At 67.8% G+C, this 42597-nt stretch carries 46 protein-coding genes (1 of these 46 running past the window's edge); 20 read left to right on the top strand and 26 right to left on the bottom strand.

Annotation, left to right across the window (positions count from 1 at the left end; genetic code table 11):
• Nucleotides 1-197 precede the first annotated feature (197 nt).
• The 4 genes from VMT65_RS26810 to VMT65_RS26795 form a co-directional block, all read right to left on the bottom strand.
• Nucleotides 198-1184 carry an alpha/beta hydrolase gene (locus VMT65_RS26810; RefSeq protein WP_326311166.1) on the bottom strand — a complete coding sequence of 329 codons (987 nt, stop codon included), beginning with the start codon at nucleotides 1182-1184 and terminating at the stop codon, nucleotides 198-200.
• A 38-nt stretch (nucleotides 1185-1222) separates the two neighbouring features.
• Entirely contained in the window at nucleotides 1223-1921 is a 699-nt protein-coding gene (locus tag VMT65_RS26805) for a DUF6875 domain-containing protein (RefSeq protein WP_326311165.1), read from the bottom strand.
• Nucleotides 1918-5829, bottom strand: coding sequence for an amino acid adenylation domain-containing protein (locus VMT65_RS26800; RefSeq protein ID WP_326311164.1), 3912 nt, complete (start codon nucleotides 5827-5829; stop codon nucleotides 1918-1920). The genes VMT65_RS26805 and VMT65_RS26800 overlap by 4 nt, the downstream gene beginning before the upstream one ends.
• Before the next feature lie 112 nt (nucleotides 5830-5941).
• Nucleotides 5942-7126 carry an acyl-CoA dehydrogenase family protein gene (locus VMT65_RS26795; protein WP_326311163.1) on the bottom strand — a complete coding sequence of 395 codons (1185 nt, stop codon included), beginning with the start codon at nucleotides 7124-7126 and terminating at the stop codon, nucleotides 5942-5944.
• Nucleotides 7127-7304: 178 nt separating this feature from the next.
• Between VMT65_RS26795 and VMT65_RS26790 the strand changes: the two genes are divergently transcribed.
• From VMT65_RS26790 to VMT65_RS26780, 3 genes are read left to right on the top strand one after another with little or no spacing between them, the layout of a single operon-like run.
• A complete protein-coding gene (locus VMT65_RS26790; protein ID WP_326311162.1) occupies nucleotides 7305-7760 on the top strand; it encodes a MarR family winged helix-turn-helix transcriptional regulator in 456 nt (151 codons plus the stop codon).
• Nucleotides 7757-8179, top strand: coding sequence for an organic hydroperoxide resistance protein (locus VMT65_RS26785; protein ID WP_326311161.1), 423 nt, complete (start codon nucleotides 7757-7759; stop codon nucleotides 8177-8179). The genes VMT65_RS26790 and VMT65_RS26785 overlap by 4 nt, the downstream gene beginning before the upstream one ends.
• Before the next feature lie 11 nt (nucleotides 8180-8190).
• Complete coding sequence (locus VMT65_RS26780; RefSeq protein WP_326311160.1) at nucleotides 8191-9174, top strand: zinc-binding dehydrogenase; 984 nt, start codon at nucleotides 8191-8193, stop codon at nucleotides 9172-9174.
• Here the strand turns inward: VMT65_RS26780 and VMT65_RS26775 are convergent.
• On the bottom strand, nucleotides 9171-9533 hold the full coding sequence (locus tag VMT65_RS26775) for a DUF1304 domain-containing protein (RefSeq protein ID WP_326311159.1): 363 nt from the start codon (nucleotides 9531-9533) through the stop codon (nucleotides 9171-9173). The two genes, VMT65_RS26780 and VMT65_RS26775, sit on opposite strands and share 4 nt — an antisense overlap.
• Before the next feature lie 260 nt (nucleotides 9534-9793).
• Here VMT65_RS26775 and VMT65_RS26770 point away from each other — a divergent pair, with 260 nt between their 5' ends.
• Nucleotides 9794-10222: an Hsp20/alpha crystallin family protein gene (locus VMT65_RS26770; protein ID WP_326311158.1), complete on the top strand. Its 429-nt coding sequence runs from the start codon at nucleotides 9794-9796 to the stop codon at nucleotides 10220-10222.
• Nucleotides 10223-10227: 5 nt separating this feature from the next.
• Nucleotides 10228-10701, top strand: coding sequence for a nitroreductase family deazaflavin-dependent oxidoreductase (locus VMT65_RS26765; RefSeq protein ID WP_326311157.1), 474 nt, complete (start codon nucleotides 10228-10230; stop codon nucleotides 10699-10701).
• On the opposite strand, the gene VMT65_RS26760 is transcribed toward VMT65_RS26765, so the two are convergent.
• From VMT65_RS26760 to VMT65_RS26750, 3 genes are all read right to left on the bottom strand, one after another.
• Entirely contained in the window at nucleotides 10698-11582 is an 885-nt protein-coding gene (locus VMT65_RS26760; RefSeq protein WP_326311156.1) for an amidohydrolase family protein, read from the bottom strand. The two genes, VMT65_RS26765 and VMT65_RS26760, sit on opposite strands and share 4 nt — an antisense overlap.
• A complete protein-coding gene (locus VMT65_RS26755) occupies nucleotides 11579-12610 on the bottom strand; it encodes a nucleoside hydrolase (protein ID WP_326311206.1) in 1032 nt (343 codons plus the stop codon). Before VMT65_RS26755 ends, VMT65_RS26760 begins: the two co-directional genes overlap by 4 nt.
• 91 nt (nucleotides 12611-12701) lie before the next feature.
• On the bottom strand, nucleotides 12702-13913 hold the full coding sequence (locus VMT65_RS26750) for an FAD-dependent monooxygenase (RefSeq protein ID WP_326311155.1): 1212 nt from the start codon (nucleotides 13911-13913) through the stop codon (nucleotides 12702-12704).
• 105 nt (nucleotides 13914-14018) lie between these two features.
• Between VMT65_RS26750 and VMT65_RS26745 the strand changes: the two genes are divergently transcribed.
• Nucleotides 14019-14591 (top strand): TetR/AcrR family transcriptional regulator, encoded by a 573-nt coding sequence (locus VMT65_RS26745; protein ID WP_326311154.1) that lies wholly within the window; start codon nucleotides 14019-14021, stop codon nucleotides 14589-14591.
• Between the two features lie 7 nt (nucleotides 14592-14598).
• Here VMT65_RS26745 and VMT65_RS26740 read toward each other — a convergent pair whose 3' ends face one another.
• Together VMT65_RS26740 and VMT65_RS26735 are read right to left on the bottom strand one after the other, a co-directional pair.
• Nucleotides 14599-16125, bottom strand: coding sequence for an MFS transporter (locus tag VMT65_RS26740; RefSeq protein ID WP_442790311.1), 1527 nt, complete (start codon nucleotides 16123-16125; stop codon nucleotides 14599-14601).
• A gap of 207 nt (nucleotides 16126-16332) precedes the next feature.
• The gene (locus VMT65_RS26735; protein ID WP_326311152.1) at nucleotides 16333-17703 is read right to left on the bottom strand and encodes a CoA transferase; all 1371 of its coding nucleotides are present in this window, start codon (nucleotides 17701-17703) and stop codon (nucleotides 16333-16335) included.
• A 65-nt stretch (nucleotides 17704-17768) separates the two neighbouring features.
• Here VMT65_RS26735 and VMT65_RS26730 point away from each other — a divergent pair, with 65 nt between their 5' ends.
• Nucleotides 17769-18554, top strand: a complete 786-nt coding sequence (locus VMT65_RS26730; protein ID WP_326311151.1) for a thioesterase II family protein — start codon at nucleotides 17769-17771, stop codon at nucleotides 18552-18554.
• Nucleotides 18555-18605: 51 nt separating this feature from the next.
• Here VMT65_RS26730 and VMT65_RS26725 read toward each other — a convergent pair whose 3' ends face one another.
• Nucleotides 18606-19193, bottom strand: a complete 588-nt coding sequence (locus tag VMT65_RS26725; protein ID WP_326311150.1) for a helix-turn-helix domain-containing protein — start codon at nucleotides 19191-19193, stop codon at nucleotides 18606-18608.
• Between the two features lie 65 nt (nucleotides 19194-19258).
• Here VMT65_RS26725 and VMT65_RS26720 point away from each other — a divergent pair, with 65 nt between their 5' ends.
• From VMT65_RS26720 to VMT65_RS26710, 3 genes are read left to right on the top strand one after another with little or no spacing between them, the layout of a single operon-like run.
• Nucleotides 19259-19462: a hypothetical protein gene (locus tag VMT65_RS26720; RefSeq protein WP_326311149.1), complete on the top strand. Its 204-nt coding sequence runs from the start codon at nucleotides 19259-19261 to the stop codon at nucleotides 19460-19462.
• Complete coding sequence (locus tag VMT65_RS26715; RefSeq protein ID WP_326311148.1) at nucleotides 19455-20282, top strand: ABC transporter ATP-binding protein; 828 nt, start codon at nucleotides 19455-19457, stop codon at nucleotides 20280-20282. Before VMT65_RS26720 ends, VMT65_RS26715 begins: the two co-directional genes overlap by 8 nt.
• Nucleotides 20279-21031 carry a hypothetical protein gene (locus VMT65_RS26710; RefSeq protein ID WP_326311147.1) on the top strand — a complete coding sequence of 251 codons (753 nt, stop codon included), beginning with the start codon at nucleotides 20279-20281 and terminating at the stop codon, nucleotides 21029-21031. Before VMT65_RS26715 ends, VMT65_RS26710 begins: the two co-directional genes overlap by 4 nt.
• On the opposite strand, the gene VMT65_RS26705 is transcribed toward VMT65_RS26710, so the two are convergent.
• The 5 genes from VMT65_RS26705 to VMT65_RS26685 form a co-directional block, all read right to left on the bottom strand.
• Complete coding sequence (locus tag VMT65_RS26705; RefSeq protein ID WP_326311146.1) at nucleotides 21015-21389, bottom strand: DUF2784 domain-containing protein; 375 nt, start codon at nucleotides 21387-21389, stop codon at nucleotides 21015-21017. The genes VMT65_RS26710 and VMT65_RS26705 overlap by 17 nt on opposite strands.
• A 19-nt stretch (nucleotides 21390-21408) precedes the next feature.
• Complete coding sequence (locus tag VMT65_RS26700) at nucleotides 21409-22185, bottom strand: O-methyltransferase (RefSeq protein WP_326311145.1); 777 nt, start codon at nucleotides 22183-22185, stop codon at nucleotides 21409-21411.
• Between the two features lie 202 nt (nucleotides 22186-22387).
• Entirely contained in the window at nucleotides 22388-23848 is a 1461-nt protein-coding gene (locus VMT65_RS26695; RefSeq protein WP_326311144.1) for an SDR family NAD(P)-dependent oxidoreductase, read from the bottom strand.
• 49 nt (nucleotides 23849-23897) lie between these two features.
• Nucleotides 23898-25034: a hypothetical protein gene (locus tag VMT65_RS26690; RefSeq protein WP_326311143.1), complete on the bottom strand. Its 1137-nt coding sequence runs from the start codon at nucleotides 25032-25034 to the stop codon at nucleotides 23898-23900.
• Complete coding sequence (locus tag VMT65_RS26685) at nucleotides 25031-25246, bottom strand: hypothetical protein (protein WP_326311142.1); 216 nt, start codon at nucleotides 25244-25246, stop codon at nucleotides 25031-25033. Before VMT65_RS26685 ends, VMT65_RS26690 begins: the two co-directional genes overlap by 4 nt.
• 125 nt (nucleotides 25247-25371) lie before the next feature.
• Between VMT65_RS26685 and VMT65_RS26680 the strand changes: the two genes are divergently transcribed.
• The 3 genes from VMT65_RS26680 to VMT65_RS26670 all read left to right on the top strand — a co-directional run bounded on the left by VMT65_RS26680 (nucleotide 25372) and on the right by VMT65_RS26670 (nucleotide 27951).
• Nucleotides 25372-26064, top strand: a complete 693-nt coding sequence (locus VMT65_RS26680) for a TetR/AcrR family transcriptional regulator (protein ID WP_326311141.1) — start codon at nucleotides 25372-25374, stop codon at nucleotides 26062-26064.
• An 86-nt stretch (nucleotides 26065-26150) separates the two neighbouring features.
• A complete protein-coding gene (locus tag VMT65_RS26675; RefSeq protein ID WP_326311140.1) occupies nucleotides 26151-27296 on the top strand; it encodes an acyl-CoA dehydrogenase family protein in 1146 nt (381 codons plus the stop codon).
• Nucleotides 27280-27951, top strand: a complete 672-nt coding sequence (locus tag VMT65_RS26670) for a TetR/AcrR family transcriptional regulator (protein ID WP_326311139.1) — start codon at nucleotides 27280-27282, stop codon at nucleotides 27949-27951. The genes VMT65_RS26675 and VMT65_RS26670 overlap by 17 nt, the downstream gene beginning before the upstream one ends.
• Here VMT65_RS26670 and VMT65_RS26665 read toward each other — a convergent pair.
• Nucleotides 27948-28988 (bottom strand): saccharopine dehydrogenase NADP-binding domain-containing protein, encoded by a 1041-nt coding sequence (locus VMT65_RS26665; RefSeq protein ID WP_326311138.1) that lies wholly within the window; start codon nucleotides 28986-28988, stop codon nucleotides 27948-27950. The two genes, VMT65_RS26670 and VMT65_RS26665, sit on opposite strands and share 4 nt — an antisense overlap.
• Before the next feature lie 146 nt (nucleotides 28989-29134).
• Between VMT65_RS26665 and VMT65_RS26660 the strand changes: the two genes are divergently transcribed.
• Nucleotides 29135-30001 carry an AraC family transcriptional regulator gene (locus VMT65_RS26660; RefSeq protein WP_326311137.1) on the top strand — a complete coding sequence of 289 codons (867 nt, stop codon included), beginning with the start codon at nucleotides 29135-29137 and terminating at the stop codon, nucleotides 29999-30001.
• A 6-nt stretch (nucleotides 30002-30007) separates the two neighbouring features.
• Here VMT65_RS26660 and VMT65_RS26655 read toward each other — a convergent pair whose 3' ends face one another.
• Entirely contained in the window at nucleotides 30008-31027 is a 1020-nt protein-coding gene (locus tag VMT65_RS26655) for a sigma-70 family RNA polymerase sigma factor (protein ID WP_326311136.1), read from the bottom strand.
• 129 nt (nucleotides 31028-31156) lie between these two features.
• Between VMT65_RS26655 and VMT65_RS26650 the strand changes: the two genes are divergently transcribed.
• Nucleotides 31157-31741, top strand: a complete 585-nt coding sequence (locus VMT65_RS26650) for a dihydrofolate reductase family protein (RefSeq protein ID WP_326311135.1) — start codon at nucleotides 31157-31159, stop codon at nucleotides 31739-31741.
• Here VMT65_RS26650 and VMT65_RS26645 read toward each other — a convergent pair.
• On the bottom strand, nucleotides 31738-32658 hold the full coding sequence (locus tag VMT65_RS26645) for an NADP-dependent oxidoreductase (protein ID WP_326311134.1): 921 nt from the start codon (nucleotides 32656-32658) through the stop codon (nucleotides 31738-31740). The genes VMT65_RS26650 and VMT65_RS26645 overlap by 4 nt on opposite strands.
• A gap of 187 nt (nucleotides 32659-32845) precedes the next feature.
• Between VMT65_RS26645 and VMT65_RS26640 the strand changes: the two genes are divergently transcribed.
• A complete protein-coding gene (locus VMT65_RS26640) occupies nucleotides 32846-33250 on the top strand; it encodes a winged helix-turn-helix transcriptional regulator (protein WP_326311133.1) in 405 nt (134 codons plus the stop codon).
• On the top strand, nucleotides 33247-34116 hold the full coding sequence (locus VMT65_RS26635) for an LLM class F420-dependent oxidoreductase (RefSeq protein ID WP_326311132.1): 870 nt from the start codon (nucleotides 33247-33249) through the stop codon (nucleotides 34114-34116). Before VMT65_RS26640 ends, VMT65_RS26635 begins: the two co-directional genes overlap by 4 nt.
• On the opposite strand, the gene VMT65_RS26630 is transcribed toward VMT65_RS26635, so the two are convergent.
• Nucleotides 34109-34651 carry a YdeI/OmpD-associated family protein gene (locus VMT65_RS26630; protein ID WP_326311131.1) on the bottom strand — a complete coding sequence of 181 codons (543 nt, stop codon included), beginning with the start codon at nucleotides 34649-34651 and terminating at the stop codon, nucleotides 34109-34111. The genes VMT65_RS26635 and VMT65_RS26630 overlap by 8 nt on opposite strands.
• Nucleotides 34652-34758: 107 nt before the next feature.
• On the opposite strand from VMT65_RS26630, the gene VMT65_RS26625 reads away from it, so the two are divergent.
• Entirely contained in the window at nucleotides 34759-35997 is a 1239-nt protein-coding gene (locus VMT65_RS26625) for a serine hydrolase domain-containing protein (protein ID WP_326311130.1), read from the top strand.
• A gap of 71 nt (nucleotides 35998-36068) precedes the next feature.
• Here the strand turns inward: VMT65_RS26625 and ligA are convergent, their stop codons facing one another.
• The 6 genes from ligA to VMT65_RS26595 all read right to left on the bottom strand — a co-directional run bounded on the left by ligA (nucleotide 36069) and on the right by VMT65_RS26595 (nucleotide 42161).
• The gene (gene ligA, locus VMT65_RS26620; RefSeq protein ID WP_326311129.1) at nucleotides 36069-38060 is read right to left on the bottom strand and encodes an NAD-dependent DNA ligase LigA; all 1992 of its coding nucleotides are present in this window, start codon (nucleotides 38058-38060) and stop codon (nucleotides 36069-36071) included.
• Nucleotides 38061-38137: 77 nt separating this feature from the next.
• Entirely contained in the window at nucleotides 38138-39202 is a 1065-nt protein-coding gene (locus tag VMT65_RS26615; protein WP_326311128.1) for a DNA polymerase domain-containing protein, read from the bottom strand.
• On the bottom strand, nucleotides 39199-40299 hold the full coding sequence (locus VMT65_RS26610) for an ATP-dependent DNA ligase (RefSeq protein WP_326311127.1): 1101 nt from the start codon (nucleotides 40297-40299) through the stop codon (nucleotides 39199-39201). Before VMT65_RS26610 ends, VMT65_RS26615 begins: the two co-directional genes overlap by 4 nt.
• A 48-nt stretch (nucleotides 40300-40347) precedes the next feature.
• Nucleotides 40348-40749, bottom strand: coding sequence for a cold-shock protein (locus VMT65_RS26605; protein WP_326311126.1), 402 nt, complete (start codon nucleotides 40747-40749; stop codon nucleotides 40348-40350).
• A 43-nt stretch (nucleotides 40750-40792) separates the two neighbouring features.
• Nucleotides 40793-41899 carry an SPFH domain-containing protein gene (locus tag VMT65_RS26600; protein WP_326311125.1) on the bottom strand — a complete coding sequence of 369 codons (1107 nt, stop codon included), beginning with the start codon at nucleotides 41897-41899 and terminating at the stop codon, nucleotides 40793-40795.
• A 40-nt stretch (nucleotides 41900-41939) separates the two neighbouring features.
• Nucleotides 41940-42161: a hypothetical protein gene (locus VMT65_RS26595; RefSeq protein WP_326311124.1), complete on the bottom strand. Its 222-nt coding sequence runs from the start codon at nucleotides 42159-42161 to the stop codon at nucleotides 41940-41942.
• Nucleotides 42162-42322: 161 nt separating this feature from the next.
• On the opposite strand from VMT65_RS26595, the gene VMT65_RS26590 reads away from it, so the two are divergent.
• Together VMT65_RS26590 and VMT65_RS26585 are read left to right on the top strand one after the other, a co-directional pair.
• Nucleotides 42323-42496, top strand: coding sequence for a hypothetical protein (locus tag VMT65_RS26590; RefSeq protein ID WP_326311123.1), 174 nt, complete (start codon nucleotides 42323-42325; stop codon nucleotides 42494-42496).
• 87 nt (nucleotides 42497-42583) lie between these two features.
• A protein-coding gene (locus VMT65_RS26585) for a DHA2 family efflux MFS transporter permease subunit (RefSeq protein ID WP_326311122.1) crosses the window boundary here: on the top strand, nucleotides 42584-42597 show its beginning. It continues 1567 nt past the right edge of the window; 14 of the gene's 1581 nt are visible here — the first part of the coding sequence; it begins with the start codon at nucleotides 42584-42586; its stop codon lies off the right edge, out of view.

Below are 42597 nucleotides of genomic sequence, written 5' to 3'. Positions count from 1 at the left end.
ATCACCGCAATGAATTCGTCATCGCTGACACCGTCGAGCGAATTCGCGAGCAGGGCGTCGGTCGCGGCCGAGAGCATCGCGACCGCTTGCGCGATCGTGATGCTCTCGGAAACCGCTCCACCCCAGGCCATACCCCTATTCTACCCCAATTCGAACGCCATTTCGATCGAATTATAAAGTGATACAAGCATTTTCAATTAAACCCCCAGCGCCGCCGCGAATAATGGCCAAGAATCATGCAAATCATCTTGCCAATAAGGCCATGCATGAGTCCCATTGCGATAAGCCACCTGCGCCGGAATCCCCAACGAATTCAACCGCCCAACAAGCGAATCCGTGCATTCCCTAACTACCGACTCCATAACCCCACCAACCGCCATCCGATCCGCCAACCTCCCCACGTCCCCCGCAATGGACGGATCGAAGAGCCCTTCATGCACTCCCGGACTCCCGTTCCCCGCGGAAATGTAGAGCGCCACACCCCGCAGCCGCTCCGCGTTGAGCACCGGATCGTGCGCGGCCCAGGCCGGATTGTCGTCCGCGCCCCACATATTGGTGGCATTCGCACCGAACGTGCCCAACTCGGAGCGGACATAGGTGCGGGCCAGTGCGTCGCTCGTCCGCGGGCAGCCACTGTAGGAGCCGACCGCTTGGTACATGCCGGGTGCGTCGAGTGCGAGATCCAGCGCGGACGTGGCCGACATCGATGCGCCCGCCACCGCATTGCGCCCCGTCATCTGGAAGCGCGATTCCAACAGCGCCGGGAGTTCGTGAATCAGGAAGGTGGACCACATATTCCGGCCGAGGGTGGGATCGTCGGAGATCCAATCGGTGTAGAAGCTGGCCCGGCCGCCGATCGGCGTGATCACATTGACCGGCTTGTCCGCGAAGAACTGCGCGACATCCGTGCGGTTGGACCACGGGCCGCCGCTTTCGCCCCCGTCCACCGCATTGAGCAGGTAGAGGGCCGGGGCGGGGAAGTCGGGGTGGGAGACCCACACCGGGATGGTTCGGTTCATTGCCGGGGAGTAGACGGTCACCTCGTACAGGCGGCCGCCCAGCGGACGCACATCGAGGATGGCGGCACCGTCGCCCGGGGCCGCCGAAGCGGTGGCGGCGGTGACGGGCATGAGTGCAGCAAATGTGGCGATCAGGGCAATGAGGGAGCGCGACAGCCGATGCATGAATGGAGTATCTCGCCGCTAGCGCGCATTTTCCGTCATCACCGCGCGTGTTCGTCGGCGGAATGTGCGCGCAGTGCGGTGATCTCGCCCGCCTCTGCTTCGGATACTCGCATCCGCTCAGCTATCGAACGACGGAGGTTGCGGGGGAGGTCGGGGGCGAGCTGGGTGAAGTAAGCGTAGAGCCAGTCCGAGCGGGCCGCCAGGAACGGGAAATCCGTGCTCATCATCGCTCGCAGCACCAACATGGGAAGCGGGGCGTCCAAAGGATGGAAGTCGCGGTCCCACAGTCCGGGCACCGCACAGCCGGGATAGAACTGGCCGAGCATCATGCCCTGGGACACCACCTCGGTCTTGCGGCTCTGATGGACCGCATCGATCAGGTCGTAGCGGGTGAGTCCCGGGAAGGCGGTGACGAGCGTCAAACCGCGAGCATCGGCCGGATTAGCCTGCCGCAGAGCGCGATACAGCTCGAAAGCATCCTCGATGACGAGGCTCATGCGTTCGATGGGCAGCTCGTCGCCACCCTCGACGAGCCCGGCCCAGAACAGCTGCCGTCCCACACTGCTCCGCACGAACGGGCAGACCGGCCCGGGGCGGCCCAGGTCGGGATGGGGTCGCATGAGGTGGTCGGTCACCCATCGGGTGAGGATTCCGGCCGCCTCGCCCTGGCGATCCCACTGCTCCGGATCCTCGTAGACGTTGAACCATCGCACGTCCGTGCGCGATCCGGTCCTCACGCGCGGCCTTCGAGGTGGGCGGCCAGGATCGGGCCGATGACCGCGACCACGTCGGCATTGGTGAGCTGGGCGTGGGTGGCGGCGACCGGATGCTCGGTGAGGGTTCCGGTGACGTAGGGACGCCAGATGCCGGAGTCGATCGACTCGGTCATGCCGCGGGTCGCGGAGAAGTAGAGGAGGTCGCCGTCGAAGACGGCCGGGCGGTATCGAGCCGACAGTTGGACGCCGTCGACGTAGCCGCGATGCAGGCGGGTCAGTTGTTCGGCGGTGAGGCCGGAACCGAAAGACGCTCCGGACGTGGCCAATTCGGCGGCCGCCTGCTCGGCCGTCACCTCGGGGAGGTCGTCGCCGTCCTCGGGCTCATCGCCGAGCAGGTGCGTGAGCAGATCACGCATGCGCGGGATGGGCGGGGGCGGCATGTCATCGGGGAAGACGATGCTGTCGAGCATGGCCAAGGTGGCGACGTCCGCACCCCGGGCGCGCAATCGGACGGCGATGGCATGGGCGATCTGCCCGCCCAGCGACCAGCCGAGCAGGTGATACGGCCCCTCCGGCTGGACACGCAAGATCTCCTCGACATAGCCACCGGCCAGGTCGTCGATCGAGCTGGCGGGCTGCGGGTCACCGCTCGAATCGAGAGCCTGGAGGCCGAATACCGGCCTGTCGTGGATGTATTGGGCCAGACCCGCGTAGCACCAGGCCAGCGGGACGGCCGAATGCACACAGAACAGGGGAGCGCCGGAACCATTGCGGCGCAAGGTGAGTACCGCGCCCAGGGCATCGTCGGAGGCCGTGGTGCCATCGTGGGCAGCCATCCGCTCGGCGAGCTCGGCAACGGTGGGGGCGGTGTAGAGCCAGCGCACCGTGACCGGCAGGTCGGTGGCCGCCGACAATTCGGCCGAAACTGCCACGCCCAGTAGCGAATTGCCGCCGAGTTCGAAGAAGTCGTCGTCGAGCCCGACGCGCTCGGTCTCAGTGGCCGAGGCGAAATGCTCGGCGACCAATCGCTGCAACTCGGTTTCGGGAGCACGGTACTCGCGGTGGGCGCTTGGTGGCGGTGGCAGTGCGGCGCGGTCGACCTTGCCGTGCGCGGTGACCGGGAGACGATCCAGTTCCACGAGTTGCGCGGGCACGAGGGCTGCGGGCAGCAGCGTGCGCAGGCGGCGAACCAATGCGGTGGTGTCCAGGCGAACGTCTTGTGCCGCAACGACGTAGCCGATCAACCGGACGCCGGTCGTTGCGTCGTCCACCGTCACGACCGCCTGCGATATCTCGGGCAGGGTCATGAGCGCCGCCGCGACCTCACCGGCTTCCACCCGCCGTCCGCGCACCGCCAGCTGATCGTCGGCACGGCCGAGGAACACCAGGCTGCCGTCCACCTCGCCGCTGACGAGATCGCCCGTGCGATACAGCCGTTCGCCGATTCCGAACGGACTGGCAAGGAATCGCTCGGCAGTCGCGCCAGGCCGACGCAAATATCCCTGGGCCACGCCCGGACCGCCCAGGTAGAGCTCGCCGTGGCCGCCGGGTGGGACCGGGCGGAGCTGGGAATCGAGAACGAACGCTTGCACACCGGGCAGGGCCGGGCCGATGGTGACCGGCCGGTCAGGACTCAATGCCGCCGACTGCGTTGCCATGATGGTGGTTTCGGTCGGCCCGTAGCCATTGAAGAGACTCACCGTAGGTGCCCAACGCCGAACCAACTCGGCGGGGCATGCCTCACCGCCGACCACGGCGGTCCGTAGTGTCGGCACGTTCGACGGGTCCAGCGTCGCCAGCACCGCCGGTGTGGTCAGGAAATGGGTGATGCGCGCGGCATTCAGCAATCGCGTCAGCTCGACCCCGGCGACCACGCCCGTCGGCTCGACAATCAGCCGCGCTCCCGCCGCGAAGGCAGCAAGCAACTCCAGCAGGTGCGCGTCGAAGGATGGCGCGTGGGCATGCAGCACATGCGAATTCGCATCCACCGCATAGTGGTCGACGATGTAATCGGTGAGTGATCCGAGCCCGCGATGATTGACCACCACACCCTTGGGCGTACCGGTGGTCCCGGACGTGTAGATCAGATACGCCGGATGCTCCGCGTGCAGCGGTCGCGTTCGGTCATCGTCGCGCACGGGCGCACCCGACCGCTGTGCCACCCGCGCACCGAGTTCGGGATCGTCGAGTTCGAGCCAGATCGGCTCCTCTGGCAGGTCGGCGTGCACCGAGGACACCGTGATACCCACCCGCGCACCCGAATCCGCCGCGACCGTCCGCAAACGCCGTGCCGGATCGGTGGGATCGATCGGCACGAAGGCCGCCCCGCTCTTCGCGACCGCCCACACCGCCAGCACCGATTCGGCAGACCGCGGCACGGCCACGAGCACGAATTCGCCAGGGCCGACACCGTTTTCGATCAGCTCGCGGGCCCAGCGTGAGGACAGCTCGTCGAATTCGCGGTACGTCCAGGTCCGTGTGCCGTCCTGGAGCGCGACCGCATCCGAATCGGGGGAGCGGACGAGGTTCGATCGCAGCAGGTCCGGCAGTAGTCGATAGGTCCGATCCTGCGCGGCGACCGGCGTGGGCCCCGGCAGTTCGATGCCAGGCACCAGCTGCCTCAGGTCCGACAGGAACCGTTCGAGATACTCCAGAAACCGCTCGTGATGCCAGACCAGCGTCTCCCGGCTGTACAGCTCCGGATTCGCCTGCATATCAAGCGTGATCGTCCGCTCATCGGGCCCCAGCTGATACCCGTTGACCAGCAGATCCTCCACCGGCCCCAGCGACAACAACCGCACCTCGGCGCTCAGCGGCCCGACCCGCGGCTGCTCGACGAACCGCAGCATATTCACCACCGGCCCGAAACTGCCCCGCACCGTATGGTTTTCCCCGCTGTCGCGCAGCATGTCCTCGTACCGATACCGCTGATGCCGCAGTGCCCCGACCACCTTGGCCCGCACCTGCTCGATCACCTCGCCGCCGGTCGCGGTGCGAATCCCGGTCAGCCGCAAGGGCACCACATTCGACACCGTCCCGGCCGAACGCCGCAGCGCCGCCGTCGGGCGCGCGGGCACGGGCAGCGACAGGACGATCTCGTCGGAGCCGGTCATTCCGGCCAGATAGCAGGCGAAGGCCGCGATGGTGAGCTCGGGGAAGGCGATTCCCGCGTCCTGGCGCAGCTCGCGCAGCCGGGTCGCGATCGTCTCCGGCACCTCGGCGGCCACCCGATGCGGTCGCGGAGCCGGGGCGGCGGGGGAGGAGACCAGGCGGGCGGGCTCGGCCATTCCGGCCAGTTCCGCCGACCAGTACGCGCGATCGGCGCGGGCACGCGCGGAGGTGAGGTACTCGCGTTCGTCATCGAGGATGTCGGCGACCGTCAGGAAAGCGGGCTCGTTCCTGACCTTTGGGTCGGAATCGAGTGTGGCGCTGTACAACTCGGTGGTCCGGCGCAGCAGCGCCGCCGCGCCCAATCCATCCAGGACGATGTGGTGACTGCGCAGATACAGCAGATGCCGCTGCGGTCCGAGCCGGAACACCCTGGCCACGGTCAGCGGATCCGCGAGCAGGTCCAGGGGCGAGCCGTAGTCCCGCTCCATCCATTCCCGCGCGGCCGCCAGCGGATCGGGTCGATCGGTCAGATCCACGAACGGCGCGGGCTCGAACGCGTCCGGGTCCGTGTACTGCCGCGGATACCCCTCGACCAGCCGGAACCGCAGTAGCGGGGATTCCAGCTCACGGGCCGCCCGTGCGCCGCACTCCTGGAGCAATTCCCGCTCCAGCGCCCCGGTGAGGTCCATGTACATGGCCACGGTGTTCGGTACCGCCGGGAACAGCTGTTGGGCCACCCACCAGCGCAATTGGGCCGCGGACAAGGGCAGGTCAGTGCGGAGCGCCGTTCCGCTCCCGCCACCGTCGGCCCGCGCCACCCTGCCTCCTCGCCACCCGAACCGCTCTCCGGACACGTTCGGTGGCAAACCTACGGCATCAACCACGCCGACGGCCCGTAAGCAGGGCCGTCGGGCGTGGTTCGGAGGATTTTCAGATCATGGCGCGCAGTGGGCCCTCGGGTTCGACGCCCATGATCGTCAATGCCGTTGAGTGATACAGCGATCCGGGCGTGTGAATCGCGTGCTGCAATCCCACGTGCGCGTCCCGCCAGAACCGCTGCATGACATTCTGCCGCCGCACCGCATTGCCGCCCGAGCGCGCGAAGATCTCGTCCACCGCCGACACCGCCCGCCAAGCGCAGCGAACTTGATTGCGGCGCACGAGGGAACGATCGGCGAAGGTGATCTCCTCGCCCGCCTCGGCCTTGTCGTACAGACGGCTGACACCGTCCAGCAGCTGGGTGCGCGACGCCGCGATATCGGCCGCGGCCTCCGAAATGGCCGACAGCACGTACGGGTCGTCCTTGATTCGGGTGCCCATGGCGGTGACGCGATCGCGCTGGTAATCCAGATGCGCGGCGAGCGCCCCCTCGGCAATGCCGACCACCGCCGCGGTGATCCCGAGCGGGAACATGGCCCAGAACGGCAGCTTGTACACGGTGTCGGTGCGCCCGGCCCGCTCGGCGGCGATCTCGCCCTCGGCGACCGCGTCGAACTCGATGGTCCGATACGACGGAATGAACGCCCCGTCGACGATGATGTCCTTGCTGCCCGTGCCCTGCAGCCCGATCACATCCCACGAGTCGTCCACGATCGTGTAGTCCCTGCGCGGCAGCACCACGTGCATGACCTTGGGCGGCAGGATCGGATTGCCCTCGGCGTCACCGGTCAGCGCGCCCAGGAAGATCCAGTCGCAGTGGTCGGTGCCCGAGGAGAACTGCCACCGCCCGCGCAGGGTGAACCCGCCGTCGACGGGTGTCGCGACACCTTGCGCCGCGTACGGCGAGGCGATCCAGGTATCCGGATTCTCGCCCCACACCTCGTTCTGCAGCCGCCGGTCCATGAGCGCCATCTCCCACGGATGCACCCCGCCCACGCCGCACACCCACCCGGTCGATCCGCAGTGCTTGGCCACGGCCATGACCGCCTCGGCGAAGTCGCGCGGATGGGCCGCGTACCCGCCGAAGTCGGTGGGCTGCAGCAGCCGCATGACCCCGGCCTGCCGGATCAGCTTCACGCTCTCGTCGGCGAGCTTCCCCAGCCGCTCGGTCTCGTCGGCGGTCGCCGCCAACTGCCCCGACAGCTCCTCGACCCGGCTCACTACCTCGTGCGTCATCGCCACTCCTGACTCCCCTATTAGAACGGGTTCTAGTGGAAGGTAGCGCCAATCCGGCCGTCGGCGAGGGGGATTCCCGGTGATCGGTACCGGTCCTTGTCCTGGTCGCCGCGGGGTGTGACGGACGAGACGGCCAGATGCATTGTGCACAATCTAATTGTTGGCTACTTTGTTGGACATGGCAGAAGAGCAGGTGCTGGAGAACCAGCTGTGCTTCGCGCTCTACGCGGCATCGCGAGCGATGACGGCCATGTATCGACCCAAGCTCGACTCGCTCGGCGTCACCTATCCGCAATACCTGGTCCTGCTCGCGCTCTGGCAGCGCGACGGCCGGACCGTGGGCGATCTGTGCTCGGCGCTGGAATTGGACTCCGGCACGCTGTCGCCCCTGCTGAAACGGCTCGAATCGGCCGGTTTCGTCGCGCGTCGGCGTTCGACGGCCGACGAGCGCCGCGTCGAGATCACCCTGACCGAGCGCGGTCGTGAATTGCGCTCGGCCGCATGCCATATCCCCGGGCAGTCCGAGGAGATCACCGGCATGTCCCTGGACGAACTGTCCGAACTCCGAACCACCCTGCGCCGACTCACCGAGGCGCTGACCACCCATACCCGATCGAAGGAGAACGACCGATGAGCGTGCTCTACACCGCCGAGGCCCTGGCGACCGGTGACGGCCGCAACGGGCACGTCCGCACCGATGACGGCAAGGTCGAATTCGACCTGTCGATCCCGAAGGAGATGGGCGGCAACGGTATCGGCACCAACCCCGAGCAGCTCTTCGCCGCCGGGTACGCGGCCTGCTTCCACTCGGCGCTGCGCACCGTCGCGCGTGCCACCAAGGAGAATGTCGACGATTCGGCCGTCGGCGCGAAGGTGGGCATCGGCCCCAACGAGACCGGCGGCTTCGGCCTGACCGTCACCCTCGAGGTGTCGCTGCCGCATCTGCCGCTCGATGCGGCGCGGGTGTTGGCGGACAAGGCGCACCAGGTGTGCCCGTACTCCAATGCCACCCGTGGAAACATCGATGTCGACGTCATCGTGGTCGAGGACTGAGGAGGATGAGCATGCGTGCGGTAGTCATCGAACAGTTCGGCGAGCCCAAGGATGTCTTGACTGCGGGTGAGCGGCCCGTGCCCGAGCCCGGACCGGGCGAGGTGCGCATCGCCACCACGCTGGCCCCGATCCACAATCACGACCTGGCCATTATTCGTGGCATCTACGGCTATCGGCCGGAACTGCCCGCCGTGCCCGGCACCGAGGCCGTCGGTCGCGTGGACGCCCTCGGCGAGGGTGTCACCGGCCTGGAAATCGGTCAGCGCGTGACGGTTTCGGGTGTGCAGGGCGCGTGGGCGGAATACTTCGTGGCCAAGGCGGGCGGCGTGGTGCCGGTGCCGGACTCGGTGTCCGACGCGACCGCCAGCCAGCTGCTGGCCATGCCCTTGAGCGCGCTCATGCTGCTCGAGGATCTGAATGTCGAAGCCGGGCAGTGGATTGCGGTCAATGCGGCCAATGGCGCGGTCGGTCGCCTGCTGAACCTGCTCGCGCGGGCTCGCGGTGTGAAGGTGCTGAACCTCGTGCGCAGCGCCGCGTCCGCGAAGTCCTTGCGGGAGTTGGGTTTCGAACCGGTACTCGACACCGAGTCCGAAGGCTGGCAGGAGCGCGCCGCGGAACTGACCGGCGGCGAACCCATCGTGCGCGCCGTCGACCAGGTCAGCGGCAAGGCCGCCAATGACCTGCTCTCCCTGCTCGGCCCGCGCGGTGAACTCATCACCTTCGGCGCGCTCTCGGGCCAGCCGATGGTCCTCAACCCCGGCCCGCTGATCTTCAAACAGGCCGTGGTCAAGGGTTTCTGGGGCTCCAAGCGCGCCGAGGAGATCGGCGGCGACGAGCGCCGCCGCCTCATCACCGAGCTGGTCACCCTGGCCGCCCAGGGCGTCCTGGACCTCCCCGTCGAGGGCACCTACCCGCTCGAGGAAGCGGCCGAAGCCGCCGCCGCCAGCGAGCGCCCCGGCCGCAACGCCAAGATCGCCCTCAGCGCGGCGCGCTAACCGGCGATCAGCACGGCGATCAACGTGATCGCCCCCGGCAGCGCCTGCACGAACAGAATCCGACGATTGGCGGTCGCCGCGCCGTAAAGCCCGGCCACCACCACGCAGGCCGCGAAGAAGATCTTCGCGGCCTGCCCCGTCGGATCCGAAGCGATCAACCCCCAGATCAGCCCCGCCGCCAAAAACCCGTTGTACAACCCCTGATTCCCGGCCAACGCCTTCGTCTCCTCGGCGAACTGCGCCGTCGTCCCGAAGGCCGCCCGCCCCCGCGGTGTGGTCCACAAGAACATCTCCAACACCAAGATGTACACATGCAACGCGGCCAACAACCCAACCAGGATCTCCGCGACCAACCGCATGACCGACCCGCCTCTCGTGAGGTTCGCATAAACAGAACGTTGGGTCTCATCGTGGCAGACGCGCCGCCCGCCGCGGCGGCGCGCGCACGGTCGCCTCGGGGTGTCGTCACCACCCTGTCGGCCCGGTCCGATCACGCCGGCGGCATGGCGTGGTGAGGACTTCGGTCCCGCCGAGGACTGACTCGATGCCCTTGGATCGATCTCCCGCGAAGAGTGAAATCCGTTGTGTCGGAATCATTGTGCTCTTCGGAGGAACGATCATGAGTCTGTTGCCCGCACACCGCCAGCATGTCCCGATGCTGTCGGACTTCAACGATCTCTGGAACAGCATGCTGCGCCCCGCGTCCCCGGGCTTCGGGACCTTCCTGCTCCGGCTCGAGGACGCGGTGGAGGAGGGCCGGTATGTGGTCCGGGCCGAGATTCCCGGGGTGGAGGATCCCGCCAAGGACATCGAGGTCTCGATCCAGAACGGCCAGTTGGCGATCCGGGCCGAGCGCAGCGAGCGGCATGTGGAGAAGGGCCGGTCGGAGTTCAGCTACGGCTCGTTCGTGCGGGCCGTGACCCTGCCCGCGGGCGCTCAGGACGAGGGCGTCGAGGCCACCTACGGCAAGGGCATTCTCACTGTCACGGTGCCACTGGCCGAACCGCAACCGGCCGCCAAGTCGGTGGAAGTCAAGTCCGCGGAATAGCCGTCATGCGGTGGTACGACGACTACCTGCGTCGGCTGTACCGGTCGGGGCGGCCGAATGCCTTCGCGCGCCTGCAGAATCGGCTCGGTGCCGGTCTGTTCGCGGCGGGCATTTGGCCGCGCCGGGTGGCGGCGCTCGGGGTGCGCGGCCGTCGCAGTGGCCGGATCATCTGGTTTCCCGTGGTCCTCACCGAATTCGAGGGACGCCGCTACATCGTGTCCATGCTGGGTCCGCGCACCAATTGGGTCCGCAATCTGCGGGCGGCCCAGGGCCGGGCCCTGTTGCGTCACGGCCGACGCGAGCAGGTCGAGTTGACCGAGGTCGCGCCCGAACGGCGGGCGCCGATCCTGTGGCAGTATCTGCGCGTCGCGCCCGGTGCGCGTCCGCACATTCCGGTGGGCCGCGACGCCGCACCGGCCGAGTACGAGCGAATCGCGCCGGACTATCCGGTGTTTCGGATAGACGCGCCGACGGGCTAGTCGATAGCGAACAGGTGCGCCGCGTTGTCGTGGCAGACGCGGCGCAGCCAATCCTCGCCCAGGCTCAGGCGTTCGAGGGCTTGGAGGGCGTGGCCGTACGGGTAGGGGATGTTGGGGAAGTCGCTGCCGAAGAGAATGCGATCGCCCAGGGCTTGCAGGCGGGGGAGTTCGGTCACGGGGAACTCGGCGGCGTCGAAGAAGTCGGTGAAGTTCATCGTGGTGTCGAGCAGGACACCGTCGTAGGACTCGGCCAAGTCCAGGAACTCGCTGTATTCGGGTGCACCCATGTGGGCGATGATGGGGCGCAGTCGCGGGAAGCGGTGCAGCAGTTGGGACATGGGTCCCGGGCCGGTGAATTCGCCCGGCGCGGGGCCGGATCCGCAGTGCATGACCACCGGGATGGCGGCGTCCTGGATCATGGACCAGACCTCGTCCAGGAGTGGGTCGGCCGGGTGGTAGTGGCCGACCTGGATGTGCAGCTTGAAGATTCGAGTGCCGCCCTCGATGGCGGCGCGCACGTACTCGGCCGCGCCGGGCTCGGGGTAGAAGGTCGAGGTGTGGAGGCAATCCGGGGTGCGGGCGGCGAAGTCGGCCGACCACTGGTTGAGCCAGGCCGCCATGTCCGGCTTGTGCGGGTAGACCATCGAGGTGAACGCGCGAACCCCGAAGCCGCGCAAGGTCTTCAACCGCACCTGCTCTTCATCGCGATAGGTGATGGGCCACTCGCGGTGGCCGATCAGCGGCCCGGCCGCGTCGAAGTAGCCCCACACCTTTCGCAGCACCTGTTCGGGCATGAAATGGGTGTGGACGTCGATGATTCCGGGCAGTCCGAGCCGGGTCCAGAAAGCGGTGACGTAATCCAGGTCGGGCTCGTCGGTCACTTGCTGGCGTCCTGATCCGCGAACACCGTCCGCGCGTAATCGCCGACCCGGCTGATGAGCCGGTCGAAGAACGCCTCCGGATCGGTCGCGACCACGATGTCCGCGTTGGGTTCCCGCCCCCACATGCCCGCCCAGTCGGCGACCGTGGTGGCGCGGGTGATGGTCCCGGCCAGCTCCACGTCCACGGTCGCGGGCTTGGTGACGGCCAGACTCGGATCCAGGGCGACGGCCGCCGCGAACGGATCGTGCATGTGCGCCAGATAGCCCTGGTCGTAGAGCTTGTGGAAGTCGAAGTAGAACCGGACCGCATCGGTCAGATACCGGACCAGCGGATTGCTCGCCGCCGACCGCTGTTCCGGCGGATCGTTCTCGGTGACCAGCTCCACCGGTGTGCTCCCGGCCCGTTCGGCCAACAGCGCCAGGTGTTTCGGCCGCATCTCGATGGTCTCGGTGATGTCGAGCGCGCACACGATGGGCCGCCGGTCCGCCGGCGCCGCGGAGAAGGCGTCGAAGACCTCCTTGGCCGCCTCCGGGTCGACGTGCACATTCCACTCGTTGGTGGGGGTGGTGTTGCCCGGATGGTTGAACGCGCCGCCCATGATGACCAGCCGCCGCAACAGTTGCGGCAGTTGCGGTTCCATCCGCAGCGCCAGCGCCAGATTGGTGAGCGGGCCGGTGCACAGGCCCACGATCTCGCCGGGATGTTCGCGCACCAGGTCCACCCACAGCTGCGCCGCCGACCGGTCGGACAGGGTCCGGGTGGTCGGCGGCAGCTCGGCGTATCCCACGCCCTGCGGACCGTGGGTGTCCTCGGTGGTCCGCAGCGGCACCGCGAGTGGGGTCAGCGCCCCCTGGGCCACTTCCAGCTCGGGGGCGCGAACCAGGTCGAGCAGGGCGAGATTGTTCGAGGCCACCTGCGGCGCGGGCACATTGCCCGCGCTGGAGGCGATTCCGACGATCTCGGCCTCGGGGGAGGCCAGGAGGTAGAGCAGGCCCAGGGAATCATCGATGCCGGTGTCGTTGTCCATGAGGATCTTCTGCCGCACGGTGTCGAGGGTAGCGGGCACGGTGCTGGCACCGCAGAGGCACGGTGCTGGCGGCGTCGACAGCACCGGGTTCTCAGTACGTCGGCAGGACGTAGTCGGCGGTGGCGGGGGCGAAGAGCTTCTTGGTGATCGGCAGCATCGCCTTGGAGCTCATGACCCGCCAGTTCATCCGCGCCATGGCCGCTCCGAACCGAGTGGTCGGCAGCATCATCTTGATGCCGCCACCCGGCAGCTCCTTGGCCTTGTCCAGGAACGGCGTGATCAGCTCCTGGTACCGGGCCTGCGCGCGCCCCAGATCGCCCGGGGTGGCGGCGATTTCACCCGCGAGCAGGTACGCCCCGACCATCGCCATGGCGGTCCCCATCCCGGTCAGCGGCGACCCGCAGTACCCGGCATCGCCGAGCAGGGTGACCCGCCCCTTGGACAGTTCCGGCACATCGATGCGGGCCAGCTGATCGAAGTAGAAGTCCGGCGTGGTCTCCATGGCCTCGAGGATGGTCGACGCCTTCCAGCCCGCGCCCGTGAGCATTTCGCGAATCCGCGCCTGCTGTGCGGCCGGATCCCGGCGCAGCGCCGGGTCGTAGTCCTGCCGCAGGGTGATGATCGCCTTCGAGGTGGCCGGATCGCGGTCGGGGCGAATCGCGAAGGAGGCGCTGGGAATCGAGCATCCGGTCAGCCAGCCCTCCTCGGCATCAGCCGGGGTCGGCATGGTGAAGAACGCCATGTAGCCGCCGACGTGGGTGGCGAACTGCTCCTCGGGACCGAAGACCATGCGCCGGGTGGCCGAGTGCACGCCGTCCGCGGCCACGACCAGCTCGAAGCGTTCGGTGCCGCCGGAGGCGAAGGTGACATCGACCCCGGTGGCGTCCTGGGCGATGTGCTCGACCCAGTCGCCGTAGCGGTAGTCCAGCGGACCGCCGACCTCCGCGATCCGGTCGAGCAGGACCTGGTTGAGGTCGCCGCGCGAGATCTCGATCTCGGCCGCGGGTCCCTCGCCGTCGAAGGAGGCCACGTCGATGCGGGCGTAGGTCTTGCCGCTCTCGTCCACGTAGGCCCAGCCGCGCTCGTCGACCTGCAGCTTGCGGATGCCGGGCATGAGTCCCATGCGTTCGGCGACCTCGCGGCTGGCGGTGCGCAGGTCGACCGCCTGGCCGCCCGGTCGGGGAGCGGTGGCCCGCTCGACCACGGTGGTGGCGATTCCGGCCCGGAGCAGTTGCAGCGCAAGGGTATTGCCCGCGATGCCGCCGCCGACGACGAGGATGCGGGGAGTGGTGTTGCCGGTCATGTCGATCTCCAAGGTGTGGGGTGTACGTCCGTCTAAGACATATGTCTAACAGACTTTGGCACGTCTGTCTAGAACAAATGTCTAAGACGCTGGTAGGGTGGGGTTATGGGAAATCGAGAAGACCTCTTGGAAGGCGCTCGCCAAGCCGTGCTGGCCCGCGGTCTGGCCAAAGTGACCGCCCGCGATATCGCCACCGCGGCCGGGGTGAGCCTGGCCGCCATCGGCTACCACTTCGGTTCGAAGGATCAGTTGGTCACCGAGGCCATCACCATCGGCATCGGCACCCGCATCGGTGACGACATGGAGGCGGCCATCCGCGACGCGGGGGAGGGTACGTCGCTGTGGGAGTCGCTGGCCGGTATCTGGAACGGTTTCGTCGATGTCGTGCGGCGCAATCGAGACGGCCTGCTGCTGAGCACCGAGAACGGCATTCAGATCGCCCGCGACCCGGAGCGCCAGGCGTTCATGGTGCAGGCGAGCGCGGTGGCCCACCGCGATATCGCCACCAGCCTGCACGCGGCGCACCCGGAATTGAGTGAGGAACAGGCGGCGGCCGTGGCCCAGTTGTTGTTCCTGCTCTTCCAGGGGCTCGCCATTCAGAAGCTGGTCGCCCCCGATGCCGAACTGCTGGACGGCGATTCCCTGCGCACGGCCGTCGAGGCGATGCGCGGCAAGTAGGAACCGCCTAACCGGGCGGCACGTGCCGCAGCCGGGTCATGGCGATGACCGCCAGCAGCAGCGCGGCCCCGGCGGCAATGCCCGCGGTCAAATGCATTCCGGTGAGAAACGCGTGCTTGGCCGCGGCGGCCACCGCGCTCCCGACCTTGTCCGGCAGCGTCCTCGCGACTTCCATTGCCGCGCCGAGCGTGTCGCGCGCCGCGTTCGCATCGTTGCCCTCCAGCCCGTAGGGCAGGCTGGCATTGAGCTGGCTGCGGTAGATCGCGATGCTGATGCTGCCGAGGATCGAGATCCCCAGCGCGCCACCGAATTCGGCCCCCGTCTCCGATAGCCCCGAGGCCGCGCCCGCCTGCTCCGGCGGCGCGGTGCCCACGATGAGTTCGGTGGTGATCCCGAAAACCGGTGCGAGCCCGAAGGACACCAGCAGCGAGGCCGCGATGGTCAACTCCACGCCACCGGTGGCGGTGATCTGGGTCAGCAGCAGCAGGCCCGCCGCCGCCATGGCCATGCCGATCCCGATCATGTACGCGGGTCTGACGAACTTGCCGATGCGCGGCCCCAACTGGGATCCGATCATGAATCCGAGTCCGGCCGGGATGGTGGCGATTCCGGCGCGCAGCGGCGACATGCCCAGCACCAGTTGGAAATACTGCCCCACGAACAGCGCGTAGCCGAAGGCCACGAAGATCGCGACCATATTGATGGTGAGCGCGGCGCGGAAGCTGCCGAGTCGGAACAGCCGCAGATCCAGCATGGGCTCGGCCGTATTGAGCTGTCGCTTGACGAAGACCGCGCCGATCGCGATACCCACCGTCAAGGCCGACATGGCGGCGGGCCCGGGCCCGTCCTGCGCGGCCTTCTTCATGCCGAACACCACCAGCAGCACCCCGCACGTGCACAGCGCCGCGCTGATCAGATCCAGTCGCCCGGCGTCGGGATCACGGTATTCGGGCAGCACTCTCGGGGCGAGCACGATCAGCAGCAGCATGACCGGCACGGCCAGCAGGAAAACCGAACCCCACCAGAAGTGTTCGAGCATGATGCCGCCCGCCAGCGGGCCGATCGAACCGCCGACCGAGTAGGCCCCCACCCACACCCCGACCGCGACCGATCGCTGATTCGCATTGGGAAACATGGTGAAGATCAACGAAAGGGTCGAGGGCGCGAGGGTGGCCCCGGCCACGCCGAGCAGGGCGCGGCAGCCGATCAGCACCGGGGCGGAGGGCGCGAATGCCGCGATCACCGAGATCAGGGCGAAGGCGGCGGCCCCGACCATCAGGAGTCGGCGGCGTCCGATGCGGTCGCCGATGGTCCCCATGGTGAGCAGCAGACCGGCCACCAGAAACCCGTAAACGTCGATGATCCAGAGCAATTGCGAGCTGGTGGGGCGCAGGATCTCGCTGATCTGCGGTACCGCCAGGTGCAGGACGGTGAGGTCCATCGAATACACCAGGCAGGCCAGCGCCAGCACCGCCAAACCGGCCCATTCCCTTCTCCCTACCGTCGTACCGGCACCGTCGGCAGCGGTGAGCAAGGGAGTAGGTGTGTCCACGGTGACGTCCTCCATCCACATGTCGACATAGGGGTCGACAATATAGGTGTCGGTTTCAGGGTCTCATTTATTAACGTCACGCGGGGGACAAGCACGGCGTGTCGAATGGCCTCAATTGCAAGGGAATTCGCCTAATTCGCGAATGCAATTGCGGGTGTACGTGCAGCGGGTTGTATACATACGGTCCGTCTACGAACCTTCCGGTCGGTCTTTCCACTCGGCTGTGTCCGAACCGTAATCCCGAGCGGGCCAAGGGTAGTCTGGATACCCGGTCAGCGCGGGCCCGGCGGTGGTCACCGCGCCATGCGACACGCCAAAGCTCGGATCGGGTGCCGCTGCCGGTTCATGGTCCGGCGTTCGACCCGACGCCCCGAGCAGCCAGGATGCCGTACGCGCCAGGGCGACTCGGACATCGCGGCCGCCGCCGTCGGCCTGCCGGGCCCGCAACGCGTCCAGCACGCCCGCGGCGAGCAGGTAGCCGCTGGCATGGTCGAGCGCCTGCGCGGGCAGTGCGCCCACGGATGGTTCGCTGGACGAATTATCATGTGCGCCTTCGATGAGCGATATTCCCGAGGCGGCTTGCACGATGCTGTCGAAACCGCGCCTATCACCCCAGGGTCCCGTTTCGCCCCAAGCCGAAACTCGGCCATAGACAATTCCCGCCCGCATTTCCCCGGGCCGTACTCCGAGCCGTTCCAATCTGCCCGGTCGGTAACCAGAGATGATTATGTCCGCATTGCTGATCAATTCGCGAAAAACGGGAAGATCGGTACGCAAATCGGCTACAGTGCTCCGCTTCCCCTGACAGGTGTCCAAGTACTGCCACCCGATCTCGGGCAGGAACGGCGGATCGATGCGCAGCACATCGGCTCCTAACAGCGCCAATGCCCGCGTCGCCACGGGCCCGGCGATCACCCGCGTCAGATCCAGCACGCGCAGACCGCGCAACGGCAGCAGCCGTGTTGCCGCCGTGGGGGATTCGACCGCACCCGTATCGGCTCGCCGTTCGAGGGCGACCAGGGGGCCGGAGGCGGCGGCCTTGCCCTGCGGGCTGTCGGCCCACTCCTGCTCCGCACGGACCCGCACCGCGATGGCCCCGTGCTCGGCGGCGCGCTGTTCGATATCGGTGGCGCTCAGGGTCGCGACGCGGCGGACGAAATCCGCCCGGGTCGCGGTGGCGGGCAGCGCGACTGCCGTCAGCAGGCGGTCGCGGTGGTGCGAATAGTTGGCGTGCGTGCGCACCCATGCGTCCGCAGCGCGAAAGAATCCGGACAACTCTGCGAAGATGCTCGGCCGCTCACCGTCGATCCGGAACAGGCGTTCGCTGGAGAACGAGGCCGCGACCCGGTCGGGCTCGACGACGCCGCGCAGCGGTTCGACCCCGATCGTCTCGCGCCAGCGGTCGGCGGCGGTGGCGAAGGCCGCGACCGCCCCGCCCGCCAAGGCCCAAACCGGCAGTGTCGCAGCCAGATTCGCACCGGGATCGACCGGGGGCAGCGGTGTTGCGTCGACCCCGACACCGGCTTCGTACGCGCGGACCAGCTCGTCATAGGTAGCCACCGTCCGACTGTATCGCCGGGACCGGGCGTCACCGCCGTGGCGATTCTCACGGCATACTCGTTCGCGTGACTGTCACCGATCTCACCGGAACCACCTGGCTGCGAGAACTGAAGTCCGATCCGAACCCGAGCACCGTGCTGGTGTGCTTCCCGCCCGGCGGCGGCTCGGTCACCGCCTATCGAACCCTGGCCCAGCGATTCGGCTCGGGCACAGCGGTATTCGGGATCCAGTACCCGGGGCGGCAGGACCGCCTCGGCGACGCCCTCGTCCCGGAGCTGACCGAACTGGCCGACCGCATCGCCGCGGACCTGCTGGCCTGGCCGAAAGACGTGCCCCTGGCCATCTTCGGGCACAGCATGGGCGCGATGGTCGCCTATGAGACCGCGCGCCGGGTGGAGGCGGGCGGGCGCGTGGTGTCGCACCTGTTCGTGTCGGGCCGTCCCGCACCGGATTTCGAGGAGCCCGGCCGCCTGCACGAGGGCCCCGACGAGGGCCTCATCGCCCAGCTCGAACTGCTGTCCAACGATCCGGAATCCGTCCGCATCCTGCGCGACGAACCGAGCCTGGCCGAACTGGTCCTGCCCGCCCTGCGCAACGACTACCGCGCGGTCGAGACCTACCGGCACCGCCCCGGTGAGCCCTTACGCACGCCGATCACCGCCCTGGTGAGCAAATCCGACCCGACCACGACGGCCGAACAGGCCGAGCGGTGGCGCGCCTACACCGCCGCGGATTTCGAGCTGGCCACCTTCGACGGCGGCCACTTCTATCTCGACCTGCCCGAAAACCAGCCCGCCCTGGTCGATTTGATCGCACGCACGCTGTCGGCGGTGGCGGGCCGCTCGAGCTGACGCCCGTGTGAACCGGTCGATGGCGTCCCTAGACCGTGCACCGCTACGCGATCAGGCGCGTCCAGCAGCGGATTGGTCGTCCGGGACGTGCTCACCGGGCAGGACGACGGTGCGCAGCAGCCGCAGCGTGCGGCCCGGGGCCGGGCCATTGCCCACGAACGGCGCGAACGCCTGCCCCAGCCTGGCCGCGAAGTCCGTGAATTCGGTGTCGTCGAGCCACAATCCGGTCATGCGGTAGCCGACGCCGTCGCGGACGTAGTCGATATCGCCGCGTGCCAGGTAGCGGTCGAAGTCGCCCACGAGTCCGGCCACGAAGGCCATGAAGGCGCGGCGCTGCTCCTCGGTGCTCATGGCGGCCAGGGCTTCGTGATCGACCTTTGCGGCGGCCGGGCGCAGACGATAGGTGCGCTCGACCGTGCCGCGCACGCGACGCTCGGCGACGACCTCGAGGACTTCGGCGTTCACCAGTCGCGCGATATGCCGGTAGAGGCTGCCCGGTGGCACGTCGTCGAGTTCGGCATTGAGTTCGGCGGTGGTCAGGGTCCGGTCGCCCAGGAAGGCCTGCACGATCCGGAGCCGAACCGGGTGCAGCACAAGTTCGACGGAATCCACGGTGTCGACCGTAGCAGCTTTGATCACAAGCTTGATAATGTTCACAAGTGTGAGAACAATGGGATCGGGGGCGGACTAGGAGAGGAACCGCAGTGTCGAACATTCCGGTCGCCGCGCTGATACCGCTGATCGTGGTGGGGCTGTGTTTCGTCGCGTTCTGCTGGTACGACCTGAGTCGCGCCCGGGTCAAATACCTGCCGAAGTGGGTGTGGGCCATCATCTGCGTGATCAGCGTTCCGCTCGGCGGGATCATCTACCTGGTGGTGGGCCGGGACGGTGCCGTCGACCGTGGCTGAGCCCTACCTCGAAGTCCGGGATGTGTCGGTGCGTTTCGGTGATTTCACGGCACTGGACAAGGTCTCCTGGAGCGTCGATGGTCCCGGGGTCGTCGGGCTGATCGGACTCAATGGCGCGGGCAAGACGACCCTGATCCGCACCATTCTGGGATTGCAACCGGTCGGTTCGGGCAGCGTGTGCGTCCCCATCGGGCTCGGCGCACTCGGATACTGTCCGGACACACCGGGTTTCGAGCCCTGGCTCACGGCGCGGGAAGTGCTCCAACAGTCGCGGGCCATCGGCTCGGCCCGGCCGGACAGCGCCTGGTCGATCGACGCCGCGCTCGAGGCCGTGGACCTCCAGCGGCACGCCCATCGCCGCGCCGGGGGATTCTCCCGGGGCATGCTGCAGCGTTTGGGCATCGCGGCCGCGCTGGTGCGTGCACCCGAGGTGCTGATACTCGACGAACCCACCAGCGCTTTGGATCCCGAGGGCCGGGCCGCTGTGCTGGCGTTGATCCGGGACCTGGGCGACCGGATGACCGTCGTGTTCTCCAGCCACCTGCTCGCCGATGTCGAGGATCTGGCCGACCGGTTGCTGGTCCTGCATCGGGGGCGCACGGTATTCGCCGGTCCGACAGCCGAATTCCTGGACCTGCACGCTGGCGCGCCGACCCTGCGCATCGCCATGAACAGCGGCCGGATCGTCGAGGCCGAACCGGCCGCGTGGGGCCCGGCCCTCGCCGACGCCGCCGCGCACAGCGGTGAGATCGCCGATATCCGGCTCACCCGACCGAGCCTGACCGACGCGTTCTTCACGGCGATAGGGGAGAGGGGATGAACCGCACCGTGTTCCGCGTCGAATGGTATCGATGGCTGCGCACCCGGCGGCTGATCGCGCTAGTAGCCGCCTTCGTTCTGTTCGGCTTCGTCTCGCTGCTGGGCGCGAAGTACCTGCCCGACCTCATCGGGCAATCCGGTGAGATCCAACTCGTCCGCCAGCCCGACTGGCGAGATGGCTTGCAGCAGTACGTGAAGAACACCGGCCTGCTGGTGGCGGCCGTGGCCATGGTGCTCGCCGCGCAAACGTGCGCACTGCGCAATACCGAGCCGATCGGCATCTACTACCTCAGCCGGGAAGTCTCGCCCGTGCGCCTGTTCCTGCCGCGAATCCTGGTCGCGGCAGGACTGATCGCGGCGGCCGCACTGGTCGGGGCCGCGGTCGCACTCTACGAATGCTGGGCATTGTTCGGATCGTTCCCCGTGGCCTCCGGCGCGGGTTGGCTTGCGGTGCAGGCACTTGCGGTGGTGTTGTTCGCGGTCTTCGCGGCTTCCCTGGCCGCGCGGCTCGGCTCGGCGGGCTCGGCGGCTGGCATTACCGCCGGGCTCTATGTGCTCTGCCTGCTGATCTCGACCGTTCCCAAGGTCCAGCCTTACCTGCCCACCACCGCCCTGCAACCGGCCATCGACGCCACCGGCTTCGCCTTCGGGGACGCGGTGAAATCGCTACTGGCACTGCTGCTCCTGACCATGGCCGCGCTCGCGACCGCCCTGACCACACCGATCCGATCGATCAAGACCGCTGCGTGACCGCCCGCCGCCGGGACAACAGATACAGACCCACCCACGACACGACGACACAGATCACCACGAGCACCCGCACTTCCTCGAGCGCACTGCGCGGATACAGCACTCCGGTGATGTAGTGATCGATGAACCCGCTCGACGGCAGCCCCGCCTCACCAGCACGATGCCGCGCCCAGTTCTCCAGATTGGTCAGCGGGCACTCGAATTTGAACAGCACCGTACTGAATCCCCATGCGAAGGCCAGCACGTGTAGCCAAATGGTTCGCGGCCACCGCCACGCGATGAACCCGCCCAGCACGACGTAGGCCACGAACAGGAAGTGCGCGACCGCGGTCGCATCGGCGAGAAGCCGGTAGCCCATGGACCCAGGATAGGAGCGGTCAGCCCAGGTATTCCGATTCCAGGACGAGATCTTTGAGCAGTGACTGGTACTCGGTGTGGGTGTGGTGCTCGACGGTGCGCCAGCTCGTGCCCTCGGCGTCGCGCATGTAGCGGCGGTAGTCGGGCGCTCCGGGAATGCCGACGTTGTCGGCGACGACCAGGCTGCCCGGATGCAGCCAGCCCGCCTCCAGAATGGTCTTCAAGTCGGGCAGATAGGCGCTCTTGTCGTGGTCGAGGAAGACGAAATCCACAGCGCCGGGCCCGAATCCATGCTCCTCGATCAGCCTCTTCACGGTGTCGCCGCCGTCACCGATGGTCCCGACCACCACACTGACGCGATCGGCCAGCCCGGCATGAGCCAGCAGCGCGCGAGCGATCTCGGCATTGTCGGGACTCATTTCCACCGACACCAGCCGGGCGTCCGCGCTCAACAACCGTGCCGTACGGATCGCGCTGTACCCGCAGTAGCCGCCGAGTTCGAGCAGCAGCGTGGGTGTCGTCTTCCGCAGTGCCGCATCGAGAATCAGCCCCTTCTCGTCCCCGATATTGACCAGCAGGCTGTGATTGCGCGCGAAGTCGTCCAGGGCTGCGAGCACGGCGTCCGGGTCGCCGGTGGGGGAGAGGGCCAGCACGTAATCGCGGGCCACGCGCTCCCGACCGTCACCCACCTGCCCGGTCTTCACGAAAGTCCGCCCGCCCAGCGCGAATCGGAGGACCGACCAGCGCAGGAAGGGGAGTCGGTCACGCAGCGTCGAGGCGAAGGATCGTCCGCTCATGAGATTCCGCCTGGTTCTCTTCGAGGGAAGGTGGCTCGATTATGGCCCTGAGCAGTGGGTCCGGGGTAGACGAAGAAACAAACATACCGTTACGGAAATATGCGCATCTAAACATGAATCACCTATTTCAGACATTCTTACGACCCGGCCCCCTCACCTCAAAAGCAGCCAAGAAGAGAGGGGGCCGGTCTGGTTGGGTTGGTTACCAGTTGGAGGGTTCGTAGTCCTTGAGGAAGCAGCCGAACAGGTCTTCGCCCGCTTCGCCGCGCACGATCGGGTCGTACACCCGGGCCGCGCCGTCGACCAGGTCGAGGGGTGCGTGGAAGCCTTCCTCGGCGAGGCGGATCTTGGTGTAGTGCGGGCGTTCGTCGGTGATCCAGCCGGTGTCGACGGCGGTCATGAGGATGTTGTCGGTCTCGAACATTTCGCGAGCGCTGGTGCGGGTCAACATGTTCAGCGCGGCCTTGGCCATATTGGTGTGCGGGTGGCCCGCGCCCTTGTAGCCGCGGGCGAAGACGCCTTCCATGGCAGAGACGTTCACGACGTACTTGCGGCGGGCGGGCGCGGCGGCCATGGCCGGGCGTAGGCGTGAGATGAGGATGAACGGCGCGACCGAGTTGCACAGCTGCACTTCGAGCAGTTCGGTGGGGTCGACCTCGCCGACGTTCTGCACCCAGCTGTTGGTGTGGGCGAGGTCGGGGACCAGGCCGCCGGCGTCGATGGCCACGCCTTGCGAAATGCGTTCGGGGGTGGCCGATCCGGCGACGAGGGCCAGGTCGGTGATGTCTGTGGCGGTGAGGTCCGGGGTGAGCGAGGCGGTCAGTGCGGTCGGGTGGGCCTGCATGGTCTTGCCGAAGCTGACCACGTCGGGCAGTTCGCCCGCGGGCAGCGGTCCGTTCTCGGCCTCGACGAGGGCGCTGTAGGCCCCGGCGCTGCGGCGCACGGTTTGGGCTGCGTTGTTGATGAGGATGTCGAGGGGGCCTTGGGCGGCAACGTCATCGGCGAGGGCGACGACCTGGGCCGGATCGCGCAGGTCGATGCCGACGATGCGGAGGCGGTGGATCCAGTCGGCGCTGTCGGGTTGGGCGGTGAAGCGGCGGACGGCGTCGTTGGGGAAGCGGGTGGTGATGGTCAGGTGCGCCCCGTCGCGCAGCAGGCGTAGGGCGATGTACATGCCGATCTTGGCGCGGCCGCCGGTGAGCAGGGCGCGGCGGCCGGTGAGGTCGGTGGCGGCGTCGCGTTTGGCGTGGCTCTTGGCGGCGCAGTCGGGGCAGAGCTGGTGGTAGAAGGCGTCGACGCGGGTATAGCGCTGTTTGCATATGTAGCAGGGGCGCGGCTTGAGCAGGGTTCCGGCGCTGGCCCCGGTGGTGGGCGAGCTGATCAGGATTCCGGCGGTTTCGTCGTCGATCCGGTTGGGTGAGCCGGTGGCGGTGGCCGCCACCACCTGCTTGTCGGCGGTGGCGACGGCGTCGCGGGCGGCAATGCGCTTGTTGCGCTTGAATTTCTTGAACATGTGGCCGACGGCGCGCTGCACGGTGACCGAGTCCGGGTGTTCCTTGTCGAGCTGTCCGGCCTGTTCGAGGACGCGCAGGCAGATGGCCAGCTCGTCGGGGTCGATGGCCGGTGCGTCGGTGGGTGGTGCCGGGGTGGTCTGCTCGGCCATCGGAAGCTGTGGTGATCCTTCGTGCGGGGGTGGTGGACGAGCAATTGTCTCAGAGTGCCGCGATGAGCTCGAGTTCGCCCGCTTCGTCGTCGAGGCCGAGTTCGCGGGCGCGTTCGGCGACGCGGGCGCGGGCGTGGGGTTCGAGTGCGTGGGCGAGGGGGATCAGGGTGGACCAGAGTCCGGCGGTGTGGGCTTGGTCGATGAGTTCGCGCAGGCGTTCGTCGGTTTGGTCGGCGACGCGGGTGGCGATGAAGGCGCGTTGTTCGGTGGGTAGTTGGGAGGCCAGGGGGAGCAGGTTGACCCATTGGCCGCCGTCGAGGGCGGCGTCCATGATGGCGGCGAGGTTGGTTTGGTCGTGGACGGCGGGTCGTTGGGCGAACAGGCGCAGGCTGTGTTCGCTCATGGCGCTGGTGATGGGTAGCAGGGTGGCCCAGGCGTCGAGTTCGGCGACGGCGGTGATGAGGGCGTCGAGGACTTCGCCGCCGAGTCCGGCGGTGATGTCGCCGATCCAGGCGCGGTTGTGGGGTGCGATGGAGTCGAGCAGGTCGATGCCTTCGGCCCACATGTTCTGGTCGTAGGCGGAGCGGATGATGCCGGCGACGCGGTCGGCGACGATGTGCAGGACGTTGTCGATGGCGGTTTTGTCTTCGAGTAGGAAGCCGATGCGCAGTAGGTCCGGGTCGCTCATGACGGGTGCGGCGGCGCGCAGGGCGGGTTCGGGGACGACGTGGACGAAGCGGCCCATGGTGATGTGGTCGCCGCGGGAAAGCAGTTCGCGCGCAACGTCGGTGACCATTGTGGGTGGGACGGCGGCGATGATGTCGGCGGTGCGGCGGGGGTCGAGTTGGACGGCGCATTCCGCGAGGAAGGTGGGGGTGAGGTTTTTGGCGATGTCGAGGGCGCGTTGGGGTTCGACGGCGCTGGCGACGGCGGCGCACAGGACGGGTCCGAAGGCGCGTTCGGCCATTTTGGCGCTGAGGGCGACGGGCACGATTTTGCTGGCGGCCGCGATTCCCTTGAGTCGCTTGGTGTCTCGGTCGAAGAGTCGGTCGGTGACGCGTTCGCGGTAGGCGCGGATGGCGGCGGGTGGCAGGTCGACGAGGAAGTCGAGTTCGGTGGGGTCGGTGATGCCGAGTACGCGTGCGAGTTTGGTGGTTTCGGCGACGGCGGTGAGGTGTTCGCTCATAGTCCCAGTGCTTTCTTGATGGCCGGGCGCATGAGGCGCGGGACGATGTCGAGGGAGTTGGTGATGGCGGCGTCGAGGTGGTGGCCGCGGCGGGTGAGGGCGTCGCGCAGGAGGCGGTCGAGGTCGGCCAGGTCGGTGTCGGTGAGCTGGTCGAAGGCGTCGGGTAGGGGTGCGCGCAGGGTGTCGCGGAGTTGGTCTGCTGCGTGGGACATCGTCGTCTTTCCGGTTGTGCGTACTGCCGGTACGGTGATCGATACTGGCAGTACGGTATGTCCGAAATCAAGCCCGGAATACGAGCACTGACCTGGCGTACCGCTGGTACGTGTATGGTGTGCGGGTGGTTCGGAGCAGTGCCGGTGCGGCGTCGGTGACCCGGGAGGACATCGTGGACGCGGCGATTCGGGTGATCGATCGGGCGGGTCCGCGTCCGAGCATGGAGGACATCGCGCGGGAGGCGCGGATCACCAAGCCGCGGTTGTATCGGCAGTTCGCGGACAAGGGGGATCTGTTCACCGAGATCGCGGCGCGCATGTCGCGGCAGGCGTTTTCGGCGGCGGGGGCGGATATGACGTTGCTGTTGCAGCCGCCGCGGGTGGCGTTGCGGCGCATCTTCTCCGAGTACGCGGCCGGGATTCTGGAGCATCCCAATGTGTTTCGGTATCTGGGGCAGGCGCCGGTGGTGCAGCAGTCGGGTGCCGGTGTGCTGCAACTGGATCTGGGGCGCGAGGCGGCGCGGCGGTTGGAGAAGTTGGCGCGGTCGGTGGCCGAGGCGGTGCCCTTGGAGACGGCGGGGTTGGATTATCTGTCGCGGGCGTTGATCGGGTCGGTGGTGTCGATGACGGATCTGTGGCTGTCGGATTCGGATACTCCGTCGGCGGAGCAGACCGCGGAGTTCGTGGGGCAGGCCACGGAGTTGGTGTGGGGTTTGATCGATGGGTTTCTGCGGCGTCAGGGCATCGAGGCGGATGCGGACACGCCGATCTTCACGGCGTTCGCCGAGGTGGGTCGGTCCCGGTCGACCGACCATTGACGCATTGTTGACACTTCGCCAATAGCCGTGCACGCTGAGGGGCGAGGCGCTGCGGCGCACCCGTAGGCAAGCGAAGGAACAACACCATGGCACGCCCCGCATGGAGCGACGACGAGGTCGAGGCGGTACGCGGACTGGCCACCACCTTCTTCGAGAAGGAGGTGATCCCGCACACCGAGAAGTTCATCGCCCAGGGCCACCCGGACCGCAAGCTCTACAACCGCGCCGGGGAACTGGGCCTGCTGTGCGCGGCCATCCCCACCGAATACGGCGGTGGCGGCGGCACTTTCGCCCACGAGGCGGCCATCATCGAGGCCCAGACCCACGCTGGGGACGGCTCGCTGGGCATGTCGGTGCACTCCTCGATCATCGCCCCCTACATTCACCACTTCGGTTCCGAGGAGCTCAAGGCGCGGGTGCTGCCCAAGGCGGCCTCGGGTGAGATGGTGCTCTCGATCGGCATGACCGAGCCGGGCACCGGATCGGATCTGCAGAACATCAAGACTCGCGCGGTGCGCGAGGGCGACGAGTACGTCATCACCGGCTCGAAGATCTTCATCTCCAACGGCTGGCTGTGCGACGGCATCATCATCGCCGCCAAGACCGACCCCACCCAGGGCGCGGCCGGTGTCTCGCTGATCTTCGCCGAGGTCGGCGACGACGTGCCCGGGTTCAAGCGCGGGCGCATCCTGTCCAAGATCGGCGGCAAGGCCCAGGACACCGCCGAGCTGTTCTTCGACGGTCTGCGGGTGCCCGCGGCCAACCTGCTGGGCGGGGTCGAGGGCCAGGGCTTCTATCAGATGATGCAGATGCTGGCCCAGGAACGCCTGGTCACCGCGATTCTGGCGGTGGCCATGACCGAGAAGGCCGTCGAGCTGACCATCGACTACACCAAGGGCCGCGAGGCGTTCGGCAAACCGCTGTTCGCCATGCAGAACACGCGCTTCGAGCTGGCCGAGTGCGCGACCATCGCCAAGGTCGGGCGGGTGTTCCTCGACGACTGCATCAGCAAGCACCTGCGCGGGGAGCTCGATATCCCCACCGCGGCCATGTCGAAATACTGGTTGACCGATCAGCTCGGTAATGTGGTGGATCGCTGCCTGCAGTTCTTCGGCGGCTATGGATACATGACCGAATACCCGATCTCCCAGCTGTACACCGGCGCTCGGGTCCTGCGAATCCTCGCGGGAGCCAACGAGGTGATGAAGGATCTCATTGCCCGCTCACTCTGATATCGAGACCACCATCGAGCCGAGCGTGTCCGAGGACACCGCGGACGCCCCGTCGCGTCGGCGTCGGCTCGAGCCCGACGAACGTCGCGCGCAGATCCTGTCCTGCGCCATCGACATGTTCGGTGAACGCCCCTACGCGGCGGTGTCCACCGCCGAGCTCGCGCAGCGGGCCGGGGTGGCGCGCGGGTTGATCAACCACTATTTCGGCAACAAGCGCGACCTGTACCTGGCGGTGGTGCGGCGCATGGTGACCCTGCCGCGGCCGGAGAAGATGGTCGTGCCCGACGGGTCGACCCGGGATCGGGTGGATGCCAGCGTCTCCTGGCTGCTGGACACCATTTCCGAGCACGGGTCGACCTGGGTCAAGGTCACCGGGCACGAAGGGATCGGCGACGACCCGGAGGTGCAGCGCATCCTCGACGAGGCCGATTACGCCGCCGCCGACCGGATGGTCGCCATGATGGGACTCGACGATTCCCTGCATTCGGGCGAATTGCGGGCATTGGTGCGCTGTTACGGCGGACTGGTCAAGGCCGCCGGGCGCGAATGGATCGTGCGCGGCAGCCTGACCCGCGAACAGGTGCACCACCTGCTCGCCGACGCGCTGCTCACCTTGGTGACCGATACCTTCCCGAAGGTCGACGCGGGTCACTAGTTTCGGGCGGGGAGCTCCTCGACCTGCCATTTCACGCCGGTGGTGGCGAGGTGGTCGAGGAAGCTCGCCGCGTCGAAAGCCTGTGCCGCAGCCAAGGTTCCGGCGGGCGCGCCGTCGGTGGCCAGGCGGCGGGCGGCTTCGACGGCGATGACCGCGGTCGAGCCGTAGGGGTCGAACCCGGTGACCCAGCCGCGGGCGCGGCGACCGTCGAGGGCGGTGGCCTCGGCGAGCATGAACCATTTCGAGGTGGCGAGCGCGTCGGAATCCGGGATTTCCGGCAGGGTTTCGGCGACCTCGGCGGTCAGCGAGGCGAACAGGGCCGCGGCCTCACCGCGGATCACCCCGCGCACGTGTGGGGTGTCCACGTGGCGGGGGATCGTGTACACCCCGGGTAGGGCCAGGGCGCTGACCGGCACCGGGTCGGGTTCGCCGGGCTCGGTGAGGGTGGTGTCGGCCACGTGCACCGATTGCCAGGCGCGGTCGCGGTATTCGACCTGGTCGAGGACCATGATGGCGGCCATCGAGCGGGCGGTGCCGCGCGAGGCCGCGCCCGGGCGGCGCAGGTCGGCGATCACCATCTCCTGGATCGGGGCGTGCAGGTGGGCGGCGGTGAGCGCGGCGATCAGGTCCCCGGGCAGCCCGTCGTCGGTGATGGCCGGAATCACCGCGACGCCTGCGTTTTTCGCCGGTTCGTCGTAGGTGGACAGGATCTTGTGCAGGTAGGCGGGCTCGCCGGTGGTGTCGAGGTAGGGGCGAGCGGCCGCCAGGGCCGCACGCACGACCGGCTCGCCCCACAGGGTGAACGGTCCGGCGGCATTGACGACCACGTCGGTGTCGGCGAAAGCGGTTGCGAGGGCGTCGATATCGTCGAGGGCGGCCACCCGCACCTCGGCGTCGGGGCGGCCCGCCCGCTCGGCGACCCGGTGCAGGCGCTCGGCGTCGCGGCCGACGAGCACCGGGGTCAGATCGCGGCGCACGAGTTCGGTGACGATGAGGGAGCCGGTGAAACCGCTCGCGCCGTGGACGGCAAAACGCATGGGAGACAACTCCATTGGGTAGATGGTCGGCCGGGAATCGGCCCGTGTCCCACGCTATGAGCGGCCGCCAGGACGATCCATGCTCGATACTCCGGTTTCGATGTCCGATCGTCCGGGCGAGTGGGCGGCGCGGGTACGGTGAGAGGGTGGATGTTCTCAGCGACGCGGTCGCGGCCATGCGCACCGGTGTCCCGCATTCCAATCGCACGCTCGCCCGTGCGCCGTGGCGCACGCATTTTCCGGCCTCGGGTAATTCCGCCGGTTTCCATGTGGTGCTGCAGGGTTCGTGCTGGTTGCTGCCCGACGGCGGGGAACCGGTGCACCTGCAGGTCGGTGATGTCGCGTTCCTGCCGCGCAGTCGTGGACACGCCCTCGCCGACAGCCCGGGCGCAGCGAACCCGGGCGGCGAGCCCGGGGCCGAGACGGTATTGCTGTGCGGCGCATACGCTCTGGACTCCGCGCGGGAGCATCCCGCGGTGGCCGAGCTGCCCGATGTGATTCACTTGCCCGCCCGCGTCGGACAGTATTCGCCGCTGCGGGCCGCGATCGATCTGCTGGGCCACGAAGTCGACACCCGTGACGGGTCCGGGGCGATCGCGCCGCTGTTGGAGGTGTTGCTGCTGTTCCTGCTGCGCGCCTGGCACGAGGCGCATCCGGCGGACTCGGGATGGGTTGCCGCGCTACGGGATCCGGCCATGTATGCCGCGCTGGCGGCCATTCACAGCGAGCCGGGAGCGCCGTGGACGGTGGGGTCGCTGGCCGCGCGGGCCGGACTGTCGCGGTCGGTGTTCGCGCAGCGGTTCACCGCCACCCTGGGCACCGGGCCGCTGACCTATCTGACCTGGTGGCGCATGACCTGTGCGGCACAGCTGCTGCGTGACACCGACGAACTGGTGCGGGTGGTCGCCGAAAGGTCCGGGTACACCTCCGAATACGCGTTCGCCAAGGCGTTCAAACGCGAATTCGGGGTGGCGCCGGGACGATTCCGCGACCAGGGGCGCACCGCAGCCTGAGCGCGACTATTCCGCGTTCGGAAGCGATTGCGGCAGCCCGAATGCAGGCAGAATCGTGCTCTCGAAGCGGGTCATGGCCGCGATGCCGTCCCCGGTGAGCGTGAGCACGAACAGGCCCGAGCCGTGGCTGCCGATGCTGGGGTAGCGGTAGATCCCGAACGCCGGTTGACCATTCGCGCGAGTCGGTATCAGCTCGAAGCGCTGGGCCGAGCCGAAAACCATGGCGAAGAACCGTGCCACGGCGTCGCGGCCCCGGTATTCGAGGGGGATCGGTGGCATCGACATGAACACGTCATCGGTGAACAAGGCGACCAACGCGTCGATATCGGCGGATTCGTAGGCGCTGACGAACTTCGCCACCATCGCCTCCTCGGCCGCCGAGTCACCTGACTGCGCGCGCTCAGCGTGCGCGGGCAGCCGCTGCTGCATGCCCGCCCGCGCCCGTTTGAGCGCGCTCTTCACCGATTCGACCGTCGTATCCAGCATGTCGGCCACTTCGCCCGCGTGAAAACCGAGCACATCACGCAGGATCAGCACGGCGAGCTGGCGCGGCGGCAGGATCTGCAGAGCGGTCACGAAGGCCAGGGAAATCGATTCGGTCTGCTCATAGCGTGCCTCCGGTCCTAACGGCACACTGATCGCCCCGTCCAACAGCGCGTCGGGATAGGGCTCGAGCCAAGGGATTTCCCCGAGCGAGGTAGGTTCGGGCAGGTCGACACCCGGGACATCCCATTGTTTGGCGGGTCGGCGACGCGCGGCGCGCAGCAGATCCAGACAGCGGTTGGTGGCGATGCGATACAGCCACGTGCGCACCGAGGCTCGCCCGTCGAAACCGTCCAGACCCCGCCACGCGGCCACCATCGTGTCCTGCAACGCGTCCTCGGCATCCTGAAACGACCCGAGCATTCGATAGCAGTGCACCTGTAGCTCGCGTCGATGCGGCTCGGTCAAGACCCGAAACGCCTCGCCGTCACCGGCTCGCGCCCTCGATATCAGGTCCGTGCGCGCCACCGTCACTACCGCCACCTCGCTCCTCGGGTCCAGGTCCATCCTGTATGGACGTCGGCCGGGGCGCGAAGGGGGCGCGCCCCCTTTCGGTTCGCCGCGACGTCCACTCCGGTGCAGACCGACAACCTCGTCGAAGGAGCACCCACCATGGGAAAGATCGTCATCACCTCGAACGCCACCGTCGATGGCGTGGTCCAAGACCCCGACGGCGCAGAAGGATTCGAGCACGGCGGCTGGTTCCACAAAGCCGCCACACCCACCGACCTCGCCGCCTGGGCCGCCCGCGAAACACAGGAAGCACTCGCCGCCGAGGCACTGCTGCTGGGTCGACGCAGCAGCGAATGGTTCGAATCCCGCACACCGCAGTTCGGAGCCCGCGTCAGCCAGGACTGGGCCGAGCGCATGAACAGCCTGCCCAAATACATCGTGTCCTCGACTCTCGAGCAGCCGCGCTGGCACAACACCACCGTCCTCACCAGCGATGCGGCGAAAGAGGTTTCGGAACTGAAGCAGAGAATCGACGGGGAAATCCTGGTCTACGGCAGCTATCAGCTCGCGCGGACCCTGATCGCGCAGCACCTGGCCGATGAACTGCGCCTGGTCGTATTCCCGATCGCGGTCGGGTCCGGGCTGCGCCTGTTCGACCAGAGCAGCGACAACACGCCGCTGCATCTGGTCGACACCCGACAGTTGAGTGCGGGCTTGGTGTTCCACACCTACGAATTCGCCTAGGGGAGCAGAACGAGACGGCCGCGCAGACCACCGCGCTCGAAACGAGCGTGCGCGTCGGCGGCCTTCTCCAACGGATAGGTCTCGGCCACACGCAACGTGAGCGTGCCCGCCTCGACCAGGTCCACCAGCTCGGCCAGCCGCGCGCCATCGGGAGCCTGCTGCACCGTCGTCACCGTGATCCCGCGCTCCGGTGGCGGCGCGACCGGCGGCAACAACGCCACGAACGCCCCACCCTCGCGCACGACCGGCAGCAGCGCCGCCCCGACCAACGCGGCATCGATCACCGCATCGACCCGACCCGCACCCAGGCGTTGGGCCAGATCGTCTCCGCGCGTGAGGAATTCACTCGCACCCAGCGATCGGAGCAACTCCTCGTCGCCGGGCCCGGCCACCGCGATCACCCGCGCGCCCCGCGCGGTCGCCAGCTGCACCGCGTACCCGCCCACACCCCCGGCCGCGCCGGTGATCAGGACCGTGCGCCCGGGCGCGGCCCCGGCCTGGGAGACCGCCAGATCCGCGGTGATGCCATTGAGCGGCAACGTCGCCGCCGCGGTCAGATCCACACCGCTCGGCGCGGCGGCCACCAGATCGGCCGGAACCGCCACATACTCGGCGTCGGCACCGGTGAAGGTTTCGAGCCAGGGCAGCAGCCCGATCACCGGCTGCCCGATCTCACGACGCGGAATATGCTTGCCGACCTCCTCGATATAGCCCGCGAACTCCACGCCTGGCACATAATGCGCACGCTGCGGCAGCAGCGCCGCGAACGCCCCGGCTCGCGCCCCGATATCGACCGGATTGACCGGCGCGGCAACAATTTTCACCAACACCTCATCGGCTTCGGGCTCGGGGACGGGCACCTCGAACACCTCGAGGACCTCCGGCCCGCCGAAACGGGAGAAACCAACAGCACGCATGACAAATGCTCCTGTGAAAGGGAAGAAGGGGAAGTCCACCGGTGGGTGACTTCACCGTAGAACCGGACGCTCACCCCCGGCCAGAAGGCACCCGAAAGTGCCCTGGTCACCGCCGCGAGAGCACACGGACCGAAATCGGTGCCCGCGAACGGGAATGCCCCACCCCACCGACATCGCTGTAGAGACCGTGACGACCACCACCGCCGCACAACGCCGCGAACAGGCCAAACACGACTACAACGCCTTCCTCGCGGCGTGCCCCACCCATCAGATGCTCGACACCATCAGCGACAAATGGGTGTGCCTGATCCTGGCCGCACTCGGGCCGGGCCCGCTGCGCTACGGCGAGATCCGCACGATCGTGGCCGCGGTCAGCAACAAGATGCTCACCCAAACCCTGCGCACCCTCGAACGCGACGGCCTGGTCACCCGCGCCATGACCGCGCAAGTGCCGGTGCGCGTGGACTATTCGCTCACCCCCCTCGGGCAGACCCTGTTGCCGGTGCTCTCACAGCTGCAACAGTGGGCCGAAGGCCACATGGACGACGTGCTGGCCGCGCGCGCAGAATTCGATATCGCCGCCAGGGAATGACTCGCAACCTCGAGCTGTTGGTGGCCGGTATGGCATTCGACCACCTGGGAAAGTTCGGTGCATGGCAGTTCTACACGCAATTCACGCCCGAATCGGTGCGTGAACTCGAAGAACTCGGATACGGCGCGGTGTGGCTGGGCGGTTCGCCACCGGCGGACTGGGAAGGCTACGAGCAACTGCTCGCGGGCAGCGCATCGATCACCGTGGCCACCAGCATCGTCAATGTGTGGGGCACCCAGCCCGAGGCGGCCGCCGACACCTGGCTGCGGCTCGAGGAGAAGTTCCCCGGCCGGTTCCTGCTCGGTATCGGTGTCGGGCACCGCGAACACACCGACGCCTACACCAAACCCTATGACGCACTGACCCATTATCTCGATGTCCTCGACGCGCACGGTGTGCCCCAGCACGGGCGTGCGCTGGCGGCGTTGGGTCCGCGGGTGGCGAAGCTGGCGCGCGAGCGCAGCGCTGGTGCGCTGCCGTACCTGACGGTGCCCGAGCACACCGCCGAAGTGCGCGGCATCCTCGGCCCGGACGCGCTGCTGGCCGTCGAACACAAGGTGGTTCTCGACACCGACGCCGACCGCGCCCGCGCGGCCGGACGCGACAAGGCCGGGTTCTATCTGGGCCTGATCAACTACGTGAACAACCTGCGCCGCTTCGGTTTCGACGAGACCGACCTGACCCAGCCCGGCAGTGACCGTTTCGTCGACGCGGTGGTCGCCCACGGCAGCGCCGAGCAGGTCGCCGACCGGCTGGCCGAGCATGTGCGCGCGGGCGCGAATCATGTCGCCCCCCAGATCATCGGCGAGGACTACCGGTCGGCGCTGCGCACCTTGGCGCCGCTGCTGGCCCAACGACTCAACTGAGACTCTCGAGAGCCTTGTGGAGGCGGGAAGCCCGGGTTTTCGGGCTTCCCGCCCGATACAGCTCGAGCACGATCGCGTACTGGCGAGTCCGATCCAACGCCTCGAACACCGCTCGCGCCTCGGGTTTCGCCGCGAGCGCGGCCGCCAGATCCGGCGGCACCGTGAACGCCGATTGCGGGGGATAGGCCGCGGCCCAGCGGCCGTCGGCCTGGGCGGCGGCGACCTCGGCCAATCCCGGTGCCCGCATACGGCCTTCGGCGCTGAGCCGGGCGACCTTGTCCACATTGACCTGCGACCAGGCGCTGCGCGGGCGGCGCGGCACATACTTCTGCAGGTAGTACTCGGCGTCGAAGCCCTTGCGCTGCCCCGAGATCCAGCCCCAGCACAAGCCGACATCGACCGCCTCGTCCTCGGTGAGCGAGGCAATCCCCGACCCCTTCTTCGCCATGCGAATCCACACCCCTTCCGGGCGTGCGTGATTGGCCGCCAACCAGGTGTCGAAGGCCGCCGCGTCGGCGAAACTCACCGCATCCATACCCATCATGGTGGCAGCGGGCACCGACAAACAGAACGAACACCAACCGTCATAATTGTCTCAGACACATCTTGTGGCGGGTGTGGTGGCCCGGCTACCGTTGATCGATGACGACCTCGCACTCCGCCGCCGCTGCCGGACTGCCCACCGGGATACACGGCACCGCCGACCCCCGATTCGCTTCCGCGGTCACCACATTCGCTCGATTCTTCGCCCACCGCCGCACCAACGGTGCCGCCCTGGCGGTCTACCAGCACGGCGAACCCGTCGTCGACATCTGGGCCGGCTCGGCGGACGCCCACGGCACCGCATGGACCGCCGAGACCGGGGCGATGATCTACTCCGCCTCCAAAGGTGTCTCGGCCACCGTGCTGGCGCGCCTGGCCGACCGCGGCCTGCTCGACTACTCCGCACCGGTCGCCGAATACTGGCCCGAATTCGGTGCGAACGGCAAGTCCCGCATCACCGTCACCGACCTGCTCAGCCACCGCGCGGGCCTGTCGGCCCTGCCCGCCACCACCCCCGCCGAAGTCCTCGACCACGAACTCATGGAAGCACGCCTGGCCGCCGCGACACCCGATCACCTGCTGGGCATCCCGATCTACCACGCCTTGACCATCGGTTGGCTCATGACCGGGCTGGCGCGCGCCATCACCGGCCACGACATGGCCCGGCTCTACCGCACCGAAATCGCCGAACCCCTCGGCATCGACGGCATCCACCTGGGCACCCCACCCGCGGGCTCACCCACCCACGCCGCCGACCTGGTCGGCTCCCTGAAAACCCTTGCCGAACGCACTATCCCGAGCCCCGTCGCCACCCTCGTCCCGCGCCTGCCGCACCTGCTGCGCGACCCGCTGGCCGCGCTGTATGTGCCGGGCTTGGAATCGGTGTTCCGTGGCGAGCATCCCGCGATCCTGGCCACCTCGCTGCCCGCGGGCAATGCCGTGTGCACCGCGCGCGCCCTGGCGCTGATGTACAGCGCGCTGGCCTGCGACGGTTTCGTCGACGGTCGCCGCTTCCTGTCGGCGCGCACGGTGCGCGAACTCGAACGCATCCGCACCCGACAACTCGATCACACCCTGCTGATCCCGATGTGGCACTTGGGATTCCACAGCCTGCCGCTTCCGCGTGCTCCGCGCGGCTACGGTCACATGGGCGCGTTCGGGTCCACCGGCTGGACCGACCCGGACTCGGGTATCTCCGTCGGCTTCGTCCACAACCGCATGTCGCTGGGCTGGAGCGCGATCGACCAGATCTTCGTCGTCCCGCTGCTGCAGCTGATCCTGCGTGCGGCCCGCCGCCCCGCCGCCGAGTTCGCCCAGCCCGCCGCCGGGGCAGCCTGAGCACTCACCCACGGCGACAGGACAGCTCGCCACCACACCCTCGAGATCATTGCGGGGCAAGGGATCCGGGGTCAGACGAGGTTGGCCTCGATCAGCAGCGGCCAGATCTCGGACTGGTCGACGACCTGCACACCCAGCTTCTCGGCCTTGGCCAACTTGGCATCGCCCACGCCCGCGCCGGTGATGAGCATGTCGGTATTGGCCGACACCGACGACGCCGCCGTGGCACCGGCGCGCTCGCACAGCCGCTGGAAGGTGGGACGGGCGACCTTCTCCCCGGAGCGCGGATCACTGATCGCGCCGGTGATCACGACCGTCTTACCCTCCAGCGGCGCGCCCGCCGCCACGACCGGAGGCAGATCTTCTTCCCGCACATCCAGATTCACCCCCGCCTTGCGTAGGCGTTCGAGCTCGGGGCGCAGCCGCGTCAGATGCGCGGCCAGCGAGGCAGCGACCTTCGGGCCGATATCGTCGACGGCCACCAGGCGTTCCTCGCCCGCGTCGGCGACCTCCTCGAGGCTGGTGAACCCGGCGCGCGCCAGGCGCGCGGCGGTGCCGTCGGAGGCCATCGGGATCGCCAACCCGATCAGGGCACGCCGCAACCCGACCCCACGGCTGGCGTCGATCGAATCGATCATCCGCTGCGCGGACACCTCACCGATCCGGTCGAACTCGAGCAGACGCTCCTTGGTCAAACCATAGAAATCCGACGGGTTTTCCAGAATCCCCGCCTCGGCCAGCCGCTCGATCCACACCCCGCCGATGGCATCGATATCGGCCGCGGCCCGCGAAGCCCAGTGGATCAGCCGGCGCACGGTCTGGGCGGGGCAGGAGACGTTGGTGCAGAACAGTTCTCGACTGTTGCCCTGCTCGGTCACCGCCTGCCCACACGACGGGCACACCGTCGGCGGAATGATCTCGCGTTCGGCCCCGGTACGCCGCGAAGCATCCAAAACCCCTGCCACGAACGGGATCACATCGCCGGCGCGGCGCACCAACACCGTGTCACCGATCTTGATGTCGCGGGCGCGGATCACCTCCTGATTGGCCAGGGTGGCGCGGGTGACGGTGGTGCCGCCCACGAACACCGGCTCGAGCCAGGCCACCGGCACGATCTTGCCGGTCTTGCCGACATCCCACACCACATCCGCGAGCAGGGTGGTCTTCTCCTCGGCGGCGAACTTGAACGCCAGCGCCCCGCGCGGGGAATTCGAGCGAGTTCCCGCCGCCGCGTAGGCCGCTCGATCGGCCAGCCGCAACACCGCGCCGTCCAGGTCGTAATCCAGATCATTGCGGCCCGCCTCGATCGCGGTAATGGCGGCTTGGGCCTCGGCCGCATCGGCGCAGTGGCGCATGGCCGCGCCCGCGATCCCCAACCCCGCCAACGCCTCTTCCAGATCGTGGGTGGCGCTCTCGGGGTTGGAGTCCAGATCGAAACCGAAGAACTGCAGGCGACGCTCGGCGACGGTGGCCGGATCCTTGGCGCGTAGCGTGCCCGCCGCGGCATTGCGCGGATTGATCAACGGCTTGTCCGGGTGGGCGAGGTTGTAGGCGGCGAAGGTCGAGCGCAGCATCACCGCCTCCCCGCGCACCTCCACCCGCCCCGGCGCATCGATACGCTCGGGCACCCCGTCGACCAAGGCGCGCACCAACATCGTGACGTCATCACCGGTGGTGCCGTCGCCGCGGGTGATCGCCCGCGCCAGCCGCCCCTCCTCGAACACCAACGCCAGCGACAGCCCGTCGAGTTTGGGCATCACCACCACCGACTGGCCCGGGAACCGCGCGAAGAACGCCTCGACCTGCTCGGGTTTGGTGGCCTTCTCGAGCGAGAGCATGGGACGCGAATGCCGGATCGGCGCGTGCAGCACCCCGGGCGCGCCGACCTGATCGAGCGGATTCGGGTCCGGCGTCCACTCCGGATGCGCGGCCATCAACGCCCGCAGTTCGTCCTCGACCGCGTCATAGTCGGCGTCGGCGACCAGCGGCGAGCCCTGATAGTAGGCCTCGCGCAGCGTCACGATCCGGTCGGCGAGCTCTTGGATGCGTTCCCCAGTGTCCACACCCCAAGACGCTACCCACCACCACCGACACCCGAGGCACTGGTCGGTGCTGTCTTTCAAGGTCGGGCGCTGTCTGACTAGTCGGTGCTGTCCTTGCGTGCCTTGGACGGCTGCACCCGCGGCGGCTCATTGGGCATCTTCGGATACACCGGGGGCCACGGCGCATCCATCAACCCCGCCGCCATGTCCTTCTCCGACATCTCCGACAGCGGCGCGATCGACTGCGGCACCCGATCCGCCCACGGATCACCCAACTCCGCCACCCGCGCGGGCACCGTGGCGATGGTCAGCTCATCGGGCACGATCGAGGCCAACGCCTCCCACGACACCGGCGTCGAGACCTGCGCACCCACCTTCGGGCGCACACACCACGCCCCGAAAACCGTTTTGTGCGGGGCATTCTGGTTGAAATCCACGAACACCCGCGACCCGCGCTCTTCCTTCCACCAGGCGGCGGTGATCTCGCTCGGATGACGGCGCTCGAGTTCCCGCGCCAACGCGACCGCGGCCGCGCGCACCTGATACCCGTCCCAATGCGGTTGCAGCAGCGCATACAGGTGCAGGCCCCGCGACCCGGAGGTCTTCACCCGCACATCGATACCCAACTCCGTGCACAGCGCGCGCACCGCGAACGCCGCGCGACGCAGATCCTCGAAACCGATGCCGGGGGAGGGATCCAGATCGATGCGCAGCTCGTCGGTGACCCCGGTGGGCGGCAGCACGTTGCCGGCCGCGTCGAGCACCGGCGGGAACGTGCTGGCCGCCTCCGCGCCCGCGTGAGTGGGCCAGACGTGAAAACCCAAGCAGCCCAAGTTGACCGCCCACAACAGATGCGCCATATCGACCGCGACCAGCGCATCGGATTCGGTGCCGTTGGGGGTGGACACCACCGTGGTCTGCAACCAGTCCGGCACCGACTTGGGCACGCGTTTCTGAAACCACGATTTGCCCGAGGCCCCATCGGGGTAGCGCTCCAACAACACCGGACGCCCGCCGATGGTCCGCATGATCGGATCCGCCACCGCCAGATAGTAATTCACCAGATCGAGCTTGGTTTCCTGGCGTTTGCTGAAGTACACCTTGCCCGGATTGGAGATGGTGACGGTGTGTCCGGCCACCTCGAGCTCGAGCGAATCGCTCACCGCGCCGACCCTTTCGCCGCTCTGGCCTCGGCGAAGATATCGGCCAACTCCGCCGGGGCCACCTCGTCGAGCTGGGCGTAGGTGCATGATTCGGGGGTGCGGTCGGAGCGGAAGCGCACCAGCCGCCCGCCGTGGCGCAGCCGCCCGGCCATCACATGCTCGTAGCGGACCTCGGCCACCAGCTCCGGGCGCAGCGCCTCCCACGACAGATCCTTGCCGCCGGTCCAGCGGCTCACCCCGCCGGGCATCTTCCCGTCGGCCTTGGCTTGCGCGGCCGCATCGGCCCACGAGCGCCACGGATGATTCTCGAGGGCGTTCTCGCGCAGCGGGGCCAGCTCGTCGACGAGTTCCTTGCGCCGCGCGGCGGTGAAACTCGACGCCACCCCCACATGGTGCAGATTGCCCTCGTCGTCGAAGAGCCCCAGCAGCAGCGATCCCACCCCTTGCCCGTCCTTGTGCCAGCGGAATCCGGCGATCACACAGTCGGCGGTGCGCTCATGCTTGATCTTGAGCATGACCCGCTTGTCCTGCAGATACGGCAGATCCGCGGCCTTGGCCATCACCCCGTCGAATCCGGCGCCCTCGAAGCGGGTGAACCAGTCCGCGGCGGTATCGGCGTCGGTGGTGATCGGGGTCAGGTGGGTGCGCGAAAACTGGCCGTCGAGCACGGTTTCCAGCAGTGCCCGCCGTTCGGCGAAGGGCCGCTCGGTCAAATCCTCGTCCCCCAACGCGAGCAGGTCGAAACCGACGAACGACGCCGGTGTCTCCACCGCCAGCTTGTTGACCCGCGAGGCGGCCGGATGCAGCCGCTGCTGCAGGGTGTCGAAGTCCAGGCCGTTCTCGGTGACGACCACGATCTCCCCGTCCACCACGCACTTTTGCGGCAGCGCCTGACCCAGCAGTTCCACCAGTTCGGGGAAGTACCGGGTCAGGGGCCGATCGTTGCGCGAACCCAGCTCGATCTCGTCGCCGTCGCGAAACACGATGCAGCGGAAGCCATCCCACTTCGGTTCATACAGCAGTCCGGGTTCGCGGGGCAGGTCGGAGACCGATTTGGCCAGCATCGGTTTCACCGGTGGCATGACGGGCAGTTGCACACGACCTCCTCGGTAGGTGGCACCGCAACCGATCGTAATGCGAACCGGTCAGTTTTCGAGCCACCCGTGCTGATCCGCGAAGGCGGTGAGCCGATCCCGGATCGTGATGATCTCCCCGGCCGTCAACTGCGGCGACGCGTCCAGTAGCAACTCCGTGATCAACCGTCGATGTTCCGACGCCGTGAGCTGCCCGGACCCGCGATGATCCTTGTTCTTGTGCCGGGCGGCCGCGGCCGGGGCGCTCTGCCCGGGCACCACCGCCAGGTTGATCGCCTTGGGTCCGCGATCCCCCTCGGTCACATCGAATTCGAAAACCCGCCCCTGGCGCAGTTCATCCTCGTCCAGCCCGATGTCGTTGACGTGCACGAACACGTCCGGTCCACCGTCTTCCGGACGGATGAACCCGAAACCCCGAGAGCTGTCGAACGACACCAATTTCCCGATGGACACCTAAACACCCGCTCCTCGTCGCCGCGTCCCTCTCGCGGTCACTCTAGTCCGCGGGCTGATCATTGTTGGAGGAAAGTGCCTTTTGCAACGAATTGAAGACGGTCAGGCCTTGGCCCACCATGCCGTTGACGATCTCCGAGACCCCGTCGGGGCCGTTGAGCACGGTCAGATTGGCCTTCGACAGCCCGCCCGCGGCCTGCTTGACGATCTCGGGCAGCTGCTCGATCAGCAACTGGTCCAACGCGATCCGATTGTTCGACGCCGCCGCCTCGGCCTGAATGCGGGTGCGGTCGGCCTCGGCCTCGGCCAGGATGCGTACCCGTTCGGCCTCGGCCAGCGCCGGTTTGACCACCTCGGCCTGCAACTGCTGCTCGCGCAGCTCGGCCTGCTTGCGCGCCTGCTCGGCCTGGGCGGTGAGCACCTCCTGCAGGGCGTTGGCCTGCGCGAGCGGACCCGCCTGTGCGGCTTCGGCATTGGCCTTGTCGATGTCGCGCTGGTACTGCGCGCGCAGAATCGCGGTCTCGCGCTGGTATTCGGCCTGCTTGCGCTGGGACTCCTGCTCGGCCTGGGCGGCCAGCTGCGCGGCGGCGGCCTGGGCGATCTGCGCGTCGCGCTGCACCGCGGCATTGTGCGGGGCCGCCAGGGCCGCGATGTAGCCGAGGTTGCCGTCGTCGATGTGCTGGATCTGGAACGAGTCCACCCACAGCCCGATATTGCTCATCTCCACCTTGGAGGCCACCAGCACCTCGTCGGCGAGCTTCTGGCGTTCGCGGATGATCTCTTCCACCGTCATCGAGCCCACGATCGAGCGCAGGTGGCCGGAGAAGATGCGCCCGGTCAACACGCTCATCTCGCGTTCCTGCTCGGACAGGAACCGTTGGGCGGCATTGACGATCGACTGGGTGTCGTTGGCGACCTTGAACGCGATCACCGCGCGCACATCGAGCTGAATGGCCTGCTTGGTCACGCAGCGTTCACCGATCTCGGCCTCGAACATGGCCAGCGACAGGTACCGCACCTTGCGGAAGAACGGCATCACCCAGGTGCCGTGCCCGATGATCACGCGAAACGGCGCGCCGCCGTCCTTGCCGTGGCGGCCGCCGCTGACCAGCATCGCCTCGTCCGGGTCCGGTACGTGGTAACCCAACATCGTTGTCTCCCTCTGTGGGTGGATAAGGAATCGTGTCGATCTATCGATCGCCCGGAAGGGGAATCCACGCAACAACATCGACCACGCGCCCCGGATGGGCGGCCACCACGAGCACGGTGACACCGGCCGCCAATGGCTCCTCGGCGCGCGCGATATAGAGCTCGGTTCCCCCTCGGATGGCGATGCGCACCTCCCCGAGAGATCCCTTGCCCCGGATCGGCGAGGTCAGCGTACCGGTCAAGCCCACTACCGGGTCGGTCATCGCGCGTGAACTCCTCGCATCGATCGCTGAGAAAGCCCAGCGTACGCGGGCGGGGCGGGGCGGCCTGCGGTGCCGACACATTGCCCAAAGATAGCTACCGCTCGGTATGATCGGGGGCGGCTCGAGGCGATACTCCCCTGCGTATCGAGAGGACTCAGCACATGAGCGGCGAGCGTATCCCGGTGGATCCCACCGATTCCGAGGGCAGAAGTGATGTGCGCGAACCGAATCCGGGAAATCCTTCCGAATTCGACGTGCGCGCCGAGGCCGCGGCCGACGCGGGCGCGCAGGACCTGCACACCGAGGGCGGAGCCTGGGGGATGGCCGATGAATAGTTCGCGCGCAACGCTGCGGCGTCGCCCTGCACGCGCCGATGCGAAAATGTGCTGGTTTCGTCACCGACCGGCTGGCAGGCTGAAGCGGTGACCACTCCTCC

The sequence above is a fragment of the Nocardia sp. CDC153 genome (assembly GCF_035818515.1).
Classification (GTDB): domain Bacteria; phylum Actinomycetota; class Actinomycetes; order Mycobacteriales; family Mycobacteriaceae; genus Nocardia.
This window is presented reverse-complemented; position numbering and strand designations above follow the sequence as displayed.

Bases quoted from the DNA above. Each gene is read 5' to 3' on its own strand.
- VMT65_RS26685 (WP_326311142.1), bottom strand. From the start codon at position 25,246: ATGTCCCACGCAGCAGACCAACTCCGCGACACCCTGCGCGCACCCCTA.
- VMT65_RS26600 (WP_326311125.1), bottom strand. From the start codon at position 41,899: ATGTTGGGTTACCACGTACCGGACCCGGACGAGGCGATGCTGGTCAGC.
- VMT65_RS26790 (WP_326311162.1), top strand. From the start codon at position 7,305: ATGGCAGAAGAGCAGGTGCTGGAGAACCAGCTGTGCTTCGCGCTCTAC.
- VMT65_RS26700 (WP_326311145.1), bottom strand. From the start codon at position 22,185: ATGAGCGGACGATCCTTCGCCTCGACGCTGCGTGACCGACTCCCCTTC.
- VMT65_RS26810 (WP_326311166.1), bottom strand. From the start codon at position 1,184: ATGCATCGGCTGTCGCGCTCCCTCATTGCCCTGATCGCCACATTTGCT.
- VMT65_RS26690 (WP_326311143.1), bottom strand. From the start codon at position 25,034: ATGAGCGAACACCTCACCGCCGTCGCCGAAACCACCAAACTCGCACGC.
- VMT65_RS26650 (WP_326311135.1), top strand. From the start codon at position 31,157: ATGGGAAAGATCGTCATCACCTCGAACGCCACCGTCGATGGCGTGGTC.
- VMT65_RS26745 (WP_326311154.1), top strand. From the start codon at position 14,019: ATGGGAAATCGAGAAGACCTCTTGGAAGGCGCTCGCCAAGCCGTGCTG.
- VMT65_RS26665 (WP_326311138.1), bottom strand. From the start codon at position 28,988: ATGCGTTTTGCCGTCCACGGCGCGAGCGGTTTCACCGGCTCCCTCATC.
- VMT65_RS26770 (WP_326311158.1), top strand. From the start codon at position 9,794: ATGAGTCTGTTGCCCGCACACCGCCAGCATGTCCCGATGCTGTCGGAC.
- VMT65_RS26755 (WP_326311206.1), bottom strand. From the start codon at position 12,610: ATGGACAACGACACCGGCATCGATGATTCCCTGGGCCTGCTCTACCTC.
- VMT65_RS26630 (WP_326311131.1), bottom strand. From the start codon at position 34,651: ATGGATGCGGTGAGTTTCGCCGACGCGGCGGCCTTCGACACCTGGTTG.
- VMT65_RS26775 (WP_326311159.1), bottom strand. From the start codon at position 9,533: ATGCGGTTGGTCGCGGAGATCCTGGTTGGGTTGTTGGCCGCGTTGCAT.
- VMT65_RS26750 (WP_326311155.1), bottom strand. From the start codon at position 13,913: ATGACCGGCAACACCACTCCCCGCATCCTCGTCGTCGGCGGCGGCATC.
- VMT65_RS26625 (WP_326311130.1), top strand. From the start codon at position 34,759: ATGACGACCTCGCACTCCGCCGCCGCTGCCGGACTGCCCACCGGGATA.
- VMT65_RS26765 (WP_326311157.1), top strand. From the start codon at position 10,228: ATGCGGTGGTACGACGACTACCTGCGTCGGCTGTACCGGTCGGGGCGG.
- VMT65_RS26645 (WP_326311134.1), bottom strand. From the start codon at position 32,658: ATGCGTGCTGTTGGTTTCTCCCGTTTCGGCGGGCCGGAGGTCCTCGAG.
- VMT65_RS26595 (WP_326311124.1), bottom strand. From the start codon at position 42,161: ATGACCGACCCGGTAGTGGGCTTGACCGGTACGCTGACCTCGCCGATC.
- VMT65_RS26780 (WP_326311160.1), top strand. From the start codon at position 8,191: ATGCGTGCGGTAGTCATCGAACAGTTCGGCGAGCCCAAGGATGTCTTG.
- VMT65_RS26785 (WP_326311161.1), top strand. From the start codon at position 7,757: ATGAGCGTGCTCTACACCGCCGAGGCCCTGGCGACCGGTGACGGCCGC.
- VMT65_RS26590 (WP_326311123.1), top strand. From the start codon at position 42,323: ATGAGCGGCGAGCGTATCCCGGTGGATCCCACCGATTCCGAGGGCAGA.
- VMT65_RS26795 (WP_326311163.1), bottom strand. From the start codon at position 7,126: ATGACGCACGAGGTAGTGAGCCGGGTCGAGGAGCTGTCGGGGCAGTTG.
- VMT65_RS26710 (WP_326311147.1), top strand. From the start codon at position 20,279: ATGAACCGCACCGTGTTCCGCGTCGAATGGTATCGATGGCTGCGCACC.
- VMT65_RS26675 (WP_326311140.1), top strand. From the start codon at position 26,151: ATGGCACGCCCCGCATGGAGCGACGACGAGGTCGAGGCGGTACGCGGA.
- VMT65_RS26635 (WP_326311132.1), top strand. From the start codon at position 33,247: ATGACTCGCAACCTCGAGCTGTTGGTGGCCGGTATGGCATTCGACCAC.
- VMT65_RS26695 (WP_326311144.1), bottom strand. From the start codon at position 23,848: ATGGCCGAGCAGACCACCCCGGCACCACCCACCGACGCACCGGCCATC.
- VMT65_RS26705 (WP_326311146.1), bottom strand. From the start codon at position 21,389: ATGGGCTACCGGCTTCTCGCCGATGCGACCGCGGTCGCGCACTTCCTG.